Origin of the sequence: Polaromonas sp., from assembly GCF_030680935.1 — a bacterium.
GTDB lineage: Bacteria > Pseudomonadota > Gammaproteobacteria > Burkholderiales > Burkholderiaceae_C > Polaromonas.
In genome coordinates this window covers 1-56,897 of the sequence record NZ_JAUXUP010000015.1, presented here as the reverse complement: position 1 = coordinate 56,897, position 56,897 = coordinate 1, and the positions used below count along the sequence as shown (strand labels likewise).

At 61.2% G+C, this 56,897-nt stretch carries 51 protein-coding genes; 14 read left to right on the top strand and 37 right to left on the bottom strand.

Translation table 11 applies throughout. The annotated features are described in order from the left end of the window. Positions 1 to 241 precede the first annotated feature (241 nt). The 6 genes from Q8L50_RS04855 to Q8L50_RS04830 all read right to left on the bottom strand — a co-directional run bounded on the left by Q8L50_RS04855 (position 242) and on the right by Q8L50_RS04830 (position 6,850). The gene (locus Q8L50_RS04855) at positions 242 to 979 is read right to left on the bottom strand and encodes an amino acid ABC transporter ATP-binding protein (RefSeq protein WP_305347532.1); all 738 of its coding nucleotides are present in this window, start codon (positions 977 to 979) and stop codon (positions 242 to 244) included. Positions 980 to 1,041: 62 nt separating this feature from the next. Beyond that, positions 1,042 to 1,728, bottom strand: coding sequence for an amino acid ABC transporter permease (locus tag Q8L50_RS04850; protein WP_305347531.1), 687 nt, complete (start codon positions 1,726 to 1,728; stop codon positions 1,042 to 1,044). A 1-nt stretch (position 1,729) separates the two neighbouring features. Next, positions 1,730 to 2,452: an amino acid ABC transporter permease gene (locus Q8L50_RS04845; protein ID WP_305347530.1), complete on the bottom strand. Its 723-nt coding sequence runs from the start codon at positions 2,450 to 2,452 to the stop codon at positions 1,730 to 1,732. A gap of 147 nt (positions 2,453 to 2,599) precedes the next feature. After that, the gene (locus Q8L50_RS04840; protein WP_305347529.1) at positions 2,600 to 3,499 is read right to left on the bottom strand and encodes a transporter substrate-binding domain-containing protein; all 900 of its coding nucleotides are present in this window, start codon (positions 3,497 to 3,499) and stop codon (positions 2,600 to 2,602) included. A 442-nt stretch (positions 3,500 to 3,941) separates the two neighbouring features. After that, positions 3,942 to 4,883 (bottom strand): LysR substrate-binding domain-containing protein, encoded by a 942-nt coding sequence (locus tag Q8L50_RS04835; RefSeq protein ID WP_305347528.1) that lies wholly within the window; start codon positions 4,881 to 4,883, stop codon positions 3,942 to 3,944. Positions 4,884 to 5,026: 143 nt separating this feature from the next. Further along, positions 5,027 to 6,850 (bottom strand): ABC transporter ATP-binding protein/permease, encoded by a 1,824-nt coding sequence (locus Q8L50_RS04830; protein WP_305347527.1) that lies wholly within the window; start codon positions 6,848 to 6,850, stop codon positions 5,027 to 5,029. A gap of 48 nt (positions 6,851 to 6,898) precedes the next feature. Here Q8L50_RS04830 and Q8L50_RS04825 point away from each other — a divergent pair, with 48 nt between their 5' ends. Then, positions 6,899 to 7,339: an acyl-CoA thioesterase gene (locus tag Q8L50_RS04825; protein ID WP_305347526.1), complete on the top strand. Its 441-nt coding sequence runs from the start codon at positions 6,899 to 6,901 to the stop codon at positions 7,337 to 7,339. Positions 7,340 to 7,401: 62 nt separating this feature from the next. Here the strand turns inward: Q8L50_RS04825 and Q8L50_RS04820 are convergent, their stop codons facing one another. Genes Q8L50_RS04820 through Q8L50_RS04810 form a run of 3 tightly spaced genes read right to left on the bottom strand, consistent with a single transcriptional unit; the run spans position 7,402 to position 9,979 of the window. Beyond that, positions 7,402 to 8,202 (bottom strand): crotonase/enoyl-CoA hydratase family protein, encoded by an 801-nt coding sequence (locus tag Q8L50_RS04820; protein WP_305347525.1) that lies wholly within the window; start codon positions 8,200 to 8,202, stop codon positions 7,402 to 7,404. Continuing rightward, positions 8,199 to 8,588 (bottom strand): hypothetical protein, encoded by a 390-nt coding sequence (locus tag Q8L50_RS04815; protein ID WP_305347524.1) that lies wholly within the window; start codon positions 8,586 to 8,588, stop codon positions 8,199 to 8,201. The genes Q8L50_RS04820 and Q8L50_RS04815 overlap by 4 nt, the downstream gene beginning before the upstream one ends. Further along, positions 8,585 to 9,979 (bottom strand): acyclic terpene utilization AtuA family protein, encoded by a 1,395-nt coding sequence (locus Q8L50_RS04810; RefSeq protein WP_305347523.1) that lies wholly within the window; start codon positions 9,977 to 9,979, stop codon positions 8,585 to 8,587. The genes Q8L50_RS04815 and Q8L50_RS04810 overlap by 4 nt, the downstream gene beginning before the upstream one ends. Before the next feature lie 126 nt (positions 9,980 to 10,105). Here Q8L50_RS04810 and Q8L50_RS04805 point away from each other — a divergent pair, with 126 nt between their 5' ends. The 7 genes from Q8L50_RS04805 to Q8L50_RS04775 all read left to right on the top strand — a co-directional run bounded on the left by Q8L50_RS04805 (position 10,106) and on the right by Q8L50_RS04775 (position 18,528). Continuing rightward, positions 10,106 to 10,981 carry a branched-chain amino acid ABC transporter permease gene (locus tag Q8L50_RS04805; RefSeq protein WP_305347522.1) on the top strand — a complete coding sequence of 292 codons (876 nt, stop codon included), beginning with the start codon at positions 10,106 to 10,108 and terminating at the stop codon, positions 10,979 to 10,981. 6 nt (positions 10,982 to 10,987) lie between these two features. Then, a complete protein-coding gene (locus tag Q8L50_RS04800; RefSeq protein ID WP_305347521.1) occupies positions 10,988 to 12,064 on the top strand; it encodes a branched-chain amino acid ABC transporter permease in 1,077 nt (358 codons plus the stop codon). After that, positions 12,061 to 12,912, top strand: a complete 852-nt coding sequence (locus Q8L50_RS04795; protein ID WP_305347520.1) for an ABC transporter ATP-binding protein — start codon at positions 12,061 to 12,063, stop codon at positions 12,910 to 12,912. The genes Q8L50_RS04800 and Q8L50_RS04795 overlap by 4 nt, the downstream gene beginning before the upstream one ends. Beyond that, positions 12,909 to 13,706 (top strand): ABC transporter ATP-binding protein, encoded by a 798-nt coding sequence (locus Q8L50_RS04790; RefSeq protein ID WP_305347519.1) that lies wholly within the window; start codon positions 12,909 to 12,911, stop codon positions 13,704 to 13,706. The genes Q8L50_RS04795 and Q8L50_RS04790 overlap by 4 nt, the downstream gene beginning before the upstream one ends. 153 nt (positions 13,707 to 13,859) lie before the next feature. Beyond that, positions 13,860 to 15,716, top strand: a complete 1,857-nt coding sequence (locus Q8L50_RS04785; protein WP_305347518.1) for a long-chain fatty acid--CoA ligase — start codon at positions 13,860 to 13,862, stop codon at positions 15,714 to 15,716. A gap of 165 nt (positions 15,717 to 15,881) precedes the next feature. Continuing rightward, positions 15,882 to 17,120, top strand: coding sequence for an ABC transporter substrate-binding protein (locus tag Q8L50_RS04780; protein ID WP_305347517.1), 1,239 nt, complete (start codon positions 15,882 to 15,884; stop codon positions 17,118 to 17,120). 250 nt (positions 17,121 to 17,370) lie between these two features. Next, positions 17,371 to 18,528, top strand: coding sequence for an ABC transporter substrate-binding protein (locus tag Q8L50_RS04775; protein WP_305347516.1), 1,158 nt, complete (start codon positions 17,371 to 17,373; stop codon positions 18,526 to 18,528). A 45-nt stretch (positions 18,529 to 18,573) separates the two neighbouring features. On the opposite strand, the gene Q8L50_RS04770 is transcribed toward Q8L50_RS04775, so the two are convergent. From Q8L50_RS04770 to Q8L50_RS04655, 24 genes are all read right to left on the bottom strand, one after another. Beyond that, a complete protein-coding gene (locus Q8L50_RS04770; RefSeq protein ID WP_305347515.1) occupies positions 18,574 to 19,068 on the bottom strand; it encodes a thioesterase family protein in 495 nt (164 codons plus the stop codon). Next, the gene (locus Q8L50_RS04765) at positions 19,065 to 20,231 is read right to left on the bottom strand and encodes an acyl-CoA dehydrogenase family protein (protein WP_305347514.1); all 1,167 of its coding nucleotides are present in this window, start codon (positions 20,229 to 20,231) and stop codon (positions 19,065 to 19,067) included. The genes Q8L50_RS04770 and Q8L50_RS04765 overlap by 4 nt, the downstream gene beginning before the upstream one ends. Continuing rightward, entirely contained in the window at positions 20,224 to 22,170 is a 1,947-nt protein-coding gene (locus Q8L50_RS04760; RefSeq protein WP_305347513.1) for a biotin carboxylase N-terminal domain-containing protein, read from the bottom strand. Before Q8L50_RS04760 ends, Q8L50_RS04765 begins: the two co-directional genes overlap by 8 nt. Then, positions 22,167 to 22,955, bottom strand: a complete 789-nt coding sequence (locus Q8L50_RS04755) for an enoyl-CoA hydratase/isomerase family protein (RefSeq protein WP_305347512.1) — start codon at positions 22,953 to 22,955, stop codon at positions 22,167 to 22,169. Before Q8L50_RS04755 ends, Q8L50_RS04760 begins: the two co-directional genes overlap by 4 nt. 11 nt (positions 22,956 to 22,966) lie before the next feature. Continuing rightward, positions 22,967 to 24,148 carry an acyl-CoA dehydrogenase family protein gene (locus tag Q8L50_RS04750; protein WP_305347511.1) on the bottom strand — a complete coding sequence of 394 codons (1,182 nt, stop codon included), beginning with the start codon at positions 24,146 to 24,148 and terminating at the stop codon, positions 22,967 to 22,969. 20 nt (positions 24,149 to 24,168) lie between these two features. After that, positions 24,169 to 25,812, bottom strand: a complete 1,644-nt coding sequence (locus tag Q8L50_RS04745) for an acyl-CoA carboxylase subunit beta (RefSeq protein ID WP_305347510.1) — start codon at positions 25,810 to 25,812, stop codon at positions 24,169 to 24,171. Then, positions 25,809 to 26,693, bottom strand: a complete 885-nt coding sequence (locus Q8L50_RS04740) for an SDR family oxidoreductase (RefSeq protein ID WP_305347509.1) — start codon at positions 26,691 to 26,693, stop codon at positions 25,809 to 25,811. Before Q8L50_RS04740 ends, Q8L50_RS04745 begins: the two co-directional genes overlap by 4 nt. After that, complete coding sequence (locus Q8L50_RS04735; RefSeq protein ID WP_305347508.1) at positions 26,690 to 27,370, bottom strand: TetR/AcrR family transcriptional regulator; 681 nt, start codon at positions 27,368 to 27,370, stop codon at positions 26,690 to 26,692. The genes Q8L50_RS04740 and Q8L50_RS04735 overlap by 4 nt, the downstream gene beginning before the upstream one ends. 100 nt (positions 27,371 to 27,470) lie before the next feature. Then, positions 27,471 to 28,670, bottom strand: coding sequence for a tetratricopeptide repeat protein (locus Q8L50_RS04730; protein ID WP_305347507.1), 1,200 nt, complete (start codon positions 28,668 to 28,670; stop codon positions 27,471 to 27,473). 9 nt (positions 28,671 to 28,679) lie between these two features. Then, complete coding sequence (locus tag Q8L50_RS04725) at positions 28,680 to 29,519, bottom strand: NAD(P)-dependent oxidoreductase (protein ID WP_305347506.1); 840 nt, start codon at positions 29,517 to 29,519, stop codon at positions 28,680 to 28,682. Between the two features lie 72 nt (positions 29,520 to 29,591). Beyond that, entirely contained in the window at positions 29,592 to 30,359 is a 768-nt protein-coding gene (locus Q8L50_RS04720) for an enoyl-CoA hydratase (RefSeq protein ID WP_305347505.1), read from the bottom strand. Further along, a complete protein-coding gene (locus Q8L50_RS04715; RefSeq protein WP_305347504.1) occupies positions 30,356 to 30,955 on the bottom strand; it encodes a 2-hydroxychromene-2-carboxylate isomerase in 600 nt (199 codons plus the stop codon). Before Q8L50_RS04715 ends, Q8L50_RS04720 begins: the two co-directional genes overlap by 4 nt. A 397-nt stretch (positions 30,956 to 31,352) precedes the next feature. Further along, a complete protein-coding gene (locus Q8L50_RS04710) occupies positions 31,353 to 32,249 on the bottom strand; it encodes an alpha/beta fold hydrolase (protein WP_305347503.1) in 897 nt (298 codons plus the stop codon). Positions 32,250 to 32,399: 150 nt separating this feature from the next. Further along, positions 32,400 to 33,599, bottom strand: coding sequence for an acetyl-CoA C-acyltransferase (locus tag Q8L50_RS04705; protein WP_305347502.1), 1,200 nt, complete (start codon positions 33,597 to 33,599; stop codon positions 32,400 to 32,402). Between the two features lie 21 nt (positions 33,600 to 33,620). Then, positions 33,621 to 34,133, bottom strand: coding sequence for a DUF4442 domain-containing protein (locus tag Q8L50_RS04700; RefSeq protein ID WP_305347501.1), 513 nt, complete (start codon positions 34,131 to 34,133; stop codon positions 33,621 to 33,623). Between the two features lie 160 nt (positions 34,134 to 34,293). Next, a complete protein-coding gene (locus tag Q8L50_RS04695; RefSeq protein ID WP_305347500.1) occupies positions 34,294 to 36,708 on the bottom strand; it encodes a 3-hydroxyacyl-CoA dehydrogenase/enoyl-CoA hydratase family protein in 2,415 nt (804 codons plus the stop codon). A 164-nt stretch (positions 36,709 to 36,872) separates the two neighbouring features. Then, entirely contained in the window at positions 36,873 to 37,307 is a 435-nt protein-coding gene (locus Q8L50_RS04690) for a DUF2147 domain-containing protein (protein WP_305347499.1), read from the bottom strand. Positions 37,308 to 37,354: 47 nt separating this feature from the next. Continuing rightward, positions 37,355 to 39,151: an acyl-CoA dehydrogenase C-terminal domain-containing protein gene (locus Q8L50_RS04685; RefSeq protein WP_305347498.1), complete on the bottom strand. Its 1,797-nt coding sequence runs from the start codon at positions 39,149 to 39,151 to the stop codon at positions 37,355 to 37,357. Positions 39,152 to 39,172: 21 nt separating this feature from the next. Next, the gene (locus Q8L50_RS04680; RefSeq protein WP_305347497.1) at positions 39,173 to 39,928 is read right to left on the bottom strand and encodes a TetR/AcrR family transcriptional regulator; all 756 of its coding nucleotides are present in this window, start codon (positions 39,926 to 39,928) and stop codon (positions 39,173 to 39,175) included. 128 nt (positions 39,929 to 40,056) lie between these two features. Beyond that, positions 40,057 to 42,414, bottom strand: coding sequence for a PAS domain-containing protein (locus tag Q8L50_RS04675; protein WP_305347496.1), 2,358 nt, complete (start codon positions 42,412 to 42,414; stop codon positions 40,057 to 40,059). A gap of 84 nt (positions 42,415 to 42,498) precedes the next feature. After that, positions 42,499 to 43,347 carry a fumarylacetoacetate hydrolase family protein gene (locus tag Q8L50_RS04670; protein WP_305347495.1) on the bottom strand — a complete coding sequence of 283 codons (849 nt, stop codon included), beginning with the start codon at positions 43,345 to 43,347 and terminating at the stop codon, positions 42,499 to 42,501. A 30-nt stretch (positions 43,348 to 43,377) separates the two neighbouring features. Continuing rightward, positions 43,378 to 44,124 carry an SDR family NAD(P)-dependent oxidoreductase gene (locus Q8L50_RS04665; protein WP_305347494.1) on the bottom strand — a complete coding sequence of 249 codons (747 nt, stop codon included), beginning with the start codon at positions 44,122 to 44,124 and terminating at the stop codon, positions 43,378 to 43,380. After that, positions 44,121 to 44,864 (bottom strand): SDR family oxidoreductase, encoded by a 744-nt coding sequence (locus Q8L50_RS04660; RefSeq protein WP_305347493.1) that lies wholly within the window; start codon positions 44,862 to 44,864, stop codon positions 44,121 to 44,123. Before Q8L50_RS04660 ends, Q8L50_RS04665 begins: the two co-directional genes overlap by 4 nt. Positions 44,865 to 44,880: 16 nt before the next feature. Further along, positions 44,881 to 45,993: a mandelate racemase/muconate lactonizing enzyme family protein gene (locus Q8L50_RS04655; protein WP_305347492.1), complete on the bottom strand. Its 1,113-nt coding sequence runs from the start codon at positions 45,991 to 45,993 to the stop codon at positions 44,881 to 44,883. Between the two features lie 129 nt (positions 45,994 to 46,122). Here Q8L50_RS04655 and Q8L50_RS04650 point away from each other — a divergent pair, with 129 nt between their 5' ends. The 6 genes from Q8L50_RS04650 to Q8L50_RS04625 all read left to right on the top strand — a co-directional run bounded on the left by Q8L50_RS04650 (position 46,123) and on the right by Q8L50_RS04625 (position 52,886). Beyond that, positions 46,123 to 46,881, top strand: coding sequence for a FadR/GntR family transcriptional regulator (locus Q8L50_RS04650; protein ID WP_305347491.1), 759 nt, complete (start codon positions 46,123 to 46,125; stop codon positions 46,879 to 46,881). Between the two features lie 78 nt (positions 46,882 to 46,959). Next, on the top strand, positions 46,960 to 47,958 hold the full coding sequence (locus Q8L50_RS04645; protein ID WP_305347490.1) for a sialic acid TRAP transporter substrate-binding protein SiaP: 999 nt from the start codon (positions 46,960 to 46,962) through the stop codon (positions 47,956 to 47,958). A 12-nt stretch (positions 47,959 to 47,970) separates the two neighbouring features. Continuing rightward, positions 47,971 to 48,546 carry a TRAP transporter small permease gene (locus Q8L50_RS04640; protein ID WP_305347489.1) on the top strand — a complete coding sequence of 192 codons (576 nt, stop codon included), beginning with the start codon at positions 47,971 to 47,973 and terminating at the stop codon, positions 48,544 to 48,546. A gap of 12 nt (positions 48,547 to 48,558) precedes the next feature. After that, a complete protein-coding gene (locus Q8L50_RS04635; protein ID WP_305347488.1) occupies positions 48,559 to 49,953 on the top strand; it encodes a TRAP transporter large permease in 1,395 nt (464 codons plus the stop codon). Positions 49,954 to 50,288: 335 nt separating this feature from the next. After that, entirely contained in the window at positions 50,289 to 51,815 is a 1,527-nt protein-coding gene (locus Q8L50_RS04630; RefSeq protein WP_305347487.1) for a UxaA family hydrolase, read from the top strand. Between the two features lie 6 nt (positions 51,816 to 51,821). Beyond that, positions 51,822 to 52,886, top strand: a complete 1,065-nt coding sequence (locus Q8L50_RS04625; protein ID WP_305347486.1) for a malate/lactate/ureidoglycolate dehydrogenase — start codon at positions 51,822 to 51,824, stop codon at positions 52,884 to 52,886. Between the two features lie 85 nt (positions 52,887 to 52,971). Here the strand turns inward: Q8L50_RS04625 and slmA are convergent, their stop codons facing one another. The 4 genes from slmA to argB form a co-directional block, all read right to left on the bottom strand. Continuing rightward, entirely contained in the window at positions 52,972 to 53,607 is a 636-nt protein-coding gene (slmA, locus tag Q8L50_RS04620) for a nucleoid occlusion factor SlmA (RefSeq protein ID WP_305347485.1), read from the bottom strand. Positions 53,608 to 53,716: 109 nt separating this feature from the next. Further along, positions 53,717 to 55,129, bottom strand: a complete 1,413-nt coding sequence (locus Q8L50_RS04615) for a sensor histidine kinase (RefSeq protein WP_305347542.1) — start codon at positions 55,127 to 55,129, stop codon at positions 53,717 to 53,719. A gap of 67 nt (positions 55,130 to 55,196) precedes the next feature. Beyond that, positions 55,197 to 55,886, bottom strand: coding sequence for a response regulator transcription factor (locus Q8L50_RS04610; RefSeq protein WP_305347484.1), 690 nt, complete (start codon positions 55,884 to 55,886; stop codon positions 55,197 to 55,199). A gap of 117 nt (positions 55,887 to 56,003) precedes the next feature. Beyond that, the gene (gene argB / locus Q8L50_RS04605; protein WP_305347541.1) at positions 56,004 to 56,852 is read right to left on the bottom strand and encodes an acetylglutamate kinase; all 849 of its coding nucleotides are present in this window, start codon (positions 56,850 to 56,852) and stop codon (positions 56,004 to 56,006) included. Positions 56,853 to 56,897 lie beyond the last annotated feature (45 nt).

The window sequence follows — 56,897 nt, the reverse complement described above, 5'->3', positions numbered from 1 at the left end:
TCTCAAGGCCCTATCCCTATATCCGCCCCGATCCCGGCGCGTAGCGAGCGGGATGCAATGCGAGGCGCGGGCGCCCGAGGGAAACCGGAGCGACCTCAAGGGTCGTGAGGATTTTCCTTGGGCTGCAACGACGCAGTGCGCCCGCGCAGTAGCGGCAGCTCAGTACTTTGGGTACGTGGGGATGGCCTGTGGGACCCGCACCGCAGCGATACGCCCGCGCAGTAGCGCCGCGCGGCAGCGCCTAGTGCGCCAGGATCTTGTTGAGAAAATCCTTGGTCCGATCCTGGCGATTTTCCGGATGCATGAAAAACTCGTCTTTCGAGCAGTCTTCCAGAATCTTGCCGCCCACGTCCATGAAGATGACGCGGCTGCCGACCTTCTTGGCAAAACCCATCTCATGGGTGACCACCATCATGGTCATGCCATCGGTCGCCAGGCCCATCATGCAGTCGAGCACCTCACCCACCATCTCCGGATCGAGCGCCGAAGTCGGCTCGTCGAACAGCATGGCAATCGGGTCCATGCTGAGCGCGCGGGCAATCGCCACACGCTGCTGCTGACCGCCGGACAACTGGCCAGGGAACTTGTCCTTGTGCAGCATCAGGCCGACACGGTCCAGATATTTGAGGCCGTGTGTTTTGGCCTCTTCCTGGCTGCGCCCCAACACCTTGACCTGTGCCAGGGTGAGGTTTTCGGTAACGCTCAAATGCGGAAACAGCTCGAAGTTCTGGAACACCATGCCGACGCGTGAGCGCAGCTTGGGCAGGTCGGTCTTGGGGTCGTGCACGGCCTGGCCATCGACAAAAATCTCGCCCTTCTGGAAGGGCTCCAGGGCGTTGATGACCTTGATCAATGTGGATTTGCCGGAACCCGACGGCCCGCAGACCACCACCACTTCACCCTTCTTGATGTGGGTGCTGCAGTTGTTGAGCACCTGAACCGTGCCGTACCACTTGGAAACGTCTTTCATCTCAATCATCATGTTCTCCAGTCTTCGCTCTTGATCCGCTTTTTAGCTTGTCTTCTCATGGTTTGAGAAATTCACCGAATGATGGCAATTTTGTTCTGCAGGCGTTTGACCATGTAGGACAAACCGAAGCACATCACAAAATAAACCACTGCGGCCAGCAGGTAGGCCTCTTCCGTTCGGCCGTAAATTTTGCCCGCAGTGCTGAAACCCTTGAGAAGGTCATAGGCGCCAATCGCATACACCAGAGAGGTGTCCTGAAACAGAATGATCGTCTGCGTGAGCAAGATGGGCACCATGTTTCTGAAGGCCTGCGGTAAAACAATGAGCTTCATGTTCTGCGCGTAAGTCATGCCCAGCGCGCGCCCCGCATTGACCTGCCCGCGCGAGATCGACTGAATGCCGGCCCGCATGATCTCACTGAAGTAGGCAGCCTCAAAAGCCACGAAAGTGATGACGGCCGAAATTTCAGCACGGTAGTTGCTGCCCCCGGGGATCAGCGCGTAAAACCCGGCTGGCACCAGCAGGAAGAACCACAAAATCACCATCACCAGCGGCACCGATCGCATTCCATTGACATAGATGGTGGCTGGCACCACCAGGATTTTTTTGCCCGACAAGCGCATCAGCGCCAGGATGGTGCCAAAAATAATGCCGCCTATGGTGGCCACAATCGTCAGCTGGATGCTGAAGAAAAATCCCTTGATGACGAACTTGGAGATGATGTCCCAGTTGAAAAAGCTCAGGTCGAGTCCAAACATGTCAGTGCCCTCCACCAGCTGCGCCGGCCATGACATAGCCGGGGATCTGGACCTTCTTTTCGATGAAGGCAAACACCCGGTTGACGGCGAACGCAGACACCGCATAGGCGGCAGTGACCGCCAGATAAATCTCGATGCCGCGCGAGGTTTCTTCCTGGGCCTGCATTGCAAACATGGTCAGCTCGGCAATCGACACGGCGAATGCCACCGATGAATTTTTAAGCAGATTCATCGATTCGCTGGTAAGCGGCGGAACAATGATCCGGAAAGCCATGGGCAAAATCACATAGCGGTAGGTCTGCGCGGTGGTAAACCCCATGGCCATGCCGGCGTAGCGTTGGCCCCGGGGCAGCGACTGCACGCCCGCCCTGACCTGTTCGGCAATACGGGCCGAGGTAAAAAACCCAAGCGCAAAAACCACCAGCACAAAACTCGGCAGATCTTTCATCGCCGGAAACATTTTTGGCACCACAAAATACCAGATGAAAATCTGTACCAGCAGGGGGATGTTGCGGAACAGCTCTACCCAGGCGTTGGCCAGGCGAACCAGCCAGGGGCTGTTGGGCAGGGTGCGCAGCGTACCGAAAAGCACCCCTACCACCATGGCCACGACCCACGACGCACCGGCGACGGCCAGGGTCCAGCCCCAGGCGTCAAACATCCACTCCAGGTAAGTGCGTCCGCTGCCGTCGTCGTTTAGAAAAACCCGCCAATCCCAGTTCATATCTACTCCCGCCAAGAAATATTTTCAATTGATCGCCTGTTGCCCTGCAACCCAGGGTGTCCGGGAAACGCTGAACCAGTCCCCTGACAAACAACAAACCCCGCCAGAAAGTTACCGACGGGGTTTGCGATTTAGCTCTGACCCGGATTACTTCTTGGCGTAGTCTTCCATGGGCTTGTCATTCGGAGTGGCCCATGCGGCCTTGGTGCTCTCGCTGACAGCCAGCCCAACGCGGGTGTTTTTTGGAGGAATCGGCTGCATGAACCACTTGTCCCACAGTTTGGCCATGTCGCCGGACTTGATCAGGTCAGCCACGGTGTCAGCGCCGATTTTCTTGAATGCCGGGTCATCCTTGCGGATCATGATGGCAATCGGTTCCACGCTGAGCACTTCACCGACAATTTTGAAGTCAGCGGGGTTTTTTGCAGTCGCAATGTTGCCGGCAAGAATGGAGCCGTCCATCACAAAGGCATCAGCCCGGCCGGACTCCAGCAGCAAAAAGCTGTCAGAGTGGTCTTTGCCAAACACTTCCTTGAAGTCAACGCCGGTAGCGCGCTCGTTTTTACGCAGTGTCTGGACCGAAGTCGTGCCGGTGGTGGTTGCCACGTTTTTGCCGTTGAGCTGGGCAATGCTGGTGATGCCGGAGTTGGCCTTGACAGCGATACGGACTTCTTCAACAAAGGTGGTCGGCAGGAAAGACACGTCTTTCTGGCGGGTGGCGTTGTTGGTGGTGGAACCACACTCAATATCCACGGTACCGTTCTGGACGAGGGGAATACGGTTTTGCGAAGTCACCGACTGGTATTTGACTTCAAGCTTGCGGCCAACCGCCTTTTCGACGTTGGCAATGACACGGTTGCAGACCTCGACGTGGTAGCCGGTGTACTTGCCGTCACCCAGGGTATAGGACAAAGCGCCAGAAGAGTCGCGAACACCCATGGTGATCACGCCGGAAGCCTTGACTTTGGCGAGGGTGTCGTTGGCCTGGGCAAAAGCGCCGCTGGTCGCGAGGACAGCAATGGTCAGTGCGGCAAGTTTGAGTTTCATGAAATTTCCTTCAGTTGATGAAATAGTTGATGATGACATTCTAAGGAGCAGGCCATGGGCGAATGCCCAAGGTTTACCCCAGCCCTCAACGCGCCAGCCGACTGACTGGTATGTACAAGAACGCGCTGTAGCTGACCATGGCCGACAGCATGCGGGTAAAGCCGCAGTGCGTGAAGGCAAAAAGCAGATCCAGCAAAAAGCATTCCCCAAGATAGTGCCAGCGTTCAAATCGGCGCAACAGAGTTGTCAGCTAAGCAGTCTTTGTGCCAGCCCTTCGGAAACCCTTGGCAGGCCCCGTCAGACAGTCACCGTCCGCTTCGCAGAACGAAACGGACTGTAAATTTATGGCGTATGAAAAGCCAATGCTGATAACGCGCTGGTTCATGCATTTTTTTTATAACCGATCAGGGTTGCTACTTAGAGCGCCTCCTGAGCCCCCGATTCACGAACGTGATTTGGCAGGCGGCCTGGCTAGCGACTGGCTTTCAAGAAACTGCCACAAGGCCTGAGCCGGGCTTTTGGCGACGTCTTTGCCGGCGGGTCGTTCGCGGTACACGCGCACATCCATCGTCATCTCCAGCCCCTCACCCGCGCTCACCAGTTTTTTGGCCCTCAGCTCTTTCTTGACCGCGCTGAACGGAAGAAACGCAATGCCGTGTCCTTCCAGAGCCATCGCCTTGAGACCCTCTGCCATATCGGTCTCATACACCCGGTCCAGGTGGATGGCGGTGCTGGACTGCTTGAGGATCAGGTCCACCACCCGGCCCAGATAGGCGCCGGGCGCGTAACCAAGATAAGGCAGCGGCTGGCCAGCGCGGCCGGGCAGGCGGTACAGCGGCGCACCGTCCGCATCGGCCTTGACGAAAGGCGCCAGCACCTCCTGGCCGAGGCTGATCATCTCGTAGCGGTCGGCGTCGAGCTGGAAGGGCTGGGAGTCATGGTGGTAGGCAATCAGCAGATCGCAACTGCCCTCGACCAGGCGCATCACCGCATCATGGACATTGAGGGCAATCAGACGGCTCTTGATGGGGCCGAACTTCTCGCGCAGGCTGGTGACCCAGGCCGGAAAGAAAGTGAAGGCCAGTGAATGCGGGACCGCAAACTCGATCACATCCTGCCCGGCCGAGTTGTGGCCGCGCAGCATGGCGCGTGTCGATTGCAGGCCCTGCAGCATCTCCAGCGACTGGCTGTACAGGGTTTCACCAGCCGGCGTCAGGCGCGTCGGGTAGGAGCTGCGGTCCACCAGGTCGGTGCCGGCCCAGGCCTCAAGCGCCTGGATGCGCCGCGAAAATGCTGGCTGCGTCACGTGGCGCAGCGTCGCCGAACGGCTGAAACTGCGCGTTTCAGCGAGACTGACGAAATCTTCCAGCCATTTGGTTTCCATGGGGCAATTATGCGAGGAGACGGCGATGGCCGGTGTATGGGAATCCCGCAGACTGGAACCGCCAGCACGTACCCCACCCGCTATCAAATAAGGAGCTGCTCGCGCAAACTCTGATTGGGCTGGAGCGCTGAAACATTCTCAATTTATTCGGCGCTTTGCTGCAACGCCCACATCGCCGCATAACGCTGCCCCAACGCCAGCAACTCGGCGTGGGTGCCGCGCTCGATGATCTGGCCGGCTTCCATCACCAGGATTTCATGGGCATCCACCACCGTGGACAGGCGGTGCGCGATCACCAGCGTGGTTTTGTTCTCAGCAATGCTGCGAAGTTCCGCCTGGATCGCGCGTTCGTTGGCAGAGTCCAGCGCCGAGGTCGCCTCGTCAAAAATCATGATGGGCGGGTTCTTCAGCAGGGTGCGTGCAATCGCCACGCGCTGCTTTTCGCCGCCGGACAGTTTCAGCCCGCGCTCGCCGACCATGGTGCCGTAGCCGGCAGGGGTGGAACTGATGAAGTCATGGATGCGCGCAGCGCGCGCGGCTTCTTCCACCTGGGCGCGGCTGGCGCCGGGCTGGCCGTAGGCGATGTTGTATTCCACCGTGTCGTTGAACAGCACCGTATCTTGCGGCACGATGCCTATCGCCTGGCGCACGCTGGCCTGGGTCACCTGCTTGATGTCCTGGCCGGCCACCGTGATGCGACCCTGCTGGACGTCGTAGAAACGGAACAGCAGCCGCGCCAGCGTGGACTTGCCGGCTCCGGACGAGCCCACCACCGCGACGGTTTTACCGGGCGGAATCTCGAAGCTGATGTTGTGCAGGATGGGCCGTGACGGCTCGTAGGCAAAGCTGACATTTTCAAACCGCAGCGCTGGCGAGGCCTGCAGACTCAGGGGCTGTGCGCCGGGCTGGTCGGCGATTTCGCGCTCCTTTTCCATCAGGGTGAACATTTTGGACAGGTCGGTCAGGCTTTGCTTGATCTCGCGGTACAACACGCCCAGAAAACCCAGCGGAATGTAGAGCTGGATCATGAAGGCATTGACCATGACCAGGTCGCCCAGTGTCATGCGGCCGTCCACCACGCCCTGCGTGGCGCGCCAGAGCATGGCCACCAGGCCGGCAGCAATGATCAGTTGCTGGCCGGTGTTGAGCATGCTCAGTGTGGTCTGGCTCTTGACCGCAGCGCGGCGGTAACGCAGCAGGTTCTCGTCGTAGCGTTTCGCTTCAAAGTCTTCGTTGTTGAAGTACTTGACGGTTTCGTAATTCAGTAGCGAGTCGATGGCCCGGCTGTGCGCCGTGGAGTCGAGCTCGTTCATCTCCTTGCGGAACTTGGTGCGCCACTCTGTCACCGTGACAGTGAAGGTGATGTAGAACACCAGCGCAATGATGGTGATGCCGGCAAACCAGACGTCGAACTTGACCGCCAGCAGCGTCAGCACCAGCGTGACTTCGATCAACGTCGGGATGATGCTGTACAGCGAATACGAAATCAGCGAGTGCACGCCGCGAGTGCCGCGTTCGATGTCGCGCGTCATGCCGCCGGTCTGGCGCTCCAGGTGAAAACGCAGGCTCAGCGCATGCAGATGCCGGAACACCTCCAGCGAGATGCGGCGCGCCGCGCCTTCGGTGGCCTTGGCAAACACCAGCTCGCGCAGCTCGGTGAACAAGGAGGTGGACAGGCGCAGCAGGCCGTACCCCACCAGCAAGGCGGCCGGCACCACCAGCACGATTTGCACGTCGCCTGGTTTGAAGCTCATCGCATCGACAAGGTTTTTCAGCAGCAGCGGCACACCGACATTGGCAACCTTGGCGCCGACCATGAAGCTCAGGGCAGCCAGCACGCGCCATTTGTAGTCCCAGAGGTAGGGAAACAGGCGCTGGAGCGTGGCCCAGTCGGAGCGGTTTATGTCGGGGGCGGGGGTTGCGCCGGGGGCTGGCGGTGCTTCGGCGGCGGGGGCATAGGAGCGCATCGGAGACAATTGTCCTGTTGTTTTAATTTTCCATCACCGATTGTGCCTATGTCCACCCAAACCGACCTTGCCCATGACCCTTTGAGCGTCACGCTGCCCCTGGACAAGGAGCTGGTGCTCAAGGTGATCCCGATGCCGGCAGACTGCAATGCCAACGGCGATATTTTTGGCGGATGGGTCATGGCCCAGGTGGACCTGGCCGGCTCGGTGATTCCGGCTCGGTATGCCGATGGGCGCATGGCCACGGTGGCGGTCAACGAGTTCATCTTCAAGCAACCCGTGCGGGTTGGCGACATCCTGTCTTTTTATTCACAGCTCACGCGGATTGGCCGCACCTCCATGACGGTCAAGGTCGAGGTCTATGCCGAGCGCTTCCGCTCCCAGGGGCGCTACATCAAGGTGACCGAGGCCAGCGTGACCTATGTGGCGATTGACGACGCCGGCCAGCCACGGCCGGTGCCGCCGTCCTCGCTGCCACGTCCGCAGTAAATCCGCTCTGCTTTTGATAGCTGATCACGCTCGTCTGGTATGGGCTGGAGGCCTTCTTCCAACTAAAACTTGCCGTGCCGGCCCTGCCCGCCGGCAAAACGCGCGGCGCCCTGCAGGCCCTCGGCAATACATTCCCGGCCGCGGTCCCACTCCTGCTTGAGCGCCTGCGGCAAGGGCAGGTGCCACTGCGTGTAAACACTCTGGCGATCCGCCAGCATGGTTTTCTGCGGAAAAGTCGAGAGTTGCCGCGCCAATGCCAGCGCCGCCTCGCGCGCTGTGCCGCGCGGCACCACCCGGTTGCACAGCCCCATCTGCAAAGCTTCCGCCGACTCAACCTTGCGACCGGTCAGGATCAAATCCATCGCATGGCCCATACCGATCAGGCGCGGCAAGCGCACCGTGCCGCCGTCGATCAGCGGCACACCGAAGCGGCGGCAATACACGCCGAAGTAGGCGTCTTCCTCCATCACCCGCATGTCGCACCACAGCGCCAGCTCCATGCCGCCGGCGACGGCTGCGCCGCTGACGGCGGCAATCACCGGTTTGGACAGCAGCAGCCGGGAGGGGCCCATGGGACCGGCTGGCTGTTTGTCCTCTGCCTGGAATTCCAGGTCCGCAAACACCCCGGCATCGCCGCCCTGCGCTTCGCGCAGCAGCTTTGCGCCGAACTGCAAATCCCAGCCGGCACAGAAATGTCCGTTCGCGCCATGGAACACCGCTACCTTCGCGCTGTCATCGGTATCAAAGGCCAGAAAAGCTTCGTAGAGTTCACGCGCATGGTCGCTGTCCACTGCATTGCGCACGTCGGGGCGGTCCAGCGTGATGACCGTGACCTCCCCATTTTTTTCAACATGAATACTCATGGTTTGTCTCCCCACCAGCCAACACGGGGCGCCGCCAGGCAGGCGGCGAGTTCATAGTCGTTGACATTGATCTCCATGCGCAGCAGCGCCGCCGCCATGGACTTGCCCAGGTTGTCCAGCCGCAGGTTGCGCGCACCGCCGCCCTGCAGCGCGTCATGCAACACCAGTTTGATCGCCAGAATGTTCGGCAAGGTCCAGCATTCGACCCGGCCCGGCAGCCAGGGGGCAAAGTGGGCTTGCACACGCTCGACCGTGACCTCGCGGGCCAGGACGGCATATCCAGTTTCGTTCCAGGCAAACAGGCCGAAGTCCACCCAGTCGGCCTTGTCGCCGCTGCGCGCATGGGCCAGCCGGGCAAGCTGTATTTTCTGTGCGGGTGTGTTCATGTCTGTAGCAGCTCCACGCGCGTGTTTGGCTCGACGAGGCTGCGGTCTATCAGCGCCGGCCAGATGCCGAGCAATTCGCTGGTGTTGTGCAAGCCGTGAAAACCGCAGGTGTAAGCCGGGCCGCTGAGCCCCATCCACGGAAACAGGCGGCCAAAACCGTCAGCGGCTTTTTTATCGTTCGTGCGCAGCACCATGCGCACCCACACTTCGTTGAGGTCTGCCAGCCCGGCGGTATCAGGCAGGGGCGCCAGCGCGCCATGCGCCGAGTTGAGCCCCGGAAATTCGACAAACAACGCCTCGTGCGGCACCGCCTTGTCGGCCAGCTGCGCCTTCACCATCTGTACTGCCGCCAGCGCCTTGTCGTACGCGTCAGGCCAGCTGAAGCCCCAGGTCACCTCGGCCTTGAAGCCGTCGCGATAGCCACCCACGACCTTGAGTTGCTCAGGGCGCGCGTGGCCCGTCGCGCCCGTCATGCGCACCCTGTCCTGGCCCAGGTCTTCGAGGAGGATGGTGGACAGGTCCAGCATCACATCGGGGGAGGCATAGGCGTGGGGGTTATGCACCTCGTACAGCAGTTGCTGGCGCACGGTGTCGAAGTTGATGCGGCCACCGGTGCCCGGCGCCTTGGTGATGACGGCGCTGCCGTCTTCACTGACCTCGGCAATCGGATAACCGATGTGGGCCAGATCGGGAATATCTTTCCAGGCCTGCAGGCTGCCAAAGTTGCCGCCGCTGCCCTGACCCGAACACTCGAGCAGGTGCCCGACAGCCAGGCCCTGGGCCAGACGATTCAGGTCGGCGGGTGTCGCAGGATCCGCACTGTCACCCAGGTTCCAGTCGAACTCATGCACCAGCGGCGCGAGAAATAGGGCCGCATCGGCCACACGCCCGGTGATCACGATATCTGCGCCCTGCTGCAGTGCAGAAACGATGGGGCGCGCGCCAAGATAGGCATTTGCAAACACCATGCGCTCGCACACCGAATCAAATGAAGCGCCGTTAAACATATGTGCCGGTGCCAGGTCAGAGAGCTGCTTTAAAACCTCGTCTCCTGTCACAACGGCGACGCGCGCAGTCCATCCTTTTGCCGCAAAAGCGTCGCGAACAGCGGCTGCCGCACCGGCCGGATTGAGGCCTCCGGCGTTGCAGATGAAGCGTACTTTTCGCTGCGCCATGGCCGGCCACAAACGCATGAGCATGGGCACCACGTCCCTAGCGTAGCCGAGGGAAACATCACGCTGCAGGTCCTTCTGCAAGATCGCCAGCGTGAGCTCGGCGAGGTGGTCACTCGCGATGTACTGAACACCTCCACGCTCAATGCTTGCCAGCACCGGTTCCCATGCGTCTCCGTAGAAACCCAACCCGGCACCAATCCGGATTGATTTTTTCATTGAATCCAGCTCATGATCAACCCCGTCAAATTCAAAGCGGAAAAAAGTTGCGGCTCGGCCCGCCTTCCGGCAATTCGTTTATTTTTACCAAGCACCTGCTTTGTAAAAATTTATTGTGGAGTAAAAGTGCAGATATTGCAATTGATCATCGACGGCTCAGCGCAGGGCTGTATTTACGGGCTGATCGCGCTGGGTTTTGTGCTCATCTACAAGGCCACCGAGACGGTCAGCTTCGCGCAGGGTGAGCTGATGATGCTGGGCGCTTTCGGCGGACTGGCCTGCATGACCATGCTGGGCTTTCCCTACTGGCTGGCCATCCTCAGCTCGATTGCCGGGATGGCCCTGTTCGGCGTGCTGCTGGAGCGGCTGGTGATACGGCCCATCCTCGGTCAACCCGCGTTTTCCATTGTGATGCTGACCATCGGTGTCGGCTACACGGCACGCGGCCTGATCACCATGATCCCCGGCATAGGCACCGAAACCCACACCCTGCCCGTGCCCTACAAGGACCAGATCTGGAACGTCGGCGCGCTGGTGCTCAATGTCGAAAAAATGGCCGTCATCGGCAGCACCGCTGCATTGTGCCTCGTGCTGTTTGCGGCGTTCAAGTACAGCAAGCTGGGCATTGCCATGCAGGCGTCATCGCAGAACCAGCTGGCCGCCTACTACATGGGTATTCCGGTCAAACGCATCAATGGGCTTGTCTGGGGTCTGGCCGCAGCCGTAGCAGCGGTCGCTGGACTGCTGCTCGCGCCCATTACTTTTGTACACGCCAACATGGGTTTCATCGGCTTGAAGGCCTTCCCGGCCGCGGTGGTTGGCGGCTTCGGCAGCTTGCCCGGTGCCATTGTCGGCGGCCTGATCATCGGCATTGTCGAATCGCTGGCCGGTTTTTACGCGCCCGATGGCATCAAGGACATCGCGGCCTATGTGGTGGTGCTGTTCATGCTGATGGTCAAGCCCAACGGTTTGTTCGGCGAAAAACTCCGCAAGAAAGTCTAAGCCCTCATGCGTTTCATATTTAAAACCGACTACGGGCAGGACATCAAGCTTGCCAAACACGGCGGGCATGTCTTCTGGTACGGCGCGCTGATGCTGCTGCTGGTTGCTGCGCCCTGGCTGTTTGCCGAATACTGGCTGGCCCAGCTGACCTTCATCCTGATCTATTCGATTGCCGGCCTGGGACTGATGCTGCTGGCGGGCTTCACCGGACTGTTCTCGCTGGGTCATGCCGCCTTTCTTGGCGTCGGCGCCTATACCCAGGCCGTCATGACCAATGCCGGTGTGCCCTTTCCGATTGCGCTGGCCTGCGCGGCCGGCCTGTCGGCCGCTGTGGGTCTGGTTGTTGGCTTGCCGGCACTGCGCGTCAAAGGCATCTATCTCGGCATGGCCACACTTTCCTTCGGCTTCATCGTCGAGGAGGTCTTTGCACGCTGGGAAAGCGTCACCGGCGGCAACTCGGGCATCCACATCAAGGCGCCCGACATGTTCGGCTGGAAGCTGGACAGCGGCGAAGCCTTCTATTTTCTCTGCCTGCTACTGGCGGTTGTCTCTACGCTGGCCATCCTGAACCTGCTGCGTTCACCGACGGGCCGCGCCTTTGTGGCTATCCGAGATTCGGAAATTTCCGCGCAAAGCATGGGCATTCACCTGGCGCGCTACAAAACCCTTTCGTTTGCGCTGTCGGCAGCACTGGCCGGTGTCGCCGGCGCCCTGTATGCACACAAGCTGCAATTCATATCGCCCGACCAATTCAACATCCTGCAGTCCATAGAGCTGCTGCTGCTGATTGTGGTCGGCGGCGTCGGTTCGGTGCACGGCGCCTTTCTGGGTGCAATCTTCCTGATCTCGATGCCGCAGGCGATTGCGCTGGTCAAGGATTACCTGCCCGCCGCCATCGGCCAGGCACCGGGCCTGCAAGGCGTGGTGTATGGCATGGTGTTGATTGCCTTTGTGCTGTTTGAACCCCTGGGCCTGTATGGCCGCTGGCTGAAAGTGCGTACCTATCTGCAGACCTTTCCGTTTTACCGAAAAGGCATGTTCAAGCGGCAGAAATCCTTCCAGAAATCAGATCGTCTGAAATGAGCCCCACACTACAACCAGCCGGGCAGCCCTTGCTGTCCGCAAGAAACCTCAGTGTCCGTTTTGGCGGCGTGCTGGCCGTGAACAACGTCAGCTTTGATGTCAAGCAGGGCGAAGTCTTCACCCTGATCGGCCCCAACGGTGCGGGCAAGACCACGGTGTTCAACCTGATCAGCCGCATCTACACGCCCACCACCGGCGAGATCGACTACCTGGGCGCCAAGCTGACCGATCAGCCACCGCACAAGATCGCCGCGCTGGGCATTGCGCGCACCTTCCAGAACATCGAATTGTTTGAACACGCCACCGTACTGCACAACCTGCTGATAGGCCGGCACACCCACAGGCAAACCGGGCTTTGGAGCGAAATCTTCTTCACCCAGAAAACCCGTGAGGCTGAGATTCAGGCGCGTGAAAAAGCCGAGGAGGTGATCGACTTCCTGGACTTGCAGCATCACCGCGACTCCTATGTTGCCGGCCTGCCCTATGGCGTGCGCAAAGTGGTGGAATTGGCTCGGGCCTTGTGCACTGAACCGAAGCTGCTGCTGCTAGACGAGCCCTCCTCGGGCCTGAATGTGGAAGAAACCGACGACATGGCTTTCTGGATCCAGGACATCAAAAACGAGCTGGGCATCACTGTGCTGATGGTGGAGCACGACATGACGCTGGTCTCCAAGGTCTCTGACCGGGTGCTGGCCATGAACCAGGGCGAAGTCCTCGCCATGGGCACACCGCGCGAGGTGCAAAACGACCCTGGCGTGATCGAGGCCTACCTCGGCTCGGTCGATGATGTGTCGTCACTGCGCCGCCAGCACCAGCCGGTCAATCTCAACCAGGAGGCCCGCTCATGAGCGCCGTACCTCCTCCGGTCAGCGACCAGCCCGTGCTCAAGCTGCTCAACGTCGAGAGCTCTTACGGACCGATCAAGGCCATACGCGGCGTCAGCCTGCAGGTGCGGCGCGGCGAAATCGCCACCGTGCTGGGCTCCAACGGCGCGGGCAAAACCACCATTTTGAAAACCATCTCCGGCATCATCGATCCGCGCAAAGGCTCGATCGAGTTCAAGGGCGGCAACATCACCGCGCAAGATCCGGCCTACATTGTGCAGCAGGGCCTGAGCCATGTGCCCGAAGGCCGCGAGGTGTTCCCGCTGCTCAGCGTGCGCGACAACCTGCTGATGGGCGCCTACACCCGCAAGGACCGCGATGGCGTGGCCAAAGACATTGAAGCCGTGTTTGGCTACTTCCCCATCCTGCGCGAGCGGGCCTTGCAGGATGCGGGCCTGCTCTCGGGCGGCCAGCAGCAGATGTTGTCGATCTCGCGCGCCTTGATGGCCTCGCCCGACCTGATCCTGCTGGACGAGCCCAGCCTGGGCCTCAGCCCCAAGCTGACCAAGGAAATCTTCGAGATCGTGGTGCGCATCAACCGCGAGCGCGGCACCACCATCTTGCTGGTTGAACAAAACGCCAACATGGCCCTGAACGCGTCCGACTACGGCTACGTGCTGGAAAACGGCCGCATCGTGATGGAAGACACCTGTGCCCGGTTGCGGGAAAAGGAAGACATCAAGGAGTTCTACCTGGGCATGAAGGAAGACGGCGTGCGCAGTGAGCGCCGCTGGAAGAAGAAGAAGACATGGAGATGAAGCCGTGAGCGCACTTGGCGAGGGGCCCCGCAGCGTGGGGACCGACATAGCGCGAACGGCTTCGCGAGCCCACACCTGTTTGCCAACAAATCCACCAGCTCCCGGGAGGCGAGAGGCCGCCCCCGTGCAAATTGAGAAAAGACAGGCCGCAACATGAGCAATCTTTGGGATCTCTCCCACATCCAGCCTGAAACCCGCGTAGTGCTTGAAGGCGAAACGATTCCCGCCCTGTTCTGGAACGGCGTCAACCAGCGCCAGGACAAGGTCTGGATGCGGCAGAAGAAGCTCGGCATCTGGCGCAGCTGGAGCTGGAACCAGACGGGTGAAGCGGTACGGGAAATTTCTGCCGGACTGATCAGCCTGGGCTTTGCGCCCGGCGAATGTGCGTCCATCCTCTCCAACACCGTGATTGAGTGGGTGCTGGCGGATCTGGCTGTGCTCAGTTGCGGTGGTGTCGCCAATGGCATCTACCCGACAGATGCAGCGTCGCAAGTGCATTACCTCTGCGAGGACTCACGCACCACCATCCTGTTTGTGGAAGACGACGAGCAGCTCGACAAAGCCCTCGAAGTGCGCAGTCAATTGGCCATCCTGCGCAAGATTGTTGTATTTGACATGGAAGGTCTGCGCGATCTGGATGAGGCCGATGTCATCAGCCTGGCCGCGTTGCGCGAACTGGGCCGCAACTACCTCGCGCAGCATCCGGATGCCGTTGAAAAACGCGCCAATGCCTGCAGGCCCGAAGACCTGGCCATTCTGGTCTACACCTCGGGCACCACGGGCAAGCCCAAAGGCGCGATGCACAACCACCGGGGTCTGGTGTTCACCGCGCGCGGCTACAACACACTGGTAGCGCAGGATGAGAATGATGAGCGCATGTGTTTTCTGCCGCTATGCCACATTGCCGAGCGCATGGGCGGCGAATATTTTGCAATGTACACCGGCGCCAAACTCAACTTTGTCGAAAACCCCGAGACCATCCCGGAAAACGTACGTGAGATTGCGCCCACCGTTTTCACTGCTGTACCCCGGGTTTGGGAAAAGTTTTACTCCGGCGTGATGATTGCACTCAAGGAGGCAAGCCCGCTGCAGCAGGGCGCGTATGCCTGGGGTATAGGCGTGGGCACCGAGATCGCCGACAAGGTCATGGCGGGCGAAGCGGTCAGTGGCTGGCTGAAGTTGAAGTTCACGATTGCCCGTTGGATCGCGCTGGACAATGCAAGAAAACTCATAGGTATCCACCGTGCTCGTTTTTGCGTCACCGGCGCTGCACCTATTTCGCCAGAACTCGTCAAGTGGTACATGGCGCTGGGCGTGCCAATGCTGGAAGTGTGGGGCATGACGGAAACCTGCGGTGCGGCCACCGGTGTTCCGGCCAGCCGAATCAAGCCGGGCTCCATAGGACCGGCCGCAGGCTACAACGAGGTCAAACTCGACCCGGCAACGGGAGAAATTCTGGTGCGCGGCCCCAATGTTTTCATGGGCTATCTGAACCTGCCCGAAAAGACAGCAGAGACCATAGACGCCGACGGCTGGCTGCACACGGGCGACGTGGGGCTGATGGACGAGGAAGGATTCTTTCGCATCACCGACCGCATGAAAGACATCATCATCACGGCAGGTGGCAAAAACGTCACGCCCAGTGAGCTGGAAAATGAACTGAAATTCTCGCCTTATATTACCGACGCGGTGGTGATTGGTGACAAGCGCCCTTACCTGACGGCCATCGTGATGATCGACCAGGAGAATGTTGAGAAATACGCGCAGGACAACGATGTGCCCTTCAGCAACTACCTGAGCCTGACGCGTGCAGCGGCGGTGCAGGAACTGATCCAGAGCGAGATGGACCGGGTCAACAAGAAGTTTGCGCGGGTCGAGCAGATCAAGAAGTTTTTTCTGCTGGAAACCCAGCTCAGTGCAGAAGACGAAGAGCTGACCCCGACCATGAAACTCAAACGCAAGCTGGTCGAGAAGAAGTACGCCACCCCGATCGAAGCGATGTATCGCTAACTCAGGTCTAACCCTGATCACGCTGGTCGCCGACGTGACTAAAGCCGCTTCCAGAAGCGGCTTTTTCATTTTTTGTGTCGCCAAGGTGCAAGGCAGCAAGGGCCCGCGCAGGAAACAATTCGTTGCGAATTCATTTGCACCTACCCAAAATCCTGGAGACAACCCATGAACATCAGACTCATCCTCGCCGCCGTCCTTGCTGCAGGCGGCGCCCCGGCCTGGGCCCAGTCCGCCACCCCCGGCGTGAGCAAAACCGAGATAGCGATCGGCACCATCCAGGACCTGTCGGGTCCACTCGCCTCCTATGGCAAGCAGATCCGGATGGGCATGCAAATGCGCGTCGACGAGGCCAACGAACTGGGCGGCGTTCATGGCCGCAAGCTCAAGCTGCTGGTTGAAGACTCCGGCTACGACCCCAAGCGTGCAGTGCTGGGCGCGCAGAAGCTGGTGACGCAGGGGGACGGCATCTTTGCCATGGTCGGCCACCTCGGCACGTCGCAGAACATGGCGGCCATGCCCGTGCAGTTCGAGAAGAACGTCATCAATTTCCTGCCCATCACCGCAGCGCGTGAAATGTATGAGCCCTTCCACCGCCTGAAGTTTTCCAGTGCCGCCACGTACTACGACCAGATGCGGATCGCCGCGCCGCGCCTGGTGAAAGACCTGAACCTGAAGAAACCCTGCATCCTCTACCAGGACGATGACTTCGGGCTGGAAGTATTGCGCGGCAGCGAAGCCGGCCTGAAGACGATCAACATGGAACTGGCGGAAAAAACCAGCTACAAGCGCGGCGCGACTGATTTCTCGTCGCAGGTAGCCAGAATGAAGGCGGCGGGCTGCGACCTGGTGGTGCTGGGCACCGTCATCCGCGAGACGGTGGGAGCCATTGCCGAGTCCCGCAAGACCGGTTTCAGCCCCGCCTTTGTCGGCTCCAGCGCGGTGTACACCGACCTCATCCCCAGGCTGGGCGGCAAACTCATGGACAACCTGTACGCCACCATGACGGCGCAACACCCTTACCTCGACGCTGCCGAGCAGCCAGTGCGCTTCTGGGCGAATAAATACAAGACCAAGTTCAACGAAGAACCTTCGGTCATGTCGGTCTACGGCTATGCGGCGGTTGACAGCTTCCTCAAGACGGCGTTTCGCACCGGACCTGCGTTCACCACCGATTCGTTCATCAAGACCATGGACAGCACCACGTACAACCGCGACATGTTTGGCACACCGGAGATGACCTTCTCACCCACCAAGCGCCTGGGCAACCGCTACACGCGCCTGTCGCAGATCAAGGACGGCCGCTGGACCGTCACCTCCGACTACGTGGCCTTCGCCGGCCTCAAGTCGGTGATGCAGAAGGATGGCAAGTGGAAAATCGAGTCGGAATTCCTCAAAGACCAGTGATGCACCGCACGAAGGGCCCCGACGGATCGTTGCGACACCGTTCAAGGAACAGGCCAGCGATTCACGAGCAGACCTGATTGCGTCCCGCATGCGACAAAGGCCGCCCAAGGGCGGCCTTTGTCATTGTGTTTGCTGGTCCGCAAGGGGCGATGACAGGGCCTGCCCCTAAGTGAATACGCCAGCTTGACAGGACCGGACGAAAGACAAGAATAGCGGGGGCGCAAGTACCTTCGTTTTACAGGAGACATCAATGAAATTCAAAACCACCGTGGCACTGGCTACCCTGGCACTCAGTTCCGGCATTTCCATGGCCCAGCAAGGCGTGAGCAAAACCGAAATCACCCTGGGCTCCATCCAGGACCTGTCCGGTCCCATCGCGGGTTTTGGCAAGCAGGCCCGCCTGGGCATGTTGCTGCGCGTTGATGAGATCAATGAACAAGGCGGCATCAATGGCCGCAAGCTGAAGATCATCGTGGAAGACTCGGCCTACGACCCGAAGAAGGCCGTGCTGGCAGCGCAGAAGCTGGTCAACCAGGACAAGATTTTCATGATGGTCGGCCACATCGGCACCGCCCAGAACCTGGCGGCCATGCCGGTGCAGTTTGAAAAAAACGTCATCAATTTCTTTCCGATCACCGCAGCCCGCGAGATGTACGAACCGTTTCACAAGCTGAAGTATTCCTTCGCGGCCACCTACTTTGACCAGATGCGCAATGCCACGCCAAAAATGGTGAAGGAAAAGAACATCAAGAAGGTCTGCACCATGTACCAGGACGACGAGTTCGGACTGGAAGTCATGCGCGGCGGCGAGGCCGGCCTGAAAGCCATAGGCATGGAGTTCGCTGAAAAGACCTCATACAAACGCGGTGCCACCGACTTCTCGTCACAGGTCGCCAAGATGAAGTCTTCGGGCTGCGAGATGGTTGTGCTCGGCACCATCATCCGCGAGACCATTGGCGCCATTGGCGAATCCCGCAAGACCGGGTTCAACCCCCTCTTCCTGGGCTCCAGCGCGGCCTACACCGATCTGATTCACAAGCTCGGTGGCCCGGCCATGAACGGCCTGTATGCCACCATGACGGTGCAGAACCCGTATCTGGATGAGGCTTCACAGCCCATCCGTTTCTGGGCCAACAAGTACAAAACCAAGTTCAATGAAGACCCCACCGTCTTCTCGGTTTATGGCTACAACATCATCGACATCTTTGCCAAGGCAGCCCAGAAGGCGGGCCCTAACCTGTCGACCGACAGCTTCATCAAGGTGATGGACACCATGGTGGTTCCGCCAGACATGTTTGGCAGCGCACAAGCCACTTATACGGCCACCAAACGCCTGGGCAGCGACGCTTCCCGCCTGTCGCAAATCACGGATGGTAAATGGAAACCCGTCTCCGAGTACTTCAAATAGGCGCCCATACACCGTCCATCAAAAGCCACCTTCGGGTGGCTTTTTTCATGAAACGATGTAAGCGCCCGCCCCGGTGGACAGCAACTTGCCGTCGGCACCGAGAAACTCCATGCGGGTGCTGGCCACGCGTGAGCCCAGGCGCAAGACTTCGGCGCGCAACTCAAAATATTCGCTGATACCGGGGCGCAGGTAGTCCACCCGCAGGTCGATGGTGCCCAGCTTGCTGAAACGCTGCAGGCGCTGCAGCGGTGACTCGTCCATGTGGCGCGCTCCTATGGCGGCCATCACCGCCAAGCCGCCCATGGCGTCAAGCCCGGCACTGATCACGCCGCCATGAACGCGGTTGTGCGTGTAGTGACCGACCAGTTGATCGGTCATCGTGATACGCGCCGCAACACGCGCCGGCGTGAGCAAGGTGATCTTCAGCCCCAATACGCGGTTGAAGGAAATTTTCTCTTCAAACAGGGTTTTCAGGCCGTTGATGAATTCGGGCTCGAACCCTGCGGGCTCTGCGGCGCGTAGCGGGGGTGTCAAGGTCATAGGCCCAATTGTCGTGCAGCCAGGTCTTTCATGATTTCCTCGGCGCCGCCGCCTATCATCATGACCTTGACCTCGCGGTAAATGCGCTCGCTTTTTGTACCACGCATGAAACCCATACCGCCCAGGATTTGCACCGACTGGTCGGCACAGAACTGCATGGTCTGCGTCGCGTGGTTCTTCAGCATGCAGACCTGGGCCACCCATTCGGCGCCGTGTTCGCCCGCGTCCGCCCGGTCCGCCAGCGCCTCCACCCACGCCTGGGTGGACGCGATGCGCATCTGCATGTCCACCAGCTTGTGCCGGATCACCTGCTTGTCGGTCAGCAGGCTGCCAAAGGTCTTGCGCTGGCGTGCCCAGTCCAGCGCCTCGTCGTAACAGGCCTGGGCAAAACCCAGCGCCCCAGCGGACATCGCCAGGCGTTCGCCGTTGAAATTCCCCATGATCATCTTGAAGCCGCCACCCTCCTCACCAAGCAAATGGGTTGCAGGCACCCGCACGGCCTCAAAGCGCAAATGCGCCGTGTCTGAGCACCACCATCCCATCTTCTGCAAGGCATGGCGACTCAGACCCGGGCTGTCGCCCGGAACCAGAATCATGGAGATGCCACCCGCCCCTTTGCTTTCGCTGGTGCGCACCGCCACCGTGATGTAGTCGGCACGCATGCCCGAGGTGATAAAAACCTTTTCGCCATCAAGCACATAGTCCGCACCGTCGCGCCGTGCGGTAGTGCGCAGGGCCGCCACATCAGAGCCGGCGCCCGGTTCGGTGATGGCCAGTGCTGCAATTTTTTCGCCGCGCAGCACCGCCGGAATCACGGCCTGCTGCAATGGGGGCGAGCCATGGTGCAACACCGGCGGAAGACCGATGTTGTGCGAGAACAGGCTGGCCAACACACCGCCGCTGCCGCCGTAGCGGCACAGCGCGACGGTCATCGCGTTGCGCAATCTCCATGATGCCGGCGTGCCACCGAGCGCTTCCGGGTAGCCCAGGGCCAGGAGGCCCAGCTCAGCGGCCTGCCGGTACAAGGCCCGGGGAAATTCGCCGGCATCGTCCCATGGCCCCACATGCGGCGCAATCTCGCGCTGCGCGAAGCGTTTGACCGACTCCGCAATATCGGCCAAGGCGTCGAGATCGGCTGCGTGTTGGGCAAGGTTTTTATCCATGGTCAAACCTCAACAAGACCTGCCCAGTGGCCATCTGCTGGCCGGTTTGCACGGTCAGCTCTGTCACCGTGGCATCCCGCGTCGCACACAAGGCGTGTTCAAGCTTCATCGATTCAATCACCAACAGGCTGTCACCACGCCGGACCGTCTGGCCGGCGGCGACGTGGATCGCAATCACCTTGCCATTAAACGGCGCCCGCAGCTCCTTCGTCTGGCTGCTGGAGGCCGCGCCCACTGGCGGTAACAGGCTCGCGTCCGTCAGCCAGAGGTCGGTGGCACCCACCTGCACATGCCATTGACCATCCGCCGCCTGGCAAGCCTGTACGGCGCGGGTGAGTCCATCCACCGTGACAAACATGGCGCCCGGGCTGGAGCGCGTACAAGCGCCTGAATGTTGCTGTGAACCGGACAGAACCTCCAGTTGGCCATGACCCATTTCCCGAACCGTGATTGCCAACTCGTGCTCCCCCTGAAACAGGCGCAGCATCTTGCCAAACGGACAAGGCAAGGCCCGGGCAGCACCCGTACTGCCCGCGAAATGCAGGCCCAGCGCGGCCGGCAACTGCACCCGGGACTTCTGCTCCTGAAGCGTCTTGCGGATGGTTTCGCCGTGCTCGGCCAGGAAAGGAATCAAGGCCTGGCCCGCCCTGAATACCGGATGTGCCAGGCAGGCCGCCAGAAAAGCGCGATTGGTCGGCAGGCCCAGCACCTGGGTGTCAGCCAGGGCCGCAATCAAACCATCGATGGCCTGGTCCCGCGTGGCGCCATGCACGATCAGCTTGCCTAACATCGAGTCGTAGAAAGGTGTGACCTTGACTCCGGCTTGCAGCGCATGGTCAAAACGTGCATGTAATGGCTCAGCAAAATGAAGAACCTGTCCGGCATGCGGGGAAAAATCGTCGTCTTCGGCACACAAACGCACCTCGATGGCGTGACCGCTGAACACGAGCTCGTCCTGGCGCAGGGGCAGCGCCTCACCCTGCGCAATGCGCAACTGCCACTCGACCAGGTCCAGGCCAGTCACCGCTTCGGTGACCGGGTGCTCGACCTGCAGCCGGGTGTTCATCTCCATCAAAAAGAACTCGCCGCCGTCGAGTAAAAACTCCACGGTGCCAGCGCCCACATAACCTGCTGCCAGCGCAAGCTCGACCGCGCAGGCTCCCATGCGCTCACGCAGGTCGGCATCCATCGCCGGGCTCGGTGACTCCTCAATCAGCTTTTGATGACGCCGTTGAACCGAACAATCACGCTCGCCCAGGTGGATGCAATGGCCATGTGCATCGGCAAAGATCTGTAGCTCGACGTGACGCGGGCTCAAGAGCGCGCGCTCCAGCAACAGGCCCCCGTTGCCAAAGGCAGACAACGCTTCGGACCGAGCGCTTTGCAGGGCCGGCAGAAGCTGGGTGGGCCCCTGCACCAGCCGCATGCCGCGCCCGCCCCCGCCTGCCACGGCCTTGACCATCAGGGGGTAGCCCAGTGTTTCAGCTTCGGCCATCAATCGCGCTTCGGACTGGTCTGCCCCCTGGTAGCCAGGCAGGCAGGGAACACCGCGTTGCACGGCCAGCGCCTTGGCACTGGCCTTGTCACCCAGCGCACGAATCGCTGCCGGCGGCGGCCCGACCCAGATCAGCCCCGCTTCCACAACGGCCTGGGCAAAGTCTGCGTTTTCACTCAGAAAGCCGTAGCCGGGGTGGACCGCGTCGGCACCCGCCCTCTTCGCTGCAGCCAGAAGCTTGTCGATCCGTAAATAGGAGTCGGCCGACTGGTTGCCACCCAGCGCCACCGCCGCGTCGGCTTCATGCACATGCAGAGCCTGCGCGTCAGCATCCGAATACACCGCCACCGTCGCCATGCCCATGTGCTGCGCGGTGCGGATGATGCGACGGGCTATTTCGCCGCGGTTGACGATCAAGAGGCGGCGAATGGGCGTGGCCGTCATGCCGCCCACCCGGGCTTGCGCTTTTGCGCAAACGCTGCCAAGCCTTCAGCGGCTTCAGGGCTGCGCAAATTCGCTACGAATTTGAGAGCTGCTTGCGCTTGTATGTCCTGGGCTGCAGCCTGATTGAGCATACAAAACAAAGCCTTGGTGTGGGCCACCGCGCCAGGTGCTGCGCGGCGCAACAGCTGGATACGTTGCGCCACGGCGGCTTGCAAATCAGCTGCAACTTCGTCCACCAGCCCCAGCCCCAGCGCTTGCTCTGCAGACAGCTTTTGCCCAGAAAGCAGCAACTGACGCGCGTGGCGGTCACCCAGCCGCCGGTGCACAAAGGGTGCAATCTGTGCGGGCACCACGCCCAGGGTGACTTCAGGCGTGGCAAACACCGCAGCCGGAGAAGCCAGCACAAAATCGCCGCAACACACCAGGCCCAGGCCGCCACCCATGGCTGGCCCGTCCACGGCCACCAGCAAGATCTGTGGCAGCGCGCTGAGGCTGTTCAGCAAGCTGCCAAAGCCCGCATTCATCGCAATCAGCGGATCGGTTTGCCCGGCCGGCAGCGCCTGGCCAATAGAGGCGGCAAAACCGCCCAGGCTGCCGCCGGCACAAAAGGCGCCGTCACTGCCCTGCAACACCACAAAACGCAGCGCGGCGTCTGCGCTCACGCGCTCGCAGGCCAGCTGCAAGGCGCCCACAAGCTCTTCGGTCAGCGCGTTGCGTGTGGCGGGATCGTGCAGCGTCCAATGCTCGACCTCACCCGAACGGGTGATCTGTAACTTGGGGGCCATGGCTGGGGTCATCAGGCCGCGGCTTTTTTGCTGCTCTTGGCAAGGCCCATGTACTTGGCGATGATGCCCATCATCACTTCGTCGGCACCGCCGCCAATCGATGCGAGTCGGCCATCCCGGAACATGCGTGCCACCTTGTTTTCCCAGGTGTAGCCCATGCCGCCCCAGAACTGCAAACAGGTATCGGGCACCAGCCGGTTCAGGCGCCCGGCCTTGAGCTTGGCCATGGAGGCGAGTTCGGTCACGTCCTGGCCCTGCACATACAACTCGCAGGCGCGGTAGGTCATGGCTCGCAGGCCCTCGACCTCGGTTTTCATCTCGGCCAGCTTGAACTGCACCCACTGCTGGTCGGCCAGCGTGGCGCCAAACAGCTTGCGCTCGTGCGCCCACGCCACCGTCCAGTCAATGCAATTGCCCAGTGACTGTATGCAGCTGGCTGCGGCCCAAAGCCGCTCCTCCTGAAACTGCATCATCTGGTACATGAAACCCGAGCCTTCTGCACCAATCCGGTTGCGTTGCGGCACACGCACCTCGTCAAAATAAATCAAGCCGGTGTCGCTGGCGTTCATGCCGATTTTTTTGATTTTCTTGCCGACCTCAATGCCCTTGCGCAGCTTGCCCTTGTCGCGCATGGGCACCATGACCAGGCTTTTGTTCTTGTGCTGCGGCCCGTCGCCGGTGTTGACCAGCATGCACATCCAGTCGGCCTGCAGGCTGTTGGTGATCCACATCTTCTGGCCGCTGATGATGTAGTCGTCGCCATCCTTGCGCGCATGGCTTTTGATGGAAGCCACGTCGCTGCCGGCGCCGGGCTCACTCACACCAATACAGCCTACCGTATCGCCAGCAATGGCCGGGGCCAGGAACTCGCGTTTGAGTTCCTCACTGCCAAACCGTGCCAGCGCCGGTGTGCACATGTCGGTCTGCACACCAATCGCCATGGGCACGCCGCCACAATCGATGTGGCCCAGGGCTTCGGCCATGGCCACGCCATAGGAGTAGTCCAGCCCCGCACCGCCGTATTCCTCGGGTTTGGTCAGGCCCAGCAGGCCCAGATTACCCAGTTTTTTGAATATCTCATGCGCCGGAAACATCTCGGCGGCCTCCCACTCATCGACATGCGGGTTGATCTCGGCGTCAATAAAACGCTTGAGGGTTTTCTGGATTTCAAGGTGTTCGTGGGTGTATTGCATTTTTTGTCTCCTGAGTCGGTTCACATCCGGGCTACGCCAAACTGCATGGGCCGCAGTTGCCGCGTTGCTGCGTCGGCGCACATGGCCAGGCATTGCGTCAGCACGGCCCGGGTGTCGCGCGGGTCAATCACGCCATCATCCAGCAGCAGTCCAGAGGTGTAGAAGGCGTCGGCCTGCGCCTCGAACACCGACACGATCTTGTCAAACTGCGCCTGCGATTGCGCCGCGTCCACCGCAATGCCTTTGCGCAGCATGGCCGCCTCGGTCACGATCTGCATGGTGCGCGCCGCCTGCTCGCCGCCCATCACAGCAGTTTTGGCACTGGGCCAGCTGAACAGGAAGCGCGGTGCGTAACCCCGGCCACACATGCCGTAGTTACCCGCGCCAAACGAGGCACCGCACTGGATGGTGATTTGCGGCACTGTGGCGTTGGTGACGGCCTGGATCATCTTGGAGCCGTGTTTGATCATGCCGCCCTGCTCGCTGTCCTTGCCAACCATGTAACCCGTGGTGTTCTGCAAATAGATGATGGGGTGACCCAGCTGGCACAACATCTGGATGAAGTGTGTGGCCTTGTTGGCACCGGCCACATCAATCGGGCCGTTGTTGCTGATGATGCCCACCGCATGGCCGCCCATGCTGGCCTGCACACACACCGTTGCCGCGCCATACAGGGCCTTGAAGGGCAGGAAATCCGAGCCATCAACCAGCCGGGCCATGACCTCCTGCATGTCCACCGGCTGGCGCAAGTCAGCGGCCATCAAGCCGAGCAAGTCTTCCGCCGCATACAAGGGCTCGTTTGCTATGGATTCAATAGCTGACTGCGCGTGTCCGGCAAGGGCTGAAGCCCGAATTGACCATGATGTGCGGCCAACTACCTGCCGCGCCAGGCCCAGCGCCTGCCGGTCGTCCTCAGCCAGTTGCTCGCCCAGGCCCGAGACGCTGGTGTGCATCTCGGCGCCACCCAGCTCTTCCTCGGTCGCCACTTCGCCCGTCGCCGCCATCAGCAGCGGCGGGCCCGCCAGAAAAGCGCGCGAGCGATTGCGCACCATGATGACCACATCACTGAGGCCCGGCATGTAGGCACCGCCTGCCGTGCCCGAACCGTGCTGTACGGTGATGACTGGAATGCCCGCAGCCGACAGGCGCGCGAGGTTGCGAAACAGGGCGCCACCGTGGACAAAACCCTCAACCCGGTAACGCATCAGGTTGGCCCCAGCGCTTTCAACCAGGTGGACAAAGGGCAACTTGTTCTGTAACGCGATCTCCTGCACGCGCAGGATTTTCTCCAGCCCCATGGCCTGGATGGCACCGGCCTCAATCCCGGAATCACTGGCAACGATCATGCAGCGCGTGCCTTCGATAAATCCGATACCCGCAACGACGCCCCCGCCGGGCACTGACAGCGCGGGGTCCTTGTTGTCCTGCATGAAACCGGCCAATGCGCAAATCGGCAAATAGGGTGTGCCCGGGTCGAGCAGCAAGGCAACGCGCTCGCGCGGCAACAACTGGCCGCGCTTGTCGAACACCGGCTTCGATTTGGCCGAGGCCTGGGCTGCGCGGTCTTCCAACGCCCGCAGCGCCGCGATACGCGCCAGCATGGCTTCGCGGCGCTGAAGGGCCACCGCGCCCTGTGAATTGAACCCTGACTGGAAAACTGTCACGGCTGAAACACCTTCGGCGTCGTGGCCAGATGAAAGCCGTCAAAGGGTTTGACCGCCTCACGCTGCTGTGCCTGGGCATTTGGCAGGCGCATGGGCCAGCCCATGCGCACCTGCGGCCGCGCGCCATCGACGCGTAACACCGTGCCGCTGATAAAACTCGCGCCCGGGCTCAGCAAAAACACAATCGCTGCCGAAGTTTCTGCCTCGGTGCCAAAGCGGCCCAGCGGCACGGTGTGGCGCATCTCGCGCAACATGGCGCCAGCTTCAGGCGGGTAGTGGTCCATGCCGCTGGAAGCGATGTACCCCGGCGCCACCGCATTGACACGCACGCCGCTGTGCGCCCACTCCGCCGAGGCCGTCTCGGTGAAACTGACCATGCCAGCGCGCGCCGCACCGCTGTGTCCCATGGAAGGCATCGAGCCCCAGATGTCGGCAACGATGTTGACGATACTGCCGCCGTGTCCGGCCATGGCCTGCAGGTAACACTCACGCGCCATCAAAAATCCGCCGGTCAGGTTGGTGTTGATGACGGCCTCCCAGCCTTTGGCGCTGATACTTTCCAGCGGTGCAATGTACTGGCCGCCGGCGTTGTTGACCAGGCCGTCGATACGGCCATGCGCCAGCACGATGGCCGCCACCGTGGCCTGCACCGCCGCTTCTTGCCGGATGTCACAGGGGTGAAAACTGGCGCGGCCACCGGCGGCCACAATCTCGCCCGCCACGTCGTGCAGCTTCTCGAGCTTGCGCCCGATCAACACCACATGGGCGCCCAGAGCTGCCAGCTCATGCGCCGTGCAGCGGCCTATGCCCGAGCCCCCGCCTGTCACGACCACCACCTTGCCGGCAAACAGTTCGGCACTGAAAATGGATCGGTAACTCATGGTCGGACTCTCCTTCCAGGGGGTTTCGGGTTGTTGCCGATAAACAGCGCGACGGCCGCGTCGGCCAGCTCGTCAAGGGAGGCCCCTTTTTTTGCATCAAACCACTGGGCGGACCAGTTCAGGGCGCCAAAAATCAGCAGGCGCGCGAGTTTGACCGGGCAGCCCAGGCGCCCCTGTTCGCTCAGCGCCTGCAGCACCGGCTGCCAGACCGATTCGTAGTCGCTTTGCAGTTTGGCCAGGGAGCTGCGCTGGCGCGCGGTGATGGAGCGCGACTCGTACAGCATGACCGGAATAAAGTCGCTGCCAGGGCCCAGCAGAATATCGAAATGATTGCGCACAAGCACCCGTAAAAGGGCCGCTGCATCGGGCAAGGCAGCACAGGCCTGCTCAAGGGCAGCGGTCTGACGCAAGGTGGCTGAGCGCATGCCCTCGTCCATCACTGCATACAGCAGCGCGCCCTTGCTTTTGAAGTGATAAAACGGCGAGCCGCTGTGCATGCCAACCGCGGTGGCGATGTCCCGGGTGCTTGTTGCATCAAATCCCTTGCGGCGAAAAAGGCGTGCCGCCGCGTTGACCAGCTCTACCCGTCGGTTGCCGTCATCGCGCTCATCCAGCGTTTTGCGCGGTCGGCCACGTGGCCGGCGCGCTGCGGTGGTATCGGCGGTTGGGGTCTGCATAAGGCAGAACCATAACAAAGCCGGGTATTTTTAGCAAGCAGCCGCTTTGTAAAAATAAAAGCCACTGGCAGCTGACGATGGCCCCACCCCGCCGGCGGTGTCAGCCTGCCATCAAGTAGACGTACAAACCCTGGACCGGCTGCTGCTGGTCTTCGCGCAGCGGCGCTTGATGCAGCATCTGCACCGCAAAACCATGCGTGCTCGCCAGTCGGCGGATATAGGCCTCGGAGTGTGCGTAACGCAGGCTGGGCCGCAGTTGCAGCTCTTGCCCCTCTGCTGCGAGCTCGACAGTGAAAGCAAAGATGCCGCCGGGCCGGAGCACCCGGGCCACCCCTGCAAACACCTGGTCCAGTTCGCCGACATAGATAAAAACATCGGCTGCCAGCACCAGATCATCGCTGCGTGCCGCGCCCGCCAGATAATCGGCCACATCAGCATGAACCAGCGCGGTGTAGACGCCCAGCGCCTGCGCCTTGTCGAGCATGCCGCGCGAGATGTCCACGCCATCCACCCGGTCAGCCAGCGGCCGGATCAGCGGGCCACACAAGCCGGTGCCGCAGCCCAAATCCAGCACCGAAGGGAAGCGGCGCGGACCAAGATCGGCCAGGCGTTGAATCAGCAGCTCGTGGGCACGGTAATGCAAGACCCCCACCAGGTGCTGTTGAAACTCGGCGGCATAGTCGTCAAACAGGTACTCGACATAGGCGCGCGGTGCCAGCTGCGGCGCCGCCCCGCCACGTACCGACGCGAGGAAGTAGCCATGCACTTGCTGGTCTGCGCCCAGTGTTATGGCCCTGTCAAAACAGGCGGCGGCTTCGTCCAGGCGTTGCATCTCGCGCAGCAGCGTACCCCTGTGGCTCCAGGCTTCGGTGAGCGTGGCATCGAGCGCCAGCGCGCGCTCCAGCGATGCCAGCGCCCGATCCGCTCGGCCCAGCCGAACCAGGGTCTGCGCATGTTGCAGCCAGATGGCCGCAGCACCGTCGTGCAGTGCCAGCGCTTTGTCATAACAGGCCAGCGCCTGGGCGTATTGGCCCAGGTCGGCATGGGCCAGCGCCAGGTAAGACCACGCTTGCAGATTGCCGGGTTCGGCGGCTGTGGCTTGCTCCAGCAGGGGCACGGCGGTACCGGCCTTGCCCAGTTTGACGCGTGTAGCGCCCAGGTTTGTCAGCGTGGACGGGCGTCCCGGCATCAGTGCCAGCGCGGACTCAAAACACTGTTCGGCCTCGGGCAGGGCCTGCGCCTGAAAATGCGCCAGACCCTCCAGAAAATGCTGGCGCGCCCGGTCAAACGCATCACTCATTCGTATCCGTCAGTCTACGAAAAAATCGGGAATGAAGTTTTGGGTACCTGGCGTAACTGCGTAGGGGTCCAGCTCGGTCACGCCGTGCGCAGCAAGCAGTTCGTCGTCGATGTAGAAGTTGCCCGTGTTCGACGCCGTACTGGTAAGGATGAACCAGGCCGCGTCGGACAGGATCTCTGGCTTGCGGCACAGCTTCAGATCCACACCGGGAATCATTTGCAGCGCCGCCGTGGCAATCGCGGTGCGCGGCCACAGGCTGTTGACGGCAATGCCGTATTTTTTGAACTCGGCAGCATGCCCCAGGGTACACATGCTCATGCCGTATTTGGCCATGGTGTAGGCGGTGTGGTTTTCAAACCAGTGCGGCTTCATGGACAGCGGCGGCGACATGGTCAGCACCTGAGGGTTGCGGCCCGCCTGCGCGGATTTTTTCAGCTCGGCCAGACAGGCTTGCGTGCACAGGTAAGTACCGCGCGCGTTGATGCCGTTCATCAAGTCGTACCGCTTCATGGGCGTGTGTTCGGTGTCGGTCAGGCTGATAGCGCTGGCGTTGTTGACCAGGATGTCGATGCCGCCAAAGGTCTCCACCGCTTTGGCCACCGCCGCAGCTACCGCGTCTTCGTCGCGGATGTCCACCGCCAGCGGCAGGGCTTGCCCACCGGCGGCTTTGACCGCTTCGGCGGCGCTGTAAATGGTGCCAGGCAACTTCGGGTTGGGATCGGTGGTTTTGGCGATGATGACAATGTTGGCGCCATCGGCCGCTGCGCGCGTGGCTATCGCCAGGCCAATGCCGCGCGAGGCACCGGTGATGAAAAGTGTCTTGCCTTTGAGACCCGGAGCTGGACTCATACAACCTCCTGATGCTACTGAATTGATAGCTGTCTACGCCCGTTAAATAAGGGCTAGAGTTCTATTTGATGCTTAAACTTTTGAAAAATCCGGCTTGCGCTTTGCCATGAAGGCGCCGAAAGCTTCGCGCGCCGCTGGTTCGCCCAGCATACGCCCGAAGCTGGCGCCTTCCTCGTCCATTTGCTGCGCCACTAGCTGCTGCTGGCCCTTTTTCATCAGCCGCTTGGTCTCGACCAGCGAGGTCATGGGCTTGGCGGCGAGTTTTTTTGCCACCGATTGCGCCAGGTTGTTGGCCTCGGTGGGCGCTACAACGCGGTTGACCAGGCCCACTTCGAGTGCCGCCTCGGCCATGAAGGGCTCGCCGAGCAACAGGGCTTCTGCGGCGCGGTGATAACCCAGCATTTGTGGCAGCAGCAGGCTGGAGGCTGCCTCCGGGCACAGGCCAAGGTTGACAAAAGGCATGGAAAAGGCCGCATTGTCACCTGCATAGACCAGGTCGCAGTGCAGCAGCATGGTGGTACCCACCCCCACCGCCGGACCACAGACAGCCGCCACCAGCGGCTTGGGAAAGGCCGCGATGCCGCGCAGAAAGCGGAACACCGGCGAGTCCATCCCGGCGGGCGGTTTGTTCAGGAAATCGCCGATGTCGTTACCGGCGCTGAAAATGGTTTCGTGCCCTTGCAGCACCACGACCCGGATCGCGACATCTGCCTGGGCGGCAGCCAGCGCATCGGCCATGGCGCCATACATCGCCGAAGTGATGGAGTTCTTGCGCTCGGGCCGGTTCAGCGTGATGGTCATCACGCCCGCTTCGGTGTGGATCAGGATGTCGTTGCTCATGTGTTTGCTTTCAGTGCTTGTTTGACAAAATCGAGGCGGTCCTGCCCCCAGTGCATCTGCCCATGGACGAAGAAGGTGGGCGCGCCAAACACGCCACGCTCCACCGCCTCCTGCGTCACGGCTTTCAACCGATCCTTGACCTCGGGTTCGGCCGCCAGGGCCAGCAGCGCCTGCGGATCGAACCCGGCAGCTTGCAGCGCCGCACCCACCACCGCCGGATCGTTCATGTCCTTGCGATCCACCCAGATGGCGCGGTACATCGCATCCACCGCCGGGACAAAACGTGCGGGGTCGCGCATTTGCAGGCCGGTGGCAGCGCGCATCAGTGTCAGCGTGTTGATCGGGAAATAGGGGTTGTGTTCGAAAGGCACACCATAACGCTGCGCGAAACGCGCCAGATCGTCCAGCATGTATTTGCCCTTGGCCGGCACCGTGGTTGGCGAATGGTTGCCCGTGGCGTGAAAAACGCCTCCCAGCAGCATGGGTTTGTAAACGATGCTGCCGCCGGCTTCCCGGCAGAGATCGGGCATCTGGGTCCAGGCTATGTAAGCGGCCGGGCTGCCAACGTCGAAGTAAAAATCTACAGCTTTGTCCATCAGAATTTTTCCATTCAGGTTCGCGGATACAGCGCGTGGGTCCGGGCGTCGCTGCGCCGCCGCTTGATCATTCTTTGTAGTACCTGACCTGGTCTCTCGTTGCCAGCCATTGCCCCGCCTCGGCCCCTGATTGCGCGGTCTGGTCCAAAAAACCATTGCAAAAAGCCCGGGCCTGGGTCTGTCCCGGCAGGTAGCGCTGCCGGTGCGCTGCAACAGGGCGGCATCGGCATGGCAGTACACCATCGTCGACACCGTGACACCGCCGACTGGCCCGATCATGTTGGCGTAAGCGGGGCTGGTGTGGCCGAGAAAACTTCCATGTACCTGGGGGCTTCAGTTCGATGGCCGAATCAAAAGGGTGGGAACTCATGGGCGAAGTATGCCGCTCTGGGCGCGGTCAGGCAGTCGTGCCGGTGACGCCTGTTGCCGCGTATGTCGGATGCATGCGCTCAAGAATTTGAACAGTACGTGGCCACAGGCTTTGGCTGAACTGCTCTCGGAAGAATCCGAAATGGCCGATACGTTTGACGCCCAGATCTGCGGGTGTGACCCGCTCAAAACTGCGCGGGGCGCCGGTGTAGAGGTTGATCAGGTTTTGTGTGCCGCGCCAGGTCATCAGCTCATCGTCGGTGATGGACAATGCCAGTACCGGAAAGTCTGCTGCCGCATAGGCCAGACGCGCGGTCTCGCCCTCGGCGCCCACGCTGTACTGCGGGTTCAGACACCATTTGCGCCACTGCAACATCACGCCGGCGGGCAGGTCACCGACTTTTTTAAGCTTGCGCCCGGGAAAGTATCCAAACAGGCGCGTGGCCACAGGCACCAGCACATACCAGAAGTACAGCACCATGCGTTTGAGCTGCGGTGCGTTGTCGCGCCAGTAACCGCTGCCCGCTGCGATGCTGACCAGGCCATCCACCTTGGACTGGTTTTTCAGGAAGCCCGGCAGTTGCGCGCCCAGGCTGTGCCCGAGCAGGTAGAGGGGCGCGTCCGGCAGCGCGGTTTTGGCCTTATCCACCACGGCCTCATAGTCGCGGGCCCAATCCATGAGGTCAGCCTGGAAGCCGCGCAAGCTGCCATCGGCCGTGTCGGGCAGGGAGTCACCCGAACCCCGGTAGTCAAAGGTGGTGACACGAAAGCCCTGAGCCGAGAGCCACCCGGCAAATGGCGCGTAGTAGTCCTGGCGTACACCCATGGCACCGCCTATCACCACGCTGGCACGGGCCGGACTGGCCGACTCATACACACGCAGCGAAAGTTGCAGGGAACCGGACTCAAGAATCTGCTTTTGCATGACTTTTCCCCTAAAAAACCACGAAAATCATCAGGGCGTAGCGAGCGGGATGAGATGCAAGGCGGACGGCGCGGACCCACCGGAGCGTACTTCAGGTACGTGAGGATGGGGAGCACCGGACCAACGCCGCAGATCGCCCGCGCAGTAGCCCTAAACGCGTTCGAAGATGCCGGCTGCGCCCTGCCCCATCCCCACACACATCGTCACCATGCCGTACTTCAGCTGGTGCCGGTGCAGCGCATGAATCACGGTTGCCGCGCGGATCGCCCCGGTCGCGCCCAGTGGGTGGCCCAGGGCAATCGCGCCGCCCATCGGGTTCACTTTTGCTGCGTTCAGGCCCAGAGTGTTGATGACCGCCAGCGACTGGGCCGCAAAGGCTTCGTTCAGTTCGTACCAGTCGATGTCGTCCTGCTTGAGACCGGCATAACGCAAGGCCGCAGGGATCGCCTCAATCGGACCTATGCCCATGATGTGCGGCGGCACGCCTTTTGCCGCGTAACTGACAAATCGCGCGAGCGGTTTGAGGCCGTGTTCCTTCACCGCTTTTTCGCTGGCCAGGATCAGAGCGCCCGCGCCATCCGAAGTCTGCGAGCTGTTACCCGCCGTGACCGAACCACGCGCGGCAAACACCGTCTTGAGTTTGGCCAGGCCTTCGAGCGAGGTATCGGGGCGCGGACCTTCGTCCAGGCTCACGGTGCGGACTTTGCTGATGACTTCACCGCTCTCCAGATCTGGCGAGCGGTCGGTCACTTCCACCGGCGTGATCTCGGCCGTGAACTCGCCATCCTTCTGCGCCTTCATCGCCTTCTGGTGCGACTCCAGGGCAAACTGGTCCTGCGCCTCGCGTGAGACCTTCCATTGCTGCGCCACTTTTTCGGCGGTGAGCCCCATGCCGTAGGCGATGCCGATGTTTTCGTCATTGATGAACATGGCCGGTGACAGCGACGGCGAGTTGCCCGACATCGGCACCATGCTCATGCTTTCAGTGCCCGCGGCAATCATCACGTCGGCCTCACCAACACGGATGCGGTCAGCCGCCATCTGGATGGCGCTCAAACCCGACGCACAGAAACGGTTGACGGTGATGCCGCCCACACTGGTCGGCAAACCGGCCAGCACCGCGCCTATGCGTGCAATGTTCAGGCCTTGCGGGCCTTCGGGAATGGCGCAACCGCAGATGATGTCTTCGATGGCCTTCGGGTCCAGCGTGGGCACCTGGGCGAGCGCCGCCTGCAGCGCGTGTACCAGCAGGTCGTCGGGACGTGTGTTGCGGAAAAAACCGCGGTGCGAACGCCCGATGGGCGTGCGCGTGGCGGCAACGATGTAGGCTTCCTGGACTTGTTTGGCCATGATGTCAGTTCCTTTGATTCTTTAATTTTTTCGCGGGCCGGAAGGTATCCATGCCCAGACAAATTCACATTCCACCGGGTTCACGCCGGCCTCGTCTGTCACGGTGACCGCTACGGTCACTTCACCCTTGTCACTGGCCTGCATGGCCGCACGCTGTTCGTCGCTCAAGGTGGCCACGGCACGGAGCGATCCGGTCGCGCGTTTTTTGAACGCCATCTTCAACTCCTTGGCCAGCGGAATGCAGTCGTCACGAACATTCATGCCCACCACCATGCCGGTGGCTGTTTCTGCCAACAGGTTCATCGCCGAGGCATGGATGCCCCCGATGTGGTTTTGCACCTTTTTCTCGTTTTTGAGACCGATCTCCACCTTCGCAGGCGTCATCAGCAGGAAGTCGAGTCCCGCCGTGCCGGTGAAAGGCACGGCTCGATGCATCACCACGCCACGGAAGAAAGAGCGCGCAAACGCCGGCAGGTCGGACAGCCGATCGAGCTGGCGCTCGAGGCGGTTGGGGTTGTTGTGTAGTGTCGTCATGGACTTGATTGCTTATGCGAAGTAGCGTGCGTGATTGAGCAAGCGTAGCGAGGGATCGTCAGGCGAGGCGCGGGCGCCCGAGCACACTTGGCACGTACTTCAGGTACGTGAGGATTGGGCTTGGGCTGCAACGACGCATGGCGATTCCGCAGTAGCTTGATCAGTTGCGCACAGGTTTGCCCGTGCTCATCATTCCCATAATGCGTTCTTGCGTTTTCGGATGCTCCAACAACGAGCAGAAGGCCTTGCGCTCAAGCGTCATCAAATACTCTTCCGTGACCAGCGAGCCGGCATCGACGTCGCCGCCGCAGACCACGTTGGCAATCAGGCTGGCGATATGGAAGTCGTGCGCGCTGATGAAGCCGCCATCACGCATGTTGACGAGTTGGCCCTTGATGGTCGCCAGGCCGCTGCGGCCCACGACAGGAAAAGGCCGGCGGTGCGGTGCGCGATAGCCAGAGTTGAACAGCGCGCGCGCCTCGTTGAGCGCCACATACAGCAGCTCGTCCTTGTTCGGTACGATCACGTCGCTGTCAAGCAGATAACCGATCTTTCGGCTTTCAATCGCGCTGGTGCCGACCTTGGCCATGGCGGCGGCGGTGAAGCCTTCGGTCAGGAAAGGCAGCACGTCCTTGTTGGTGGACATCGCGGCGTTTTCAGCGGCACGCCGCGCAATGTAGGTCAGGCCGCCGGCGCCGGGCACCAGGCCCACACCCACCTCGACCAGGCCGATGTAACTTTCCATAGCGGCCACACGTTTGGCCGAATAGACCGCCAGCTCGCAACCGCCACCCAGGGCCAGGCCGCGCACAGCCGAGACCACCGGCACAGCCGCATAACGCAGCTTGAGCATCACGTTTTGCATCTCGGCCTCGGCACCTTCCACGGCCGAGACGCCGGCCATCATGAAGGCGGGCAACATGGCCTGCAGGTCGGCACCGGCCGAGAACATCTCGTCGTTGGACCAGATCACCAGGCCCTTGTAGCTTTTTTCGGCGAGGTCCACCGCCATCGCCAGACCTTCAACCACATCGGGGCCGATGGCGTGCATCTTGGTCTTGATGCTGGCGATCACCACGTCGCCCTGCTCACCATCCAGCGTCCAGAGGCGGATCGCGTCGTCTTCGTGCAGCGTGGTGCCGGCTGTGGTGAACGACGGCGCGTTGGCGCCCAGCACGTTTTCGGGGAAGAACTGGCGCTCATACACCGGCAGCTTGCGGCGCGCGATGAATTTCTTCGCAGAAGCACTCCACGAGCCCTCCGGCGTGTGCACACCGCCGGCGTCAGCCACTGGGCCCTTGAACACCCAATCAGGCAGAGGCGCCTTGCTGATGGCCTTGCCGGCGTCAATGTCCTCCTTGATCCAGTTGGCCACCTGCAGCCAGCCCGCCTCTTGCCACAGTTCGAACGGTCCCTGCTTGGCACCGAAGCCCCAGCGCATGGCAAAGTCGATATCTCGCGCGGTCTCTGCAATGCTCTCAAGGTGCACGGCGGCGTAGTGAAACTGGTCGCGCAGAATGGCCCAGAGGAAACGCGGCTCGGCGCCTTCGGCATCGCGCAAAAGTCTGAGGCGTTCGCCTGCGGGTTTTTTGAGCATGCGGCCGACCACTTCATTGGCCTTGGCGCCACCGGGCACGTACTCCATGCTTTCAGGGTCCAGACGCAGGATGTCGCGGCCAACCTTCTTGTAGAAACCCGCGCCGGTTTTCTGGCCCAGGCTTTTCGATTCGAGCAACTTTGCCAGCACAGGCGGTGTGCCGTAGATGTCAGAAAACGGGTCTTCTACTTTTCCGGGACCGAGGTTGTCCTGCAGCGTCTTGATGACGTGCGCCATGGTGTCCAGGCCCACCACGTCGGCGGTGCGGAAGGTGCCTGAGCTCGCGCGGCCCAGCTTCTTGCCTGTCAGGTCATCGACCACGTCGTAACTCAAACCAAAGGTCTCGGCCTCCTTGATCGTGGCCAGCATGCCGGCGATACCCACACGGTTCGCAACGAAATTGGGCGTGTCATGCGCGCGAATCACGCCCTTGCCAAGACCGCTGGTCACAAAGGCTTCGAGGTCGTCCAGCACCCTGGGCTCTGTCGTCGGCGTGTTGATCAGTTCGACCAGCGTCATGTAGCGCGGCGGATTGAAAAAGTGGATGCCGCAAAAACGCGGCTTGATGGAGGCAGGCAGTGCTTCGCTGAGTTGGGTGATCGACAGGCCAGAGGTGTTACTGGCAACGATGGCTCCTTCACCGATGAAGGGCGCAATCTTGTGGTACAGATCGGTCTTCCAGTCCATGCGCTCGGCAATCGCCTCGATGATCAGGTCGCACTCCTTGAGAACATCCATGTGTTCCTCATAGTTGGCTTGCTGGATCAGCGCCGCATCTTCCGGAACGCCAAGCGGCGCAGGCTTGAGCTTTTTCAGTCCTTCAACAGCCTTGGTGACAATGCCGTTTTTCGGACCTTCTTTTGCAGGCAGATCAAACAGCACCACCGGAACCTTGAGGTTGACCAGGTGCGCAGCAATCTGCGCGCCCATCACACCTGCGCCCAGGACGGCGACTTTTTTGACTTGAAAGCGGGACATCTGTTTTGTTCCTTATTGACTACTTATCTCGGTTCGCTGCGCACCCTCGGTGCTCAGCGTGACTCCCTGGCCAGTGACAGCGTGGAACCGGCTTTGCCGGACCACAGGTGTCGCCCCTGCAAGGGGGGATGCGGCTACACGCAGTGAGTCGCAGGCGGGGTGTTTCAATTCATACGGACCCAGGTCTGGGTTCGCCCAAAGGGGCCGAACGAGCCCCGTACTTCAAGCTTTTTTCCGGCATCGATGGGCGTCATGCGCAGGCTGTAATTGCGGCCGTTTTCGGGGTCCAGAATCTTGCCGCCTTCCCACACGTCTTTGCCTTCGGCCTTTTTGGCGCCACGAATGATTTCAAGCCCGAGGATGGGTTTGTCCTTGCGGTCGTCGCTGCACTGGTCGCAGCTGTCATCGGGCTTGATGTCCTTGCCAATACGTTTATCGATCTTGCCGCTGAGCACACCACCGGCTTCAACAATGCGTATCTCGGCTTTCGCCTCACCGGTCTTGTCGTCCAGGTTGCGCCAAACGCCAACAGGAGTCATCTGGGCAAAACCGGAGATGCAACTTGCTCCCAAAACAATAGCGGCTAGCGCACGGTACATAAGGGCTCCAATGCCAAAAGGCTCAAAATTTGGGGAAAATCCGGCAATCAGGCCAGTGCGGCGTCGGTATCCATCAACACCTTGCTGCCGCTGCGCGCGGTGCGCATCAGCGTGGCGGTTTCAGGGAAAAGTTTGGCGAAGTAAAAGCGCGCCGTCTGCAGCTTGGCCTGGTAGAAGGGGTCGGTATTGCCGGCCGCCACTTCGCGCAGCGCCACCTGCGCCATGCGGGCCCAGAAATAGCCAAACACCAGATGGCCGGCCACACGCAGGTAATCCACGGCCGCAGCGCCCACTTCGTCGGGGTTCTGGAAGCCCTTGAAGCCCAGCTCGGTTGTGAACTTGGTCATCTGGTCTGCCAGGTAGGCCAGCGGGTTGATGAACTCGGCCATCTTCTCGTTGACGCCTTCTTCTGCCACCAGCGCACCGATGAGCTTGCCGAATTTTTTCAGCGTAGCGCCGTTGTTGCCCAGGATCTTGCGGCCCAGCAGGTCCAGCGACTGGATCGTGTTGGTGCCTTCGTAAATCATGTTGATGCGGTTGTCGCGCACAAACTGCTCCATGCCCCATTCCTTGATGAAGCCATGGCCGCCAAACACCTGCATGCAGGCATTGGTGGAAATATGCCCGTTATCGGTCAGGAAGGCTTTGACGATGGGTGTCAGCAGCGACAGGATTTCGCCGCTGTCCTTGCGCACTTTTTCGTCGGGGTGGTAGTGCTCCTTGTCGAGCAGCACCGTGCAATAGATCGCCAGCGCCCGGCCGCCTTCGGCATAAGCCTTGGCGGTGAGCAGCATCTTGCGCACATCGGGATGCACGATGATGGGATCAGCCGGTTTGTCCTTGGCCTTGACGCCTGAAAGCGAACGCATCTGCAAGCGGTCTTTGGCATAAGCCAGTGCGTTCTGATAGGCGACTTCAGTCAGACCCAGCGACTGGTTGCCAACACCCAGGCGGGCGGCATTCATCATCACAAACATGCCCTGCATGCCTTTGTTGGGTTGCCCGACCAGCGTGCCAATGGCGCCGTCGATGACGATCTGCGCCGTGGCATTGCCATGGATGCCCATTTTGTGCTCCAGGCCGCCACAGTAGATGCCGTTGCGCTCACCGAGCGTGCCATCGGCGTTGACCAGAAACTTGGGCACGATGAACAGGCTGACGCCCTTGATGCCGGGAGGCGCATCGGTGATGCGGGCCAGCACCAGGTGGATGATGTTGCCAGCCATGTCATGTTCACCGGCGCTGATGAAAATCTTGTTGCCGGTGATCTTGTACGTGCCGTCTGGCTGCGGCTCGGCCTTGGTACGCATCAGGCCCAGGTCGGTGCCGCAATGCGGTTCGGTCAGGCACATGGTGCCCGTCCATTCGCCACTGGTCATTTTGTGCAAATAGGTTTTCTTTTGCTCGTCGGTGCCGTGGCTGTGCAGTGCGGCATGGGCGCCGTGTGTCAGGCCGGGGTACATGGTCCAGGCCTGGTTGGCGCTGTTGAGCATTTCGTAGAAGCACTGGTTGACGACCAGTGGCAGGCCTTGTCCGCCAAATTCGGGGTCGCAGCTCAGGGCGGGCCAGCCGCCTTCAACGTATTTTTCGTAGGCTTCCTTGAAGCCCTTGGGCGTGGTCACGGCATGTGTCACCGGATCCAGCTTGCAGCCCTCTTCGTCGCCACTGACGTTGATCGGAAGAATGACCTCGCTGGCAAACTTGCCGCCCTCTTCCAGGATGGCGTTGATGGTGTCCACATCGGCATCGGCGTACTTGGTGATCGGCTTGAGCTCGTCGGTGACCTTGAGCACTTCATGCATGACAAATTGCATGTCGCGCAGAGGCGGGGAGTATTGAGGCATGGAGAGAGTCCTTAAAGGGGATTAAGTGGAAGTTGATGAAGATTCGGACGCTGTTTTGGCGCCGCGAATTTTCTTCGAAGCGGAATTCATGGTCGATGCCAAATTACAGGCGTTCTCGCTGCCGTAACGCGCCAGAATGCTCTGAAAGGCCTGCAAGGTACGCTCCATCGCGCCCGGTGTTTTGAGGAAGCGGGCTTCGTAGTGCAGGGCGAGGATCAGGCCGTGGATTTCAAAGGCGATCTGCCGCTCATCGGCGTCCTGCCTCAGATGCCCGGCCTGTTTGGCCAGCACCACCGCCCGGTGCATGGCCGCCAGCCAGGTTTGCACCGAGGTGGCCAGCGCATCGCGCACCGGTCCCGGTCGGTCGTCAAACTCGACGGCGCCACTGATGAAAATGCAGCCCGACTGCAATTCAACCGCCACGCGTTTCATCCAGTTGCCAAACAGCGCCTGCACACGCGGCAAGCCCTGGGGCTCTTTCAACGCTGGGTAAAAAACTTCTTCTTCAAAGCGGGTGAAATACTCGCGAATGACCGAAATCTGGAGTTCTTCGCGCGATCCGAAATGCGCAAACACGCCGGACTTGCTCATACGCATGACTTCAGCCAGCGCGCCTATGCTCAAACCTTCGAGACCAATTTGTGTCGCCAGACCCAGTGCGGCATCCACAATGGCTGCTTTGGTCTGCTGGCCTTTTTGCATGCCGCTGGCGACCGCGCGACCGCTATCCCGCGCTGCCGGGCGGGCTGTCTTGACAGGGAGTTCGGTAACGGACATGGTTGAGCCAAACAAAAAAGAACGACCGTTCTATTTTGCAGCAGAACCAGCGATGATTTGGCAAGCCCGACTGAAAATACAGGCTTTATAGAGATCAGTGTCTAAGCCAACAAAGGGTAAACCCTTGGTCAAACCGCATCATGCCCCGCGATCAGGGCCGAAAGCGTCAGCGGGTCAAAGGGCTTGGTCAGGTGCCGGTCAAAGCCTGCATCCAGCGCCGCCTGGCGGTCGTTGTCCTGGCCCCAGCCGGTTGCGGCCACCAATAGCAGGCGCCGGCCCCAGGGCTGCGTGCGCACCTGGCGCGCCACCTGGTAGCCGTTGAGGCCGGGCATGCCGATATCCAGCACCAGCACATCGGGGCGCAGCCGCTCGGCCAGCGCCAAGGCCTGCACGCCGTCACTGGCGGTGTGCACGTTGTGCCCATCCAGGCGCAGCAGTTCGGCCAGAATACTGACCGCGTCGAAGTTGTCGTCAGCCAACAGCACTGTGCGGGCTTCCGCCATGGCAATTGGCAAGGGTGTGGGTTCAGCCACGAGTGATATCGCCGCCTGCCAGGTACACGGCAAGCTGATGACAAATCGGCTACCCAGTCCGGGGCCCTCGCTGTGGGCGGTGACGGTGCCGCCATGCAGCTCGACTATGCCTTTGACCAGCGCCAGGCCAATGCCCAGCCCGCCTTCAGAGCGGTCCAGCGCCGCTTGCTCCTGGGCAAACATGCTGAAGACGGTCTGTATGGCCGCCTGGCTCATGCCGATACCGCTGTCGGTCACCACAAAGGCCAGCACGCCGCTGTGCAGGTGCACGTCCAGCGCAATGTGCCCGGCCCGGTCGGTGTACTTGGAGGCATTATTCAGAAGATTCGAGAGGACTTGCGCCATCCGCACGGGGTCGGCGACCAGATGCACACCCTTGTCAGCCAAAGTGGCGGTCAGGGTTTGCTGCTTGGCCTGGGTAGAGGGCCGCACCGTCTCCAGAGCAGTGTCCACCAGATCCTGCACATGCATGACCTCCTTTTTAAGCACCAGGCGGCGTTGCGTGATACGCGCGATGTCCATCAGATCGTCCAGAAGGTGTGCCATGTGGCCGACCTGTCGGCCAATGACCGCGGTGGCGCGCTCGCGAACCGCTGGCGTTGCGCCGGGTGATGTCAGCAGCTGCACGGCGCTGCGAATCGGTGCCAGCGGATTGCGCAGCTCGTGCGCCAGGGTGGCCAAAAACTCGTCTTTCTGCCGGTCTGCATCACGCATGGCTTCGGATATGCGTTTGGCATCCTCGATGTCGGTGGTGGTACCAAACCAGTACAGCACTTGACCGGCCGCATTGACCTGCGGGACGGCGCGCGTGAAAAACCAGCGGTGTGTGCCATCGTGGCGCCGCAGCCGGTATTCGGTTTGCCACTCACTTGCACTGGCACGCGCCGCTTTCCAGGCATCACCCGGCGCCTCGCGGTCATCAGGGTGCAAAGCCGCAATCCAGCCAAAACCAAGCGAGTCCTCCTCGGCCCAGCCGGTGTACACGGTCCATTGCGAATTGAGCCGCTCCAGCCTGCCGTCGGCTGCCGCTACCCAGGCAATGGCCGGAATGCTGTTTGAAAACGCCAGCAGCGCCTGGCGCGCCAGATGCTGCTCGGTCACGTCGTGGCCCTGAACAAAAATGCCTTCTACCCTGCCGCTGGCGTCCTTCAGGGGCTGGTACACAAAATCAAGCCATGCTTCGCTGAGGGGCTCGTCGGGCTCGCGGTGAAGCATCAGCCGCATGGACCGGCCGACAAAAGGCTCGCCTGTGGCAAACACCTGATCGAGCAATGCCACAAAACCCTGCTCCAGCACCTCGGGCAGAGCCTGGGCCACGGGTTTGCCAATGACATCACGAAAGCCCGTCAACTGCAGGTAAGCGCGATTGGCAATCTCGAAGACATGGTCGGCTCCACGCATCACCGCCACAAAGCCTGGGGCCTGGCCGAACAGGGTCTGCAGCCGCTCCTGCTCGGCACGTTGATACCTCTCGGCCAACACCGACGAGGTGGTTTCCGTGCAGGTGCAATACATACCGGCAACAGCGCCACTGTCATCCGCAACAGCCGAGTAGGAAAAAGTAAACCAGGTGTCTTCGACGTAGCCCCGGCGAAGCAGACGGAAAAGCTGATTTTCCAGATACACCGGTTCGCCCCTCAAGGCGCGCACTACCAGCGGTTCAATCTCTGCACGCACCTCATGCCAGACCCCATAAAGCGGCTGGCCCAAGGCGCCGGGGTGTTTGCTGCCCAGAATATTCGCGTAGGCGTTGTTGTAGAGCAGGGACAGTGTCGGTCCCCAGGCCACAAACATCGGAAAGGCCGAACCCAGCATCAAATTGACCACGGAGCGAAGCGGCTGGGGCCATGAGGCGGGCGGACCCAGCGACGAGGCCGACCAGTCCTGCTCACGCATGAGCCGGGCAACAACGCCATCGCCAGACAGAAAACCAAGCTCGGGGAGGGGGCTCATGCTTTCGAGTGTAGTCCCGTGGGCGCAAAATTCGGGCCCCTGGAACCGGCATCGGGCAAGTAATGCCCAGCCCTTGAATCGGGGTTAGAGCTTGAAGGGCACCACCGTCTGGCGCTGATCGCCCAGACCTTCAATTCCCAAGGTCATCACATCGCCTTTTTTCAGGTAAAGCGGTGGTTTCATGCCCAGCCCCACACCCGGCGGCGTGCCGGTGGTGATCACATCACCCGGCATCAAGGTCATGAACTGGCTGACATAGCTGATGATTTTGGCGACGCTGAAAATCATGGTTTTCGTGTTGCCGGTCTGTGTGCGTTTGCCGTTGAGGTCCAGCCACATGGCCAATTTTTGCGGATTCGGCACCTCTTCTCGCGTGACCAGCCACGGGCCTATGGGGCCGAAGGTGTCGCAACCCTTGCCCTTGTCCCAGGTGCCGCCGCGCTCAATCTGGTACTCGCGCTCGCTGACATCATTGATGGTGCAATAGCCAGCGACAAAATTGAGCGCGTCTTTTTGCGACACATAACGCGCCCGGGTGCCTATGACCACGCCGAGTTCTACCTCCCAGTCGGACTTGACCGATCCCTTGGGCAGCATCACGGGGTCGTTCGGCCCCTGGATGCAAGTCGTGGCTTTCATGAAAACGATCGGCTCTTTCGGAATCGGCAGGCCCGACTCGGCCGCGTGATCAGCGTAGTTCAGGCCAATGGCAATGAACTTGCCGACGCCCGCAACCGGGCAGCCCATACGCGGCTTGCCCTTGACGAGCGGCAGGCTGGCGCTTTTGAGCTTGCGTAGTTTGGCCAGCGCGGCATCGCTGAGTTGGTCGGGACCCAGGTCTTTCACCACGCCGCTCAGGTCACGCAGCTTGCCTTCGGCATCGATGAGACCGGGTTTTTCCTTGCCGGGGTTGCCATAACGGACGAGTTTCATTTTTTTCCTTTTGGTTGGGTTTGTCAATGATCAATAAGTGGAGCGGCCGCCTGACAAATCAAATACAGCGCCGGTCGAGAAGGAGCACTCTTCGGAACACAGCCAGCCGACCATCGCGGCGACTTCTTCGGGCGTGCCGAAGCGCCCCATCGGTATTTTCGACAGCATGAAGGCAATGTGCTCGGGCGTCATCTGGTCAAAAATAGCGGTCTTCACGGCAGCCGGCGTGACGCAGTTGACACGCACGCCGGTATCGGCCAGCTCTTTGCCCAGCGATTTGGTCAACGCTATTACCGCCGCCTTGCTGGCGCTGTAGGCGCTGGCATTTGGATTGCCGTCCTTGCCAGCCACCGAAGCGATGTTGACAATGCGGCCGTAGTTGTTGGCACGCAGATGCGGCGCCCACTCTCGGCAGCATAAAAACAGGCCGTTGAGGTTGACCTCCATCACCTGGCGCCATTCGTCCACCGGGTAGTCCCAGAGCTTGACATTGGGGCCGGTGACGCCAGCGCTGTTGATCAGTGCATCCACCCGTGGCGCGATCAGCAGCGTCGCCTTGACGGCAGCCTGCACCGACGCATGCTGCGACACATCCACCGTCACCGCCGACGCCCTCGGTCCCAGTGCGGTGGCCGCTTTTTTGGCAGCCCCTTCGTCACGGTCCCACAAGGTGACGCTGCCTCCGGAAGCCAGCAAGCGTTGCGCAATCGCGTAGCCCAGACCCGTGGCACCGCCGGTGACCACCGCGTGGCGGCCCTTGAAGTCAAGCTGGTTCATATGGTCATGCCGCCGTCCACGTTGTAATGCTGGCCGGTGACAAAAGCCGCCTCGTCGCTGGCCAAAAAGGTGACCACAGGCGCTATTTCATGCGCCTGGGCCAGCCGCCCCATGGGCTGGCGGGCGATGAAATTTTTACGCGCCTCTACCGGGTCCTCGTACACATTGATGCGGTCTTGCAGCGAAGGTGTATCGACGGTGCCGGGGCAGATGCAATTGCAACGCACACCCTGCATCACATAGTCGGCCGCCACACTTTTTGTCAGCCCTATCACCGCCGCCTTGGACGCGCCGTAGACAAAGCGGTTGGGCAACCCTTTGATGCTGACCACGCTGGCCATGTTGATGATGCTGCCGCCGCCCTTGCCACCGTTGTTGGCCAGCATGCGCGGAAGGGCCGCCTGGATGGTCCAAAACTGCGAACGTACATTCAGGTTGAAAGCGAACTCCCACTCTTCGTCGGTGGCCTGCAAGGCGGTACCGGCATGCACAAAGCCCGCGCAATTGAACAGGATGTCGAGCGCCGGCATGCCGGCTATCAGCTGCTGTATCGCTGCCTTGTCGAGCACGTCCAGCTTCACCGCATGGATATTGGGCACGCCCGCATAACCGTCCAGCAGCTTCGCATTGACGTCGGTCGCCCAGACCTGGGCGCCTTCTGCCGCCATGGCCAGTGCGCTGGCTTTGCCTATGCCCTGCCCGGCCGCGGTGATCAATGCGGTTTTTCCTTGAAGTCTCATGCTTTTTCCTTTGAACTTACGCGATGGTGATGTCGGCGATCTGCCGCTTCTGGATGGCGGCCCAGTCCCATGTGATGCCCAGGCCGGGCGTATCGGGCGGGTAGGCATAACCGCCTTCCACCCGAATACGGCTGGTGGTGATGTCGTCGAGCTGGGGGATGTACTCAACCCAGGCTGCATTGGGCACGGCGGCACACAGGCTGACATGCAACTCCATCAGGAAATGCGGACAGACCGGCACGTTGAAACCCTCAGCCATATGCGCCACCTTGATCCAGGGCGTGACGCCGCCTATGCGCGCCACATCGGGCTGCACCACGCTGCAAGCGCCCTGCTCCAGGTATTCACGGAACTGGCTCAGGTGGTACATGGACTCGCCGACTGCTACCGGTATGGCCGTCTGCGCGCGCAGCTGCCGGTGCCCTGCCACGTCTTCGGCGGGCAGGGGTTCTTCCAGCCAGGACAGGTCCAGTCCGGCAAAAGCGGCCGCACGGCGCAGGGCTTCCGGGCGGCTGAAACCCTGGTTCGCATCGGTCATGAGGTCAAAGCCTGGGCCGACGGCTTCGCGCACGCGGGACAGGCGCGCCACATCTTCACTGACATGTGGCCGCCCCACCTTGATCTTGGCCCCGCGAAAGCCCTGGGCCTGGGCCGCCAGGGTCTGATCCACCAGTTCCTGAGCACTCAGATGTAGCCAGCCGCCTTCGGTCGTGTACACCGGCACACGTGTTTGCGCGCCACCCAGCAGTTTCCACAGAGGCAGGCCCTGGCTTTGCGCCCGCCAGTCCCAGAGCGCGGTGTCCACGCAAGCCAGGGCCAGACTGGTGATGGCGCCAACAGCGGTGGCATGGGTATGAAAGAACAGGTCCTTCCAGATGGCTTCAAAGTGCAGCGGGTGGCGGCCCAGCAAACGTGGCGCCAGGTGATCGCGCAACAGGGCCAGCACCGACGACCCGCCAGTGCCTATGGTGTAGGCATATCCGGTGCCTTCCGAGCCGTCGCTGCAGCGCAGGCTGAGCAGCAGGGTCTCCTGCGTCACAAACGACTGGATCGCATCGGTGCGCACCACCTTGGGCGGCAGATTGACCTGGCGCAGGCGGACAGACTCGATCGTGAGGGCTTTTGTCATGCAAAGACTGGGGGCGGGGACATGACAGGGTTTAGCCGGATGGTGGAAGCGGGTGCGATTGTGGGATTATCAATTGGTCTGACCACTTGTCCAATTCTGGCTAACCCTTAATCCCTTCCAGTCCTGAAGATGCCGCTGCAAACCGTTGAACCCAGGCGACTGTACCGCCAGATTGCAGAGCAATTGCGCACGCTGATCAGCCAGGGGGAGTTTGCGGCGGGCACCCGCCTGCCGGCGGAGCGCGACCTGGCCAAGCAGCTCGGTGTCAGCCGGCCTTCGGTGCGGGAAGCCCTGATCGCCATGGAAGTCGAGGGCTGGGTGGAGGTGCGAACCGGATCGGGTGTGTATGTGCTGGACCGCAGCAGCCACAGCGCCGCAGCCGCCGCCAGCCGGCCGCAGATCGCCCCCGACGAATGGGGGCCACTGGAGCTGATACGCGCGCGCCGCGTGGTCGAGGGCGAGATCGCCTCGATCGCGGCGCTGCAGGCCAAACGCAAACACATCAGCGCGATGGTCAAGGCGCTGGACATGATGAAAAGCGACGCCGGCCGCGGCGTGCTGCCTCTCGAAGGCGACCGCGCCTTCCATACCGCCATTGTCGAGTCTTGCGACAACGTGGTGCTGATCGAAACCGTGCAACGTTTCTGGGACTCGCGGCGCGGTCCGCTATTCGAGCGGCTGGGCGGCTACTTTGAAAACCTGGAGTCCTGGTCCGCCGCCATCAGTGAACATGAAGCCATCCTGCAGGCGGTGCGCGACCACGACGGCGCGGCCGCCCGCCTGGCCATGCATGCCCACATGGACAACTCGCACACCCGCTTCAGCGTCAGCTGGCGCCAGGCGCGGCAACTCAAGGAGCCCTTCGCCAGCCTGGTGAACGCCCCATAAGCATTGAACCGCGGTGCACGGCTGGCATGTGCATCGTTTCCCTTTGAAAGCCAGTAACCACCCCCAAGAGGAGACACCATGAAAGCGCTGACAAGAAAACAATTTGCTCTTAAAGTAATAGCTGCTTGCGCAATACTGACAGGGGCTACAGCCCCTTTCGGTATTGCAAATGCGCAGACAAAACTGAAATGGGCACACGTCTATGAGACATCGGAGCCTTACCACAAGTGGTCGGTCTGGGCCGCCGACGAATTCAAGAAACGCACCAACGGCAAGTATGAGATCCAGGTCTTTCCCGCTTCCAGCCTCGGCAAGGAAAGCGACATCAACCAGGGCCTGCAACTGGGCACAGTGGACATCATCCTGACCGGCGCGTCGTTTGCCTCCAACTCCTTCCCGCGCCTGGCAGTCAGCTATTACCCCTTCACCTTCCGCGATGCCGACCATGTGATCGCCTACGGCAAGAGCGACATCTTCAAGGAGTTGACCGAAGGCTACAAAAAAGCCACCGGCAACACGGTGACCGCCCTGACCTACTACGGCGCGCGCCACGCGACCAGCAACAAGCTGTTCAAGAACTGCGACGAGATGAAGGGCATCAAGATGCGCGTGCCCGATTCGCCGGCCTACACCGCACTGCCCCGTGCCTGCGGTGCCAACCCGACACCGATCGCCTTTGCAGAGGTCTACCTGGCACTGCAGAACGGCACCGTGGACGCTCAGGAGAACCCGCTGCCGACGATTGAGGCCAAGAAGTTTTTTGAGGTGCAGAAGAACATCATCCTGACCGGCCATATCTCGGACGCCTTGCTGACCGTGATCTCGCCCGGCCTGATGGGCAAGCTGTCGCCCGCCGAGCAGAAGCTGCTGGCCGACGTGACGCAGGAAGCTGCAGTCAACGCGACCAATGACATCCGCAAGCGCGAAGGCGAACTGGTGGAAGAGTTCAAGAAAAAGGGCATCAATGTCGTCACCGTGGACCGCGCCGACTTCCAGCAACGCGTACTCAAAGCCATCACCTTCGAATCCATGAAGCTGGACAAAAAGGATTGGGACCGCGTGGTCGGAATCAAGTAGCACCCCGTCTGCATGAAAGTCGAAACCATTGACGACATGGCCCCCGTGATGGGGGCCGACGGTGAGTTCCACGCTCAGGACGAAGCGGTGGACCTATCCGGCACCAAGCTGGAAGCCTGGGTTGCCCTGGGCTTTTTCTGGGTGCTGGGTCTCACCGTTTTTTACCAGTTCTTCACGCGTTATGTGATGAATGACTCCGCCGCCTGGACCGAAGAAATCGCGCGTTATCTGCTGATCGCGGTAGTTTTCACCGGCGCGACCATTGGGGTGATCAAAAACAACCACATCCAGGTCGATTTTTTCTACAAGTTCATGCCGCCCGCGCTGGCACGGGTCATGGCCACCGCCGTGGATGTGCTGCGTGTCGGTTTCTTTGCGGCAGCCGCTGTACTGACCGTGATGATGATGCTCAAGCTGGGCAGCAACTCGCGCATGACCATGGTGGACCTGCCGATGAACTGGGTCTACGGCGTGTGCCTGCTGGGTTTTGCCGCGATGGCTTTTCGCTCGGTGCAGATCGCACTGTTTCACCACCGGCGCGGCTACACGGTGCTGGAGCGGCCCGAGTCGTCCATGGACGACCAATAACAAAACGTCAACATGCTCAAAATAATTTTTCTGGTACTCATGAGTGGCGGCATTCCGGTCGCGATGGCGATGGCCGGCTCGGCCCTGCTGTATATCTGGTGGACGGGCAACCTGCCGGCTTTTGTGGTGATCCACCGCATGGTCAGCGGCATCGACAGCTTTCCCTTGCTGGCCGTGCCCTTTTTCATTCTGGCGGGCAACCTCATGAATAACGCCGGCATCACCAACCGCATCTACAACTATGCGCTGGCGCTGGTCGGCTGGATGAAGGGCGGGCTGGGCCATGTGAATGTGGTGGGTTCGGTGGTGTTTGCCGGCATGAGCGGCACCGCCATTGCCGACGCGGCCGGCCTGGGCACGATTGAAATCAAGGCCATGACCGACCACGGTTACAGCAAGGAATTCGCCGTCGGTGTGACCGCTGCTTCAGCCACGCTGGGGCCCATCATCCCGCCCAGCCTGCCCTTTGTGATTTACGGGATGATGGCCAACGTCAGCGTAGGTGCCTTGTTTCTGGCCGGCATCCTGCCGGGCATCATGATGGCCGGGCTGATGATGCTGACCGTGGCTTACTTTGCCCACAAAAACGGCTGGGGCGCCGACATCAAATTTGAGTGGCCGCGTGTGATCAAGGCGCTGGTAGAGACTCTGGTGGTGGCAGGCTGGCCGCTGGTACTGTGGCTGCTGATCACCAAGGCGGGCTTTCAGCCACAGATCACCGTGTTTGCCGGCGTGCTGGTGCTTTTTGCCGCTGACAAGTTTTTCAAGTTTCAGGCAGTACTGCCCATCATGACGCCGGTCCTGCTGATAGGCGGCATGACGACCGGCATTTTTACACCCACCGAAGGCGCGATCGCCGCCTGCCTGTGGGCCATGGTGCTGGGTCTGGCCTGGTACCGCACCCTGAACTGGAAAATGTTCGTCAAGGTCTGCCTGGACACAGTGGAGACCACCGCCACCGTGCTTTTCATCGTGGCGGCGGCCAGCATATTTGGCTGGATGCTGACAGCCACGGGTGTAACAGCAGCCATCTCGCAATGGGTGCTGGGTTTTACCAAGGAGCCCTGGGTCTTTTTGCTGCTGGCCAATGCGCTGATGCTGTTTGTGGGCTGCTTCCTGGAGCCCACCGCTGCCATCACCATCCTCGTGCCTATCCTGATGCCTATCGTCCAGCAACTGGGCATAGACCCGGTGCACTTTGGCCTGGTAATGGTGCTGAACCTGATGATTGGCCTGTTACACCCGCCCATGGGCATGGTGCTGTTTGTGCTGGCGCGGGTGGCCAAACTCTCGGTCGAACGCACCACCATGGCGATACTACCGTGGCTGGTTCCGCTGCTTGGATCGCTGGCGATCATCACTTACTTTCCCAAGCTGGTGTTGTGGCTGCCGAAGATGTTTTACTAAAACGCGTTGGGGGAAACCAATGCGCTTGCCGTGGTGGGGTTCATGCCGACGCGGCACTCAGCTACGCGGCTGTCCCCCGGCCTTCGGCCTCCTCCTTGATGCCGCTGCGCCGAGTACCGCACCGACATGATCCTACAGGCCTAGCAGGTTTTCGGTGCCGCCCTCGTGGAGCGATGGCCAGCCTGGGAGGCTGGGGTGGGTAGCGCAGCGAAATCAAGGAGGAGCAGTGGCCCTAGGCCACGCGGGGGACATTCGCGGAGCTATCCGCCCCAGCCTCCCAGGCCACCACCCACCTGAACACTCTCCCTAACTAAAACACTCACGGACACCCAACCATGACCCCTTTCATCCGACTCCACCCCGCTGACGACGTACTCATCGCCAGATCGCAACTGGTGGGCGGCACGCAAGCCGAGAACGTCAGCATCAAGGGCCTGATTCCGCCAGGCCACAAAGTAGCCACGCGCGCCATCGCGGCCGGCGAGCCGGTGCGCCGCTACAACCAGATCATTGGTTTTGCCAGCAAGGCCATCGTGCCCGGCGACCATGTACACACGCACAACCTTGACATGGGCCCCGACAAAGGCGACTTTGCGCGGGACTATGCCTTTGGCGCCGATGTCAAACCGGCCACACCCCGACGCGAAGCCAGCTTCATGGGCATCAAGCGGGCCGACGGCCGCGTGGCCACCCGCAACTACATCGGCATCCTGTCCAGCGTCAATTGCTCGGCCACCGCAGCGCGCGCGATAGCCGACTATTTCTCACAGCAGAACAACCCGTCGGCACTGAAAGACTTTCCCAACGTCGATGGTGTGGTGGCCCTGACGCACGGCACCGGCTGCGGCATGGACACCGAAGGCATGGGCATGCAGATCTTGCAACGCACGCTGGCCGGTTACGCCACCCACCCCAATTTTGCGGGCGTGCTGGTGGTGGGACTGGGTTGCGAGTCGAACCAGATCAACGCCTGGCTGGCGCACAGCAGCCTGCGTGAAGGGGAAACACTGCGCGTCTTCAGCATTCAGGACACCGGTGGTACTGCCAAAACCGTGGCCAAGGGTATTGCACTGATCAAGGACATGTTGCCCCAGGCCAATAACATCCGGCGTGAGCCCTGCAGTGCCGCCCACATCACCATCGGCCTGCAATGCGGCGGCTCGGACGGTTATTCAGGCATCAGCGCGAATCCGGCCCTGGGCGCGGCAGTGGACCTGCTGGTCGCGCACGGCGGCACCGCCATTCTCAGCGAGACACCGGAGATTTACGGCGCAGAGCACTTGCTGACACGCCGTGCCGTGCGCCCAGATGTGGCCGAAAAGCTGATCTCCCGCATCAAGTGGTGGGAGCACTACACCGAGATCAATGAAGGCGAGATGAACAACAATCCCTCGCCCGGCAACAAGGCCGGCGGCCTGACCACCATCCTGGAGAAATCGCTGGGCGCAGTCGCGAAGGGCGGCACCAGCAACCTGGAAGCGGTGTATGAATACGCAGAGCCGGTCAGCAGCCACGGTTTTGTCTACATGGACACACCCGGCTACGACCCGGTCAGTGCCACCGGCCAGGTGGCAGGTGGTGCCAACCTGATTTGTTTTACCACCGGCCGCGGGTCGGCCTACGGCTGCGCGCCCTCACCGTCGCTCAAGCTGGCCACCAACTCGGCCCTCTGGCGCAAGCAGGAAGAAGACATGGACATCAATTGCGGCGAAATCATCGACGGCGGCGTCTCCGTCCAGGAGATGGGCCAGCGGATTTTCGAGATGGTGCTGGCCACCGCCTCGGGCGAGCCGAGTAAAAGCGAAAAACATGGCTACGGGCAAAACGAGTTTGTTCCCTGGCAAGTTGGCGCGGTCATGTAGGCTTATATGCAAAATACACTTCAAGCCCCCGTTCTACGTGCGCAAGTAGCTACTGTTTTGATAGCGGCCGGCAGCCAGCCCGCAGAGGCAGATGCCGTCGCCGCCAACCTGGTGATGGCCAATCTGAGCGGCCACGATTCACACGGTGTCGGCATGTTGCCGCGTTATGTGGACGCGGTGCTGGAAGGCGGCCTCAAGCCCAACAACAGTGTCAAGATCGTTCTCGACGCCGGCTCGCTGCTGACCCTGGACGGTCAGCGCGGCTATGGCCAGGTCGTTGGCGAGCAAGCCATGGCGCTGGGCATGGCGCGCGCCAGAACGCATGGCAGCTGCATCATGACGCTGGCCAACGCGCACCACCTGGGCCGGATCGGGCACTTCGCGGAGATGGCAGTGGCGCAAGGCCTGGTGTCGCTGCATTTTGTCAATGTGTTGTCGCGGCCCGTGGTCGCACCCTTCGGGGGCGCTGATGGGCGGTATGGCACCAACCCGTGCTGCATTGGTATGCCGCTCCAGGGACGAGAGCCCTTCATCCTCGACTTCGCCACCAGCCGCGTGGCGCAGGGCAAGATGCGGGTGGCGCACAACGAGGGCCGCCGCGTCGAAGCCGGCACACTGATAGACGAGCAGGGCAGGCCCACGACCGACCCGGGGGTGGTGGTGGTGCCGCAAAGCAATGGCCTGTTTGGCGCGCTGCTGGCCTTCGGCGAACACAAGGGCTACGGCATGGCCGTGGCCTGCGAGTTGCTGGGCGGCGCGCTGACCGGCAGCGGTACCTGGCACAAACCCACAGACCCCGCAGTGCGCGCCGTCATCAACGGCATGCTGACCATCCTGATCGATCCGGCCCAACTCGGCACACAAGCGGTTTTTGAGCAGGAGGCGGTGGCGTTTGTGGACTGGCTCCGGGCTGGGCCGGTTGCACCGGGTTTTGAGGCTGTACAGATCGCTGGTGACCCCGAGCGCGCGTACCGCGCACAGCGCGAGCTGGAAGGTATCGCGGTGGACCCCCAGACCTGGCAGGAAATCGTAGTGGCCGGCGCCAAAGTGGGCGTGAACGTGCAGGCTTGAAGCGGTTTTATTCGAAATGAGGCATCAAATCGGCCTCTAGCCCTTTGTTAATGGGCGTAAGAAGCTATCTATTTGATAGCAACTTTCAACCCAGCAACAGCGCCAGACTGGCGTCCAGGTGTTCGATGGGCAGGCGTTTGAAACCCGAGCGCGAAAAACGCTGCAGGCGCCCCACCATGAAGGCCACGATGACCGAGGCGTGCACCTGCGCCTGCACCGTCGGGGTGGCTGCGCCGCCGGCCGCAGCGGCATCGCGCAGGTTTTGTTTCAGGCTGGCTTCCAGTTTGTCAAAAAACTGATTCATGCGCTCTTGCAGGCGCTCGTTCTCAAACACCAGCGCGTCACCGGCCATCACGCGCGTCATGCCGGGGTTTTTTTCGGCAAACTGCAGCAGCATGACCACCAGCTTGCGGGTACGCTGCGCCGGATCGGTTTCGCGCTCGGCAATCTGGTTGACCAGGGTGAACACGGTTTGCTCAATGAACTCGATCAGGCCTTCAAACATCTGGGCCTTGCTGGCAAAGTGCCGGTACAGGGCCGCTTCACTGACCTCCAGCCGCGCCGCCAGCGCTGAGGTGGTGATGCGCTCGGCGCCCGGCTGCTCCAGCATGGTCGCCAGCGCCTGCAGAATCTGCACGCGGCGCTCGCCCGGCTTGGGGCGCTTGCGCGGCGCACCGGTGCTCGAGAGTTCGGCGGTCACATCAGACTCAGACTCGGACATAGGCTTGCGGTACGTGGTTGTAAGAGATGTTTCAAAACTAAAGCCGTCGCTCTGGATTCTCGCACAGCCGCCGTAGCCACTTGCCAACGCTAGGCCCGGCTATGCGGACTCAGATTGACGCGTCCAGCGTGAGCCGTACACGCAGTCCCCAGGCCACGCCGTCGCGCACCCCGGCGGGTGTCAGCACCAGTTGCGCACCATGCACGCGGGCAATCTCGTCGGCGATGGCCAGGCCCAGGCCATTGCCCTCACCCACCGTGCCGGGTACGCGGTAAAACCGCTCCAGCACGCGGGCGCGCTCAGGCGGGGCAATGCCTGGGCCGTTGTCTTCCACCTCCAGAAAAACCTGGGCCCCACCCGCGCTTGCAGCCGGCTCGCTGCCGCAGCGCACAGTGACGGTACCGCCAGGTGCGGTGTACTTGACGGCGTTGTCCACCAGATTACCCAGCAGCTCACGCAGCAGCCATTCGTGCCCTGACACCTGCGCAAAACTCGCCTCCAGCCCCAGATCCATCCCTTTGGCAGATGCTGCATCCAGGTGCAGGGCCAGCATCGATTCGCACAGATCCTTCAGGTCCACCCGCTGCGCGGGCTGGCCGGACAGGTTGCTGGCGTCGGCCCGGGACAGTGCCAGCAACTGATTGGCCAGTTGGGACGTGCGCCGGGTGGCACTGCGCAAACGCATGACTTTCTCAGCCGACAACAGCACCTGTCCTCGCGCAGAAGGCGCACCCGCCGCTTGCGCCCACGCTTCTACCTGAGCCTGCAAGCCAGCCAGCGGGGTGCGCAGCTGGTGGGCAGCATCGGCCACAAAACGGCGCTGGCCCTCGGCCTGGTCGTTGACCAGCGCAAACAAGCGGTTCAGTGAAGCCACCAAGGGCTGCACCTCGGCTGGCGTGTTGCGCGGATCGATGGCACTGAGGTCACGCGGCGATCGGCGCTCGACCGCGTCCTTGAGAGTCAGCAAGGGCCTGAGCGCACGTGTCACGGCCCAGTTGACTGCAAACGCCGCCGCAAGCACCAGCAGCAGGTTGGGCAGCAAGACCTTGAAAAAGACCGAGCGCAGCCAGTGCTGGCGAGCATCGGAGCCGTCGGCCAGTTGCAGAATCAGCTCGCCCGCCACCGTCCTGACGCGCTGGACAACCACCCGGTATGTAGCGCCATTGACCTCCATGCTGTGAAACTCGGGCTCGCGGGTACTGGGCACCACCACGTCGATCCATCGCTCGCCCGCCAGAAAACGTCCATTTGTGTCAGAAATCCGGTAGCCGGCAAAACCGGTGCGCTCTTTGATGAATTCCTCGACCGGCGGCGCCAGCAAGATCGCAGGGCTTTCATCGGGCGCACGCGCCGGTGCCACCACAGAATCTGCCAGCAAGGGCGCCAGACGCCGCAATTGCTGATCCTGCTGCAAGGCCGCATCACCGGCGGCCTGGTAGTCGAAGTAAACACTCACCACAACGAAAAGACCCAAGGGCGCCAGCAACAACAGCAACAAGCGCTGCTGCAGGCCCGACTTCATGGCCACTGTTTTAACGGGGCTTGAAATCGGTCCGGAAACCGGCGTCATCGGCACACCGCGCCGGTCCTCAGTCGGGGACATGGCCCGTGCCGGCCGCCAGCTCAAGCCGGTAGCCGAAGCCGCGGATGGAGCGCAACCCGATACCGTGCGGCTCCAGCTTGCCGCGCAGGCGAGAGATATAGACCTCGATGGCGTTGGGCGTGATCTCCTTGTCCCAGCCGGTCAGCGCAGCCAGCAGTTTTTCCTTGCTGGCGGGCTTGGGGGCATGGACCATCAAATACTCCATCACCGTCCACTCACGCGGCCCAAGCTCTATCAACTGGCCACTGGCTCTGGCCTGGCGATTGGCAGAGTCCAGCTCGAAGGCGCCAAAACTCAAAACTGCACTGGTGGCGGCCTGGGAACGACGCAGCAGCGCGCGCAGACGTGCCAGCAGCTCCGGCAGCTCGAAGGGTTTGACCATGTAGTCGTCGGCCCCAAGGTCAAGCCCCTGAACCCGATCATGCAAGGCGTCGCGCGCTGTGAGAATCAACACGGGCATGCCCAGTCCGCGGGTACGCAGGCGCCGCGTCAGCTCGAGACCGTCTATTCTTGGCAGGCCGATATCGATGATCGCGGCGTCAAAACTTTCGCTCTGCAAAACCTCTTCGGCGCGTTCTGCGCTGCCGACCCAGTCCACCGCGTAACCGGCATCACTGAGCCCCAGCTTGACGCCGCTGGCCAGCATCACGTCGTCTTCAACAAGCAAGAGTCGCATATACCTTGAGCATACGGTCAGGGCCTAAGGCTCTCATGCGGGATTACACCAGCGGCTCCTTACCCGACAGCCGTCCGTCAGCAACGGCGGCACAGTCGGCTCAGGCACCTTTGGCCGTCAATGCGATCTGATCATGGTGCCGTACGCCTGGTCGGTCAGGATTTCAAGCAGCATGGCATGGGGCACGCGGCCATCGATGATGTGCACCGAATTCACACCGCTTTTGGCGGCGTCCAGCGCGCCTTCGATTTTGGGCAACATGCCGCCCGAAATCGTTCCGTCGGCAAAAAGATCATCAATTTCGCGGGCGCTCAGGTCGGTCAAGAGCTCGCCCGCCTTGTTCAGCACACCGGGCGTGTTGGTCAGCAGCACCAGCTTTTCGGCCTTGAGAACGATGGCCAGCTTGCCCGCCACCACGTCGGCGTTGATGTTGTAACTTTCGTTTTGCTCGCCAAAACCGATAGGGCTGATCACGGGGATAAAGGCATCGTCCTGCAGCGCCTTGACCACGCTGGGGTCAATACCCACGATATCGCCGACATAACCAATGTCATGCTCTTTCGCAGGATCGTCCTTGTCCACCATCTTGAGCTTCTGCGCGCGGATCAACCCCCCGTCACGCCCGGTCAGACCCACCGCCTTGCCGCCGGCCTGGTTGATCAGGCCCACAATGTCCTGCTGCACCTGGCCAGCCAGCACCCATTCGACCACTTCCATGGTTTCTTCGTCGGTCACACGCATGCCCTGGATGAACTGCCCCTTTTTGCCCAGGCGGTTCAGCGCCGCCTCGATCTGCGGCCCGCCGCCGTGCACCACCACCGGGTTCATGCCAACCAGCTTGAGCAGCACCACATCTTCAGCAAAGTCCGCCTGCAAGGCTGGATCGGTCATGGCGTTGCCGCCGTACTTGATGACCAGCGTCTTGCCGTGAAATTTGCGGATATACGGCAAGGCCTGCGCGAGGATTTCTGCCTTGTCGCGCGGGCCTACGTGGGAGAGGTCGGGGTCGGT

Bases quoted from the DNA above. Each gene is read 5' to 3' on its own strand.
- Q8L50_RS04855 (WP_305347532.1), bottom strand. From the start codon at position 979: ATGATTGAGATGAAAGACGTTTCCAAGTGGTACGGCACGGTTCAGGTG.
- Q8L50_RS04850 (WP_305347531.1), bottom strand. From the start codon at position 1,728: ATGTTTGGACTCGACCTGAGCTTTTTCAACTGGGACATCATCTCCAAG.
- Q8L50_RS04845 (WP_305347530.1), bottom strand. From the start codon at position 2,452: ATGAACTGGGATTGGCGGGTTTTTCTAAACGACGACGGCAGCGGACGC.
- Q8L50_RS04840 (WP_305347529.1), bottom strand. From the start codon at position 3,499: ATGAAACTCAAACTTGCCGCACTGACCATTGCTGTCCTCGCGACCAGC.
- Q8L50_RS04835 (WP_305347528.1), bottom strand. From the start codon at position 4,883: ATGGAAACCAAATGGCTGGAAGATTTCGTCAGTCTCGCTGAAACGCGC.
- Q8L50_RS04830 (WP_305347527.1), bottom strand. From the start codon at position 6,850: ATGCGCTCCTATGCCCCCGCCGCCGAAGCACCGCCAGCCCCCGGCGCA.
- Q8L50_RS04825 (WP_305347526.1), top strand. From the start codon at position 6,899: ATGTCCACCCAAACCGACCTTGCCCATGACCCTTTGAGCGTCACGCTG.
- Q8L50_RS04820 (WP_305347525.1), bottom strand. From the start codon at position 8,202: ATGAGTATTCATGTTGAAAAAAATGGGGAGGTCACGGTCATCACGCTG.
- Q8L50_RS04815 (WP_305347524.1), bottom strand. From the start codon at position 8,588: ATGAACACACCCGCACAGAAAATACAGCTTGCCCGGCTGGCCCATGCG.
- Q8L50_RS04810 (WP_305347523.1), bottom strand. From the start codon at position 9,979: ATGAAAAAATCAATCCGGATTGGTGCCGGGTTGGGTTTCTACGGAGAC.
- Q8L50_RS04800 (WP_305347521.1), top strand. From the start codon at position 10,988: ATGCGTTTCATATTTAAAACCGACTACGGGCAGGACATCAAGCTTGCC.
- Q8L50_RS04795 (WP_305347520.1), top strand. From the start codon at position 12,061: ATGAGCCCCACACTACAACCAGCCGGGCAGCCCTTGCTGTCCGCAAGA.
- Q8L50_RS04790 (WP_305347519.1), top strand. From the start codon at position 12,909: ATGAGCGCCGTACCTCCTCCGGTCAGCGACCAGCCCGTGCTCAAGCTG.
- Q8L50_RS04785 (WP_305347518.1), top strand. From the start codon at position 13,860: ATGAGCAATCTTTGGGATCTCTCCCACATCCAGCCTGAAACCCGCGTA.
- Q8L50_RS04780 (WP_305347517.1), top strand. From the start codon at position 15,882: ATGAACATCAGACTCATCCTCGCCGCCGTCCTTGCTGCAGGCGGCGCC.
- Q8L50_RS04775 (WP_305347516.1), top strand. From the start codon at position 17,371: ATGAAATTCAAAACCACCGTGGCACTGGCTACCCTGGCACTCAGTTCC.
- Q8L50_RS04770 (WP_305347515.1), bottom strand. From the start codon at position 19,068: ATGACCTTGACACCCCCGCTACGCGCCGCAGAGCCCGCAGGGTTCGAG.
- Q8L50_RS04765 (WP_305347514.1), bottom strand. From the start codon at position 20,231: ATGGATAAAAACCTTGCCCAACACGCAGCCGATCTCGACGCCTTGGCC.
- Q8L50_RS04760 (WP_305347513.1), bottom strand. From the start codon at position 22,170: ATGACGGCCACGCCCATTCGCCGCCTCTTGATCGTCAACCGCGGCGAA.
- Q8L50_RS04755 (WP_305347512.1), bottom strand. From the start codon at position 22,955: ATGGCCCCCAAGTTACAGATCACCCGTTCGGGTGAGGTCGAGCATTGG.
- Q8L50_RS04750 (WP_305347511.1), bottom strand. From the start codon at position 24,148: ATGCAATACACCCACGAACACCTTGAAATCCAGAAAACCCTCAAGCGT.
- Q8L50_RS04740 (WP_305347509.1), bottom strand. From the start codon at position 26,693: ATGAGTTACCGATCCATTTTCAGTGCCGAACTGTTTGCCGGCAAGGTG.
- Q8L50_RS04735 (WP_305347508.1), bottom strand. From the start codon at position 27,370: ATGCAGACCCCAACCGCCGATACCACCGCAGCGCGCCGGCCACGTGGC.
- Q8L50_RS04730 (WP_305347507.1), bottom strand. From the start codon at position 28,670: ATGAGTGATGCGTTTGACCGGGCGCGCCAGCATTTTCTGGAGGGTCTG.
- Q8L50_RS04725 (WP_305347506.1), bottom strand. From the start codon at position 29,519: ATGAGTCCAGCTCCGGGTCTCAAAGGCAAGACACTTTTCATCACCGGT.
- Q8L50_RS04720 (WP_305347505.1), bottom strand. From the start codon at position 30,359: ATGAGCAACGACATCCTGATCCACACCGAAGCGGGCGTGATGACCATC.
- Q8L50_RS04715 (WP_305347504.1), bottom strand. From the start codon at position 30,955: ATGGACAAAGCTGTAGATTTTTACTTCGACGTTGGCAGCCCGGCCGCT.
- Q8L50_RS04710 (WP_305347503.1), bottom strand. From the start codon at position 32,249: ATGCAAAAGCAGATTCTTGAGTCCGGTTCCCTGCAACTTTCGCTGCGT.
- Q8L50_RS04705 (WP_305347502.1), bottom strand. From the start codon at position 33,599: ATGGCCAAACAAGTCCAGGAAGCCTACATCGTTGCCGCCACGCGCACG.
- Q8L50_RS04700 (WP_305347501.1), bottom strand. From the start codon at position 34,133: ATGACGACACTACACAACAACCCCAACCGCCTCGAGCGCCAGCTCGAT.
- Q8L50_RS04695 (WP_305347500.1), bottom strand. From the start codon at position 36,708: ATGTCCCGCTTTCAAGTCAAAAAAGTCGCCGTCCTGGGCGCAGGTGTG.
- Q8L50_RS04690 (WP_305347499.1), bottom strand. From the start codon at position 37,307: ATGTACCGTGCGCTAGCCGCTATTGTTTTGGGAGCAAGTTGCATCTCC.
- Q8L50_RS04685 (WP_305347498.1), bottom strand. From the start codon at position 39,151: ATGCCTCAATACTCCCCGCCTCTGCGCGACATGCAATTTGTCATGCAT.
- Q8L50_RS04680 (WP_305347497.1), bottom strand. From the start codon at position 39,928: ATGTCCGTTACCGAACTCCCTGTCAAGACAGCCCGCCCGGCAGCGCGG.
- Q8L50_RS04675 (WP_305347496.1), bottom strand. From the start codon at position 42,414: ATGAGCCCCCTCCCCGAGCTTGGTTTTCTGTCTGGCGATGGCGTTGTT.
- Q8L50_RS04670 (WP_305347495.1), bottom strand. From the start codon at position 43,347: ATGAAACTCGTCCGTTATGGCAACCCCGGCAAGGAAAAACCCGGTCTC.
- Q8L50_RS04665 (WP_305347494.1), bottom strand. From the start codon at position 44,124: ATGAACCAGCTTGACTTCAAGGGCCGCCACGCGGTGGTCACCGGCGGT.
- Q8L50_RS04660 (WP_305347493.1), bottom strand. From the start codon at position 44,864: ATGAGACTTCAAGGAAAAACCGCATTGATCACCGCGGCCGGGCAGGGC.
- Q8L50_RS04655 (WP_305347492.1), bottom strand. From the start codon at position 45,993: ATGACAAAAGCCCTCACGATCGAGTCTGTCCGCCTGCGCCAGGTCAAT.
- Q8L50_RS04650 (WP_305347491.1), top strand. From the start codon at position 46,123: ATGCCGCTGCAAACCGTTGAACCCAGGCGACTGTACCGCCAGATTGCA.
- Q8L50_RS04645 (WP_305347490.1), top strand. From the start codon at position 46,960: ATGAAAGCGCTGACAAGAAAACAATTTGCTCTTAAAGTAATAGCTGCT.
- Q8L50_RS04640 (WP_305347489.1), top strand. From the start codon at position 47,971: ATGAAAGTCGAAACCATTGACGACATGGCCCCCGTGATGGGGGCCGAC.
- Q8L50_RS04635 (WP_305347488.1), top strand. From the start codon at position 48,559: ATGCTCAAAATAATTTTTCTGGTACTCATGAGTGGCGGCATTCCGGTC.
- Q8L50_RS04630 (WP_305347487.1), top strand. From the start codon at position 50,289: ATGACCCCTTTCATCCGACTCCACCCCGCTGACGACGTACTCATCGCC.
- Q8L50_RS04625 (WP_305347486.1), top strand. From the start codon at position 51,822: ATGCAAAATACACTTCAAGCCCCCGTTCTACGTGCGCAAGTAGCTACT.
- slmA (WP_305347485.1), bottom strand. From the start codon at position 53,607: ATGTCCGAGTCTGAGTCTGATGTGACCGCCGAACTCTCGAGCACCGGT.
- Q8L50_RS04615 (WP_305347542.1), bottom strand. From the start codon at position 55,129: ATGAAGTCGGGCCTGCAGCAGCGCTTGTTGCTGTTGTTGCTGGCGCCC.
- Q8L50_RS04610 (WP_305347484.1), bottom strand. From the start codon at position 55,886: ATGCGACTCTTGCTTGTTGAAGACGACGTGATGCTGGCCAGCGGCGTC.